53 protein-coding genes and 4 pseudogenes are annotated in these 55,115 nt (G+C 72.7%); 26 read left to right on the top strand and 31 right to left on the bottom strand.

Translation table 11 applies throughout. The annotated features are described in order from the left end of the window. Positions 1 to 245 precede the first annotated feature (245 nt). From ACVV2G_RS17715 to ACVV2G_RS17705, 3 genes are all read left to right on the top strand, one after another. Entirely contained in the window at positions 246 to 830 is a 585-nt protein-coding gene (locus ACVV2G_RS17715; RefSeq protein WP_453843668.1) for a hypothetical protein, read from the top strand. A 112-nt stretch (positions 831 to 942) separates the two neighbouring features. Continuing rightward, positions 943 to 1,641, top strand: a complete 699-nt coding sequence (locus tag ACVV2G_RS17710) for a class F sortase (RefSeq protein WP_453843667.1) — start codon at positions 943 to 945, stop codon at positions 1,639 to 1,641. 150 nt (positions 1,642 to 1,791) lie between these two features. Then, positions 1,792 to 2,955, top strand: coding sequence for a SchA/CurD-like domain-containing protein (locus tag ACVV2G_RS17705; protein ID WP_453843666.1), 1,164 nt, complete (start codon positions 1,792 to 1,794; stop codon positions 2,953 to 2,955). 83 nt (positions 2,956 to 3,038) lie between these two features. Here the strand turns inward: ACVV2G_RS17705 and ACVV2G_RS17700 are convergent, their stop codons facing one another. Then, a complete protein-coding gene (locus ACVV2G_RS17700) occupies positions 3,039 to 4,067 on the bottom strand; it encodes a methyltransferase (protein ID WP_453843665.1) in 1,029 nt (342 codons plus the stop codon). A 47-nt stretch (positions 4,068 to 4,114) separates the two neighbouring features. Next, positions 4,115 to 5,188 (bottom strand): right-handed parallel beta-helix repeat-containing protein, encoded by a 1,074-nt coding sequence (locus ACVV2G_RS17695; RefSeq protein WP_453843664.1) that lies wholly within the window; start codon positions 5,186 to 5,188, stop codon positions 4,115 to 4,117. A 142-nt stretch (positions 5,189 to 5,330) separates the two neighbouring features. Here ACVV2G_RS17695 and ACVV2G_RS17690 point away from each other — a divergent pair, with 142 nt between their 5' ends. The 3 genes from ACVV2G_RS17690 (at position 5,331) to ACVV2G_RS17680 (ending at position 7,165) form a co-directional block, all read left to right on the top strand. Beyond that, on the top strand, positions 5,331 to 6,158 hold the full coding sequence (locus ACVV2G_RS17690; protein ID WP_453843663.1) for a restriction endonuclease: 828 nt from the start codon (positions 5,331 to 5,333) through the stop codon (positions 6,156 to 6,158). 74 nt (positions 6,159 to 6,232) lie between these two features. Beyond that, entirely contained in the window at positions 6,233 to 6,769 is a 537-nt protein-coding gene (locus ACVV2G_RS17685) for a cysteine hydrolase family protein (protein ID WP_453843662.1), read from the top strand. Between the two features lie 54 nt (positions 6,770 to 6,823). Continuing rightward, positions 6,824 to 7,165: a VOC family protein gene (locus tag ACVV2G_RS17680; protein ID WP_453843661.1), complete on the top strand. Its 342-nt coding sequence runs from the start codon at positions 6,824 to 6,826 to the stop codon at positions 7,163 to 7,165. A gap of 49 nt (positions 7,166 to 7,214) precedes the next feature. On the opposite strand, the gene ACVV2G_RS17675 is transcribed toward ACVV2G_RS17680, so the two are convergent. Beyond that, on the bottom strand, positions 7,215 to 7,703 hold the full coding sequence (locus ACVV2G_RS17675; RefSeq protein WP_453843660.1) for a DUF5949 family protein: 489 nt from the start codon (positions 7,701 to 7,703) through the stop codon (positions 7,215 to 7,217). Between the two features lie 427 nt (positions 7,704 to 8,130). Between ACVV2G_RS17675 and ACVV2G_RS17670 the strand changes: the two genes are divergently transcribed. Both ACVV2G_RS17670 and ACVV2G_RS17665 read left to right on the top strand, forming a co-directional pair. After that, positions 8,131 to 8,496, top strand: a complete 366-nt coding sequence (locus tag ACVV2G_RS17670) for a transglycosylase family protein (RefSeq protein WP_453843659.1) — start codon at positions 8,131 to 8,133, stop codon at positions 8,494 to 8,496. Between the two features lie 132 nt (positions 8,497 to 8,628). Next, a pseudogene (locus tag ACVV2G_RS17665) lies at positions 8,629 to 8,751 on the top strand (oxygenase MpaB family protein); the annotation flags it as partial. A 45-nt stretch (positions 8,752 to 8,796) separates the two neighbouring features. Here the strand turns inward: ACVV2G_RS17665 and ACVV2G_RS17660 are convergent. The 4 genes and pseudogenes from ACVV2G_RS17660 to ACVV2G_RS17645 form a co-directional block, all read right to left on the bottom strand. Next, complete coding sequence (locus ACVV2G_RS17660; RefSeq protein ID WP_453843658.1) at positions 8,797 to 9,762, bottom strand: YihY/virulence factor BrkB family protein; 966 nt, start codon at positions 9,760 to 9,762, stop codon at positions 8,797 to 8,799. Positions 9,763 to 10,238: 476 nt separating this feature from the next. Next, positions 10,239 to 11,117: pseudogene (locus tag ACVV2G_RS17655) on the bottom strand (ABC transporter ATP-binding protein); the annotation flags it as partial. A gap of 146 nt (positions 11,118 to 11,263) precedes the next feature. After that, positions 11,264 to 11,992, bottom strand: coding sequence for a S1 family peptidase (locus ACVV2G_RS17650; protein WP_453843657.1), 729 nt, complete (start codon positions 11,990 to 11,992; stop codon positions 11,264 to 11,266). A 202-nt stretch (positions 11,993 to 12,194) separates the two neighbouring features. Beyond that, complete coding sequence (locus ACVV2G_RS17645) at positions 12,195 to 12,947, bottom strand: sulfite exporter TauE/SafE family protein (protein ID WP_453843724.1); 753 nt, start codon at positions 12,945 to 12,947, stop codon at positions 12,195 to 12,197. A gap of 325 nt (positions 12,948 to 13,272) precedes the next feature. Here ACVV2G_RS17645 and ACVV2G_RS17640 point away from each other — a divergent pair, with 325 nt between their 5' ends. The 6 genes from ACVV2G_RS17640 (at position 13,273) to ACVV2G_RS17615 (ending at position 18,488) form a co-directional block, all read left to right on the top strand. Further along, a complete protein-coding gene (locus ACVV2G_RS17640) occupies positions 13,273 to 14,448 on the top strand; it encodes an ATP-binding protein (RefSeq protein WP_453843656.1) in 1,176 nt (391 codons plus the stop codon). Next, entirely contained in the window at positions 14,445 to 14,846 is a 402-nt protein-coding gene (locus ACVV2G_RS17635) for a roadblock/LC7 domain-containing protein (protein ID WP_453843655.1), read from the top strand. The genes ACVV2G_RS17640 and ACVV2G_RS17635 overlap by 4 nt, the downstream gene beginning before the upstream one ends. Further along, positions 14,843 to 15,217 (top strand): DUF742 domain-containing protein, encoded by a 375-nt coding sequence (locus ACVV2G_RS17630; protein WP_453843654.1) that lies wholly within the window; start codon positions 14,843 to 14,845, stop codon positions 15,215 to 15,217. Before ACVV2G_RS17635 ends, ACVV2G_RS17630 begins: the two co-directional genes overlap by 4 nt. After that, entirely contained in the window at positions 15,192 to 15,785 is a 594-nt protein-coding gene (locus ACVV2G_RS17625) for a GTP-binding protein (protein WP_453843653.1), read from the top strand. Before ACVV2G_RS17630 ends, ACVV2G_RS17625 begins: the two co-directional genes overlap by 26 nt. 15 nt (positions 15,786 to 15,800) lie before the next feature. Next, positions 15,801 to 17,153 (top strand): cytochrome P450, encoded by a 1,353-nt coding sequence (locus ACVV2G_RS17620; protein ID WP_453843652.1) that lies wholly within the window; start codon positions 15,801 to 15,803, stop codon positions 17,151 to 17,153. A gap of 204 nt (positions 17,154 to 17,357) precedes the next feature. Then, on the top strand, positions 17,358 to 18,488 hold the full coding sequence (locus ACVV2G_RS17615) for a tryptophan dimethylallyltransferase family protein (RefSeq protein ID WP_453843651.1): 1,131 nt from the start codon (positions 17,358 to 17,360) through the stop codon (positions 18,486 to 18,488). A gap of 88 nt (positions 18,489 to 18,576) precedes the next feature. On the opposite strand, the gene ACVV2G_RS17610 is transcribed toward ACVV2G_RS17615, so the two are convergent. The 3 genes from ACVV2G_RS17610 to paaI form a co-directional block, all read right to left on the bottom strand. After that, positions 18,577 to 19,875, bottom strand: a complete 1,299-nt coding sequence (locus tag ACVV2G_RS17610) for a flavin-containing monooxygenase (RefSeq protein WP_453843650.1) — start codon at positions 19,873 to 19,875, stop codon at positions 18,577 to 18,579. A gap of 127 nt (positions 19,876 to 20,002) precedes the next feature. After that, entirely contained in the window at positions 20,003 to 21,349 is a 1,347-nt protein-coding gene (gene paaK / locus ACVV2G_RS17605; protein WP_453843649.1) for a phenylacetate--CoA ligase PaaK, read from the bottom strand. Beyond that, positions 21,346 to 21,795, bottom strand: a complete 450-nt coding sequence (gene paaI / locus ACVV2G_RS17600) for a hydroxyphenylacetyl-CoA thioesterase PaaI (RefSeq protein WP_453843648.1) — start codon at positions 21,793 to 21,795, stop codon at positions 21,346 to 21,348. Before paaI ends, paaK begins: the two co-directional genes overlap by 4 nt. A gap of 177 nt (positions 21,796 to 21,972) precedes the next feature. On the opposite strand from paaI, the gene paaA reads away from it, so the two are divergent. From paaA to paaE, 5 genes are read left to right on the top strand one after another with little or no spacing between them, the layout of a single operon-like run. Continuing rightward, positions 21,973 to 22,950, top strand: a complete 978-nt coding sequence (paaA, locus tag ACVV2G_RS17595; RefSeq protein ID WP_453843647.1) for a 1,2-phenylacetyl-CoA epoxidase subunit PaaA — start codon at positions 21,973 to 21,975, stop codon at positions 22,948 to 22,950. Continuing rightward, the gene (paaB, locus tag ACVV2G_RS17590; protein WP_453843646.1) at positions 22,947 to 23,240 is read left to right on the top strand and encodes a 1,2-phenylacetyl-CoA epoxidase subunit PaaB; all 294 of its coding nucleotides are present in this window, start codon (positions 22,947 to 22,949) and stop codon (positions 23,238 to 23,240) included. The genes paaA and paaB overlap by 4 nt, the downstream gene beginning before the upstream one ends. Positions 23,241 to 23,249: 9 nt before the next feature. Further along, complete coding sequence (gene paaC, locus ACVV2G_RS17585; RefSeq protein ID WP_453843645.1) at positions 23,250 to 24,077, top strand: 1,2-phenylacetyl-CoA epoxidase subunit PaaC; 828 nt, start codon at positions 23,250 to 23,252, stop codon at positions 24,075 to 24,077. Then, positions 24,071 to 24,577 (top strand): 1,2-phenylacetyl-CoA epoxidase subunit PaaD, encoded by a 507-nt coding sequence (gene paaD, locus ACVV2G_RS17580; RefSeq protein WP_453843644.1) that lies wholly within the window; start codon positions 24,071 to 24,073, stop codon positions 24,575 to 24,577. Before paaC ends, paaD begins: the two co-directional genes overlap by 7 nt. Beyond that, positions 24,577 to 25,683 carry a 1,2-phenylacetyl-CoA epoxidase subunit PaaE gene (gene paaE / locus ACVV2G_RS17575; RefSeq protein ID WP_453843643.1) on the top strand — a complete coding sequence of 369 codons (1,107 nt, stop codon included), beginning with the start codon at positions 24,577 to 24,579 and terminating at the stop codon, positions 25,681 to 25,683. The genes paaD and paaE overlap by 1 nt, the downstream gene beginning before the upstream one ends. On the opposite strand, the pseudogene ACVV2G_RS17570 reads toward paaE, so the two are convergent. Continuing rightward, a pseudogene (locus ACVV2G_RS17570) lies at positions 25,671 to 26,596 on the bottom strand (aminoglycoside phosphotransferase family protein). The gene paaE and the pseudogene ACVV2G_RS17570 sit on opposite strands and share 13 nt — an antisense overlap. 87 nt (positions 26,597 to 26,683) lie before the next feature. Beyond that, positions 26,684 to 27,256: a tellurite resistance TerB family protein gene (locus ACVV2G_RS17565; protein ID WP_453843723.1), complete on the bottom strand. Its 573-nt coding sequence runs from the start codon at positions 27,254 to 27,256 to the stop codon at positions 26,684 to 26,686. A gap of 208 nt (positions 27,257 to 27,464) precedes the next feature. Between ACVV2G_RS17565 and ACVV2G_RS17560 the strand changes: the two genes are divergently transcribed. Then, positions 27,465 to 27,935 (top strand): GtrA family protein, encoded by a 471-nt coding sequence (locus tag ACVV2G_RS17560; RefSeq protein ID WP_453843642.1) that lies wholly within the window; start codon positions 27,465 to 27,467, stop codon positions 27,933 to 27,935. A 268-nt stretch (positions 27,936 to 28,203) separates the two neighbouring features. Continuing rightward, the gene (locus ACVV2G_RS17555) at positions 28,204 to 29,133 is read left to right on the top strand and encodes an SDR family oxidoreductase (protein ID WP_453843641.1); all 930 of its coding nucleotides are present in this window, start codon (positions 28,204 to 28,206) and stop codon (positions 29,131 to 29,133) included. A gap of 148 nt (positions 29,134 to 29,281) precedes the next feature. On the opposite strand, the gene ACVV2G_RS17550 is transcribed toward ACVV2G_RS17555, so the two are convergent. From ACVV2G_RS17550 to ACVV2G_RS17515, 8 genes are all read right to left on the bottom strand, one after another. Beyond that, the gene (locus ACVV2G_RS17550) at positions 29,282 to 29,722 is read right to left on the bottom strand and encodes a hypothetical protein (RefSeq protein ID WP_453843640.1); all 441 of its coding nucleotides are present in this window, start codon (positions 29,720 to 29,722) and stop codon (positions 29,282 to 29,284) included. Between the two features lie 237 nt (positions 29,723 to 29,959). Further along, entirely contained in the window at positions 29,960 to 30,898 is a 939-nt protein-coding gene (locus ACVV2G_RS17545) for a TauD/TfdA dioxygenase family protein (RefSeq protein ID WP_453843639.1), read from the bottom strand. A gap of 281 nt (positions 30,899 to 31,179) precedes the next feature. Then, positions 31,180 to 32,022, bottom strand: coding sequence for a class II glutamine amidotransferase (locus ACVV2G_RS17540; protein WP_453843638.1), 843 nt, complete (start codon positions 32,020 to 32,022; stop codon positions 31,180 to 31,182). Positions 32,023 to 32,071: 49 nt separating this feature from the next. Continuing rightward, positions 32,072 to 33,550, bottom strand: coding sequence for a glutamate-cysteine ligase family protein (locus ACVV2G_RS17535; RefSeq protein WP_453843637.1), 1,479 nt, complete (start codon positions 33,548 to 33,550; stop codon positions 32,072 to 32,074). Between the two features lie 144 nt (positions 33,551 to 33,694). After that, a complete protein-coding gene (locus ACVV2G_RS17530; protein ID WP_453843636.1) occupies positions 33,695 to 34,192 on the bottom strand; it encodes a peptidylprolyl isomerase in 498 nt (165 codons plus the stop codon). A gap of 49 nt (positions 34,193 to 34,241) precedes the next feature. Next, complete coding sequence (gene gap / locus ACVV2G_RS17525; protein WP_453843635.1) at positions 34,242 to 35,240, bottom strand: type I glyceraldehyde-3-phosphate dehydrogenase; 999 nt, start codon at positions 35,238 to 35,240, stop codon at positions 34,242 to 34,244. A gap of 169 nt (positions 35,241 to 35,409) precedes the next feature. After that, a complete protein-coding gene (locus ACVV2G_RS17520; RefSeq protein ID WP_453843634.1) occupies positions 35,410 to 36,366 on the bottom strand; it encodes a GlxA family transcriptional regulator in 957 nt (318 codons plus the stop codon). A gap of 27 nt (positions 36,367 to 36,393) precedes the next feature. Then, positions 36,394 to 37,278, bottom strand: coding sequence for an SGNH/GDSL hydrolase family protein (locus tag ACVV2G_RS17515; protein WP_453843633.1), 885 nt, complete (start codon positions 37,276 to 37,278; stop codon positions 36,394 to 36,396). A gap of 279 nt (positions 37,279 to 37,557) precedes the next feature. Between ACVV2G_RS17515 and htpG the strand changes: the two genes are divergently transcribed. Further along, positions 37,558 to 39,459: a molecular chaperone HtpG gene (htpG, locus tag ACVV2G_RS17510; RefSeq protein WP_453843632.1), complete on the top strand. Its 1,902-nt coding sequence runs from the start codon at positions 37,558 to 37,560 to the stop codon at positions 39,457 to 39,459. Between the two features lie 327 nt (positions 39,460 to 39,786). On the opposite strand, the gene ACVV2G_RS17505 is transcribed toward htpG, so the two are convergent. The 4 genes from ACVV2G_RS17505 to ACVV2G_RS17490 form a co-directional block, all read right to left on the bottom strand. Then, a complete protein-coding gene (locus tag ACVV2G_RS17505; RefSeq protein WP_453843631.1) occupies positions 39,787 to 40,344 on the bottom strand; it encodes a TetR/AcrR family transcriptional regulator in 558 nt (185 codons plus the stop codon). 10 nt (positions 40,345 to 40,354) lie between these two features. After that, on the bottom strand, positions 40,355 to 40,936 hold the full coding sequence (locus ACVV2G_RS17500) for a sugar O-acetyltransferase (protein ID WP_453843630.1): 582 nt from the start codon (positions 40,934 to 40,936) through the stop codon (positions 40,355 to 40,357). 84 nt (positions 40,937 to 41,020) lie between these two features. After that, positions 41,021 to 42,274 (bottom strand): MFS transporter, encoded by a 1,254-nt coding sequence (locus tag ACVV2G_RS17495; protein WP_453843629.1) that lies wholly within the window; start codon positions 42,272 to 42,274, stop codon positions 41,021 to 41,023. Between the two features lie 227 nt (positions 42,275 to 42,501). Beyond that, positions 42,502 to 42,690 carry a hypothetical protein gene (locus ACVV2G_RS17490; RefSeq protein WP_453843730.1) on the bottom strand — a complete coding sequence of 63 codons (189 nt, stop codon included), beginning with the start codon at positions 42,688 to 42,690 and terminating at the stop codon, positions 42,502 to 42,504. A 109-nt stretch (positions 42,691 to 42,799) separates the two neighbouring features. Here ACVV2G_RS17490 and ACVV2G_RS17485 point away from each other — a divergent pair, with 109 nt between their 5' ends. Continuing rightward, entirely contained in the window at positions 42,800 to 44,008 is a 1,209-nt protein-coding gene (locus tag ACVV2G_RS17485; protein WP_453843722.1) for a Cmx/CmrA family chloramphenicol efflux MFS transporter, read from the top strand. Positions 44,009 to 44,186: 178 nt separating this feature from the next. Here ACVV2G_RS17485 and ACVV2G_RS17480 read toward each other — a convergent pair whose 3' ends face one another. Then, positions 44,187 to 45,254 carry a helix-turn-helix transcriptional regulator gene (locus ACVV2G_RS17480; RefSeq protein WP_453843628.1) on the bottom strand — a complete coding sequence of 356 codons (1,068 nt, stop codon included), beginning with the start codon at positions 45,252 to 45,254 and terminating at the stop codon, positions 44,187 to 44,189. Between the two features lie 135 nt (positions 45,255 to 45,389). Here ACVV2G_RS17480 and ACVV2G_RS17475 point away from each other — a divergent pair, with 135 nt between their 5' ends. The 3 genes and pseudogenes from ACVV2G_RS17475 to ACVV2G_RS17465 all read left to right on the top strand — a co-directional run bounded on the left by ACVV2G_RS17475 (position 45,390) and on the right by ACVV2G_RS17465 (position 49,774). Further along, complete coding sequence (locus tag ACVV2G_RS17475) at positions 45,390 to 45,815, top strand: VOC family protein (protein ID WP_453843627.1); 426 nt, start codon at positions 45,390 to 45,392, stop codon at positions 45,813 to 45,815. Positions 45,816 to 46,045: 230 nt separating this feature from the next. Beyond that, positions 46,046 to 47,154: pseudogene (locus ACVV2G_RS17470) on the top strand (winged helix DNA-binding domain-containing protein). Positions 47,155 to 47,554: 400 nt separating this feature from the next. Beyond that, complete coding sequence (locus ACVV2G_RS17465) at positions 47,555 to 49,774, top strand: MMPL family transporter (RefSeq protein WP_453843626.1); 2,220 nt, start codon at positions 47,555 to 47,557, stop codon at positions 49,772 to 49,774. A 122-nt stretch (positions 49,775 to 49,896) separates the two neighbouring features. Here the strand turns inward: ACVV2G_RS17465 and ACVV2G_RS17460 are convergent, their stop codons facing one another. The 6 genes from ACVV2G_RS17460 to ACVV2G_RS17435 all read right to left on the bottom strand — a co-directional run bounded on the left by ACVV2G_RS17460 (position 49,897) and on the right by ACVV2G_RS17435 (position 54,891). Next, positions 49,897 to 50,568 (bottom strand): CBS domain-containing protein, encoded by a 672-nt coding sequence (locus ACVV2G_RS17460; protein ID WP_453843625.1) that lies wholly within the window; start codon positions 50,566 to 50,568, stop codon positions 49,897 to 49,899. Positions 50,569 to 50,663: 95 nt separating this feature from the next. Then, positions 50,664 to 52,739, bottom strand: coding sequence for a SpoIIE family protein phosphatase (locus ACVV2G_RS17455; RefSeq protein ID WP_453843624.1), 2,076 nt, complete (start codon positions 52,737 to 52,739; stop codon positions 50,664 to 50,666). Between the two features lie 141 nt (positions 52,740 to 52,880). After that, positions 52,881 to 53,096 (bottom strand): hypothetical protein, encoded by a 216-nt coding sequence (locus ACVV2G_RS17450; protein WP_453843623.1) that lies wholly within the window; start codon positions 53,094 to 53,096, stop codon positions 52,881 to 52,883. 109 nt (positions 53,097 to 53,205) lie between these two features. Continuing rightward, positions 53,206 to 54,069 (bottom strand): glycerophosphodiester phosphodiesterase, encoded by an 864-nt coding sequence (locus ACVV2G_RS17445; RefSeq protein ID WP_453843622.1) that lies wholly within the window; start codon positions 54,067 to 54,069, stop codon positions 53,206 to 53,208. A 222-nt stretch (positions 54,070 to 54,291) separates the two neighbouring features. After that, complete coding sequence (locus tag ACVV2G_RS17440) at positions 54,292 to 54,495, bottom strand: hypothetical protein (RefSeq protein ID WP_453843621.1); 204 nt, start codon at positions 54,493 to 54,495, stop codon at positions 54,292 to 54,294. A 117-nt stretch (positions 54,496 to 54,612) separates the two neighbouring features. Next, positions 54,613 to 54,891 carry a glutaredoxin domain-containing protein gene (locus tag ACVV2G_RS17435; protein WP_453843620.1) on the bottom strand — a complete coding sequence of 93 codons (279 nt, stop codon included), beginning with the start codon at positions 54,889 to 54,891 and terminating at the stop codon, positions 54,613 to 54,615. Positions 54,892 to 55,115 lie beyond the last annotated feature (224 nt).

Genomic DNA, 55,115 nt, shown 5'->3' with positions numbered 1-55,115 from the left:
CGTCGTGGACACCGCGGGTCGTCCGCTGTCTCCCGTCCGCGACGCCCTGCGGCCGGTGCACCCCGGACGGGTCCGTCCGGGTCCGCGTCCGCCCCGCTCGCGGGAGGCGGACGGGTGAACGTTCACCCGGCTGAGCCCCTTGAGTGGTGCGAGACGGCGAGCTGGCTGACGGTGATTCACGTCGGGGCCGGGTCCCCTCGGCTGACGAAGCACCAGCTGCCCGGCCATGACGGAAGGAATCTCAGATGCGCTCTGCTCGCATGCTCCTGACCACAGCGGCGGCCTCGGCCGTCCTCGTCGTCGGTGCTCCCGGCGCCTACGCGGCGACCGGGGGCGACTGGGACCACGACGACTCTTCCTACAGCAAGGAGCACGACACGTCAGGCAAGCACGACGAACCGCGCGGCGGGATGCACACGGGTGGTGGTGCGCTGACCGCGGTGAACGAGGGCGACTGGGAGGGCGGCTCCAAGCAGGGCTCGGAGGCCTCCGAGAAGGGCGAGAAGGGCGAGAAGGAGGAAGGCGGCACGTCCCGGGGCGGCGACCACGACAAGCCGCGCGGCGGGATGCACACGGGTGGTGGTGCGCTGACCGCGGTGAACGGAGGCGACTGGGACGGCGGCTCCAAGCAGGGCTCGGAGACCTACAAGCAGGAAGAGGGCGGCAAGTCCTGGGGCGGCGAGCACGACAAGCCGCGCGGCGGGATGCACACCGGAGGCGGCGGGCTGGACACCCCGACCACGACCGCGGGCGGGCTGGCCGTCCTGGCCGTCGCCGGCGCCGGTCTGTACGCCGTCCGGCGCAGGAAGTCGGCTCGCGGAGCGGCGTGAGCCGTGCCGGGCGAGATAACGGTCGGGCCGCCGCCCAGGCACCGCGCGGCGGCCCGGCTCGCTCCCCCGTTCCCCTCCGCCCTGCTGCCGTGCCCTAGTGAGGTGGTCCCCGATGGCAGTCCCCCCTGCTTCCCCCGCCGGCGAAGAGCCGGCGCCGGCCGGGCAGGCGCCCCGGTCCGGCACGACGGTGCTGTGCGCCGCTGCCCTGCTGGTCCTGGCGGTGAGCCTGATCGGCGGCAACGACACGTCGGCCGACACCTCCCGGCCCCCGCTAGCCGCACAGCCCGGTGCGACGGCCCCGTCCGCCGTCGGCCGTACGGGGACGGCTCCGTCCGCCGTCGGCCGTACGGGGACGGACCTGCCGCGGTCCAAGCCGGTGCGTCTGCTCATCCCGGAGATCTCCGTCGACGCCCCCTTCACCGACCTCGCCATCGGCGCGAACGGGCAGCTCCAGGCTCCGCCGCCCGACGACACCAACCTCGTCGGCTGGTACGCCAAGGGCGCCTCCCCCGGGGAGCGGGGCACCTCGATCATCGCCGGGCACGTGGACACGAAGACGTCCGCGGCCGTCTTCGCCGGCCTCGACCGGCTGGAGGAGGGCGACGTGTTCCACGTCGAGAGGGCCGACGGACGCAAGGCGTCGTTCGTGGTCGACGCCCTGGAGACGTTCGACAAGGACGCCTTCCCCAGCAAGCGCGTGTACGGCGACACGGACCGGGCCGAGGTGCGGCTCATCACCTGCGCGGGCGACTACGACCGCAAGGCCAAGGACTACACGGACAACCTGGTGGTCTTCGCGCACCTCACCTGAGGCCGTACGCCGTTCCGGCACCGCGCAGGTCACCCGCGCAGTGCACACGGGTCGCGCGTCACCGGGGCCGGGCACAGGATCGAGGCACGCTGGCGTCGCATCACCGCGGCCGACGTTCAGTTCCGCCCCCGCGAAGGAGATGTGCGCAGGATGACCACCATGTCCACCCCTGCTTCGGAACCGCTGACGCGACAGGTGTCGCACCATGTCTCCCAGTCCGTGTTCGACGGCTCCAGACTCCGTGTCGTCCTGCTGGTGGAGGTCTACGACGGGGCCCAGCAGCAGTTCCTCGAGACGTACGAGCAGCTGCGCAGCCACGTCGAGTCCGTCCCCGGGCACCTCGGTGAGCAGCTGTGCCAGTCCATCGAGAACCCGTCCCAGTGGCTCATCACGAGCGAGTGGGAGAGCGCCCCGCCGTTCCTGAACTGGGTCAGCAGCGAGGAGCACGTGCGGATGGTGAAGCCGCTGCACAGCTGTGTGCGCGACACCAGGTCGCTGCGCTTCCACGTGGTCCGCGAGACGAGCCACCCGGCCGAGGGCGCCGACACCGCCCGCGGCGGGCTCCAGACCGCCCCCCGGATCGGTGACGGTGTGATCCGGCACGCGCTCACCTTCACGGTGAAGCCGGGCAGTGAGGAAGCGGTCGCCGCGCTCCTCGCCGGCTACTCCTCGCCCGAACCGCGCGTCGACGACACCACGCGACTGTGCCGAACCTCCCTGTTCCTGCACGGCAACCGGGTGGTGCGGGCCATCGAGGTGCGCGGCGACCTGCTCGCGGCCCTGCGCCACGTGGCGCAGCAGCCCGAGGTGCGGGCCGTCGAGGAGGCCCTCAACCCCTACCTGGAGCAGGACCGGGACCTCGGCGACCCGGAGTCCGCGCGGGTCTTCTACACGCGGGCGGCGCTGCCGGCCGTCCACCACGTGACGGCGGGGGAGGAGGACCCGGCGGCCCAGCGGCACGCGTTGTCGTACCCGGCGCGGCCGGGCCGCGGCATGCGGCTGGCCCAGTTGCTCGCCGAGCACGACGAGAGGGCGGCGGACGATCCGAACAGCCCGGTCCTGTGCAGCACGATCTTCCAGCGCGACGACGTCGTGGTACGGCTGGTCGACGTCAGGGGCGGCACCGAGGCCGCCGGTGACCCGGCGGTGTCCCTCGGCCTCCCGGACCCCGGCCGGGTGACCGAACTGACGACGCTCCTGGACGGCGGCGCCGACGGTCCGAACGGTTTCCCCGCGACGGACGGCGGCCTCGCCCACGCTCTCGAGGGTGCCCGCATGGACCTCGTCACCGACCGCCGCGCACCCGACGCCTGAGCCGCGCCGCAGGCCGTGGACACCTCGGCCGCCGTACCGCGATCCGCGGTACGGCGGCCGACGCGCGTGCGTCTGCGGTCAGCTCACTCGGGCACGGTGCAGTCGAACGCGTGCAGGTAGGGATTGACCGGGCGGATGTCTTCGATCACGAGGCCCGCGCCGGTCAGCCGGCCGACCATGCTGTCGGTGGTGTGCTTCGCGCCGCCGACGTTGAGGAGCAGCATCAGGTCCATGGCGGTGCTGAAGCGCATCGAGGGCGTGTCGTCGACGAGGTTCTCGATGACCACGACCCGCGCCCCGGGCCCGCCCGCCCCGATGACGTTGCGCAGGGCGCGGGCGGTGCTGTCGTCGTCCCACTCCAGGATGTTCTTGATGATGTACACATCGGCCCGGACGGGGACCGCCTCACGGCAGTCGCCGGGCACGATCCGTACCCGGTCCGCGAGCGGTCCGCCCTCGCGCAGCCGGGGGTCGGCGTTCTCCACGACCCGCGGCAGGTCGAGCAGGGTGCCGTGCATCGTCGGGTACTTCTCCAGCAGGCTCGCCACGACGTGCCCCTGGCCGCCGCCGATGTCCACGACCGACGCGCTCCCCGACAGGTCGAGGAGCGCCGCCACGTCCTGGGCGGACTGCCGGCTGGACGTCGTCATGGCGCGGTTGAAGACCTCGGCCGACTCGGGGGCGTCCTCGTTGAGGTAGGTGAAGAACTCCTTGCCGTACAGGCCCTCGACGACGTTGCGGCCGGTGCGCACCGCCTCGTCGAGCCGGGGCCACGCGTCCCAGGTCCACGGCTCGGTGCACCACAGCGTGATGTAGCGCAGGCTGTGCGGGTCGTCCTCGCGCAGCAGCCGGGACATGTCGGTGTGCGCGAAGGTCCCGTCCTCCCGCTCGGCGAAGACGCCGTAACAGGTCAGGGCGCGCAGCAGCCGGCGCAGCGGCCCGGGCTCGGTCTTCACCGAGGCCGCGAGGTCGTCCACCGACGTCGGGGTGTCACCGAGGGCGTCGGCGACGCCGAGCCGGGCGGCCGCGCGGAGGGCGGCGGCACATGCCGCCCCGAACACGAGCTCCCGCAGGCGCATGGGCGGGGGTGGGGCAGTCTGGGCGGTCGTCATGTGCCGCTTTCCTTCCTATTTCGGTCCACGGGTGGCTGGGGGGGGGGTCAGCACATACCGGCGGGCTTGGAGGTACCGCAGGTGTTGCCTTCGAAGGTGTTGCTCCTGGCGGCGTCCCCGGTCTCGGTGCTGACGAGGTCGGCGGGGGCGTTGTCGCGCAGCCGGTTGCCGTTGACCTCGTTCTTCTCGCCGGTGACGCCCACCATGCTCTTGAACAGGACGATGCCGCCCGACAGCGGGGACTTGCCGGAGTGGCCCTCGACCGTGTTGTCCGCGACCAGGACCTTCTCGGTTCCGGTCAGGACGATGCCGGAGCCCTGGAGGGCGGGCAGCCGCTCGGTCTTCGGGCAGGACCTGTTGTTGCGCACGACGTGGTTGTCCCGCACGACCAGGTCGCCTGCCTTGGGCTTGTTCTCGTCGCCGACGACGAACACGCCCGCGCAGTTGCCGGTGACGTGGTTGTCGGCGACGGCGAGGTTGCGCAGCCGCCGGACGGTGATGCCGATCCGGTTGCCCTCGACCCGGTTGTGCGCGACCTCCGTGCCCTGGGTGTCCGCGGCACCTTCCTCGGCCGTGATGGTGTTGGCGAGGAAGATGCCCGCGTCGCCGTTGTCGCGGGCGGTGTTGCCCCGGAAGATGCCGTGGACCGACCGCTCCTGGGCGATGCCCCAGACGCCGTTCTTCACCGCCGTCACGTTCCGCACGGTCAGCCCGTCGGTGGCCGCGGAGAGCAGACCGGTGCGGGTGAAGCCGGTGACCGTCAGGCCGGCGACGGTGACGCCCTTGACGTTCCGGTCCTTCGTCCCGAACACGCAGATCCCGTTGCCGCCGCCGGCGCAGGCGTCGTCCTCGGCGGCCTTCTTGGTGCTCGGCCTGATCACCGTGGTGCGGCCCATGCCGCGCAGGGTGAGCCGGGGCGTGCTCACCGTGACGCTCTCGTGGTAGGTGCCGGGAGTGACGAGCACGGTGTCACCCGGGACGGCCGCGTCCACTGCCTTCTGGATCGACTCTCCGGGGTGGACCACGTGGGTCGTGCGACCGGCGGGGGCCGGAGCCGCGCCGAGTCCCGTTCCGATCATCGTTGCGGTGCACACCAGGTACACGACATGGCATTTCTTCATATTCCACACGTTATGCCCGGAAGATTCGCACGCAGGTCGGATGAGCCATCCGACGGCGTGTCATGAAAGCACGGTGAGCCGGTGGTTCCTGGGCAGACGAAGTGAGCGATCTTGTTGTCGGCCGCAGGGAGGACTGACCACCGTGACCGTGCCTGAGCACCGCACTCACCCGGGCCGCTCCGGGCGCCGCTTCGACCTCCGGGCGACGGCCATGTTCTTCGGGCTCGCCGCTGTCGGCCTGTGCGTCGTGGGCTGGGTCGGGCGGATGGCGCTCGACGTCGCGGAGCGGCGCCCCGCCTGGGCCGCCGTCCTGGTGCTCGGGCTGGTGGTGGCCGGCATCCTCTGCCGGCGCGGGCGCCGCGGCCTCTCCGCGTGGGGGCTGGCGCGCCGTACCACCGGCGCCCTGGAGGAGGCCACGGCGACGGCCCTGGACGTGCTGGAGGAGGAACGGGCGGTCGTGCCGGGGCCGCGGACCCGCGGCTCCGAGGAGCCCGCCGTGGTGGTGGACCCCCCGGAGCCCACCACCGTGGTGGCCGTCGCACACGAGGAAGTCAGCCCCGACGAGTTCGAGCAGGCGATAGCCGCGCTCTGTGTACGGGACGGCTGCGCCGAGGTGGAGGTGGTGGGCGGAGCGGGCGATCTCGGCGCGGACGTGACGGCGGTGACTCCCGACGGCCGGCGTGTCGTGATCCAGTGCAAGCGCTACGGGGACGACAACAAGGTCGGCTCGCAGGACCTCCAGCGCTTCGGCGGCACCTGTTTCACCGTCCACGGAGCCGACGTGGCGGTCCTCGTCACGACCAGCGACTTCACCGAACCGGCCGCGGACTATGCCGAACAGTGCGGCATCATCTGCGTGAACGAGGGGCGGCTGCGCGACTGGAACGAGGGGCTGGCACCGGCGCCCTGGGCGCAGGACCCCTTCGAGGCGGGGGAAGCGGCGGCGTGCTCGGACCGGGCCCTCCGGTGAACGCCGCGGCGTCCTCGCCCCGCCGTCGGCCGGAAACGGCGGTTTTCCCGCCGCACAGTGGCAACCTGTGCACCATGAGCAAGACCGCGCTGATCGTCATCGACATGATCAACATCTACGACCACGAAGACGCCGAGTCGCTGATTCCCGCCGTGGAATCCGTCCTGCCGACGGTGACCGGCCTGCTGGAGCGAGCACGGCGGCAGGGCGTCCCCGTGATCTACGTCAACGACAACTTCGGCGAGTGGCGTTCGCACCACGGCGAGCTCCTCGACAAGGCCCTCTCGGGGCCGCACGCACGCCTCGTGGAGCCACTGCAGCCGGACGAGTCCTCCCTCTTCGTGCTCAAGGCACGCCACTCCGTCTTCTACGAGACGCCGTTGACGTACCTGCTCCACCAGCAGGGGATCGACCGGCTGGTGCTGTGCGGGCAGGTGACCGAACAGTGTGTCCTGTACTCGGCGCTCGACGCCCACATCCGCCACCTGCAGGTCATCGTGCCGCGCGACGCGGTCGCCCACATCCACGCCGATCTCGCGGACGCCGCGCTGCGCATGATGCAGCGCAACATGGGCGCCCGGGTGTGCGACAGCGACGAGCTGTGGACGTGAGCCTCCCCGCAGCGAAGCGGCGTGCGGGCAGGGCGCCGGGCCCATACTGACGGGATGACCGTCGACCTCTTCGCAGGTATCCCCGTCAGCGACTACGCCGTGGCCCTGGCCTGGTACGAGCGGCTGCTCGGCTCGCCGCCGACGTTCGTGGCGAGCGACACCGAGTCGGTGTGGGAACTCGCGGAGCACCGTTCGCTGTTCGTCGAGCACCGGCCCGGTCGCGCCGGCCGTGCGATGCACACCGTCTTCGTCGACGACTTCGACGGCCGCGTGGCCGCGATCGCCGGGCGGGGGCTGGAACCGGTGCAGCGGGAGACCTACGCGAACGGTGTGCGCAAGGCGAGGTACCGGGACCCGGACGGGAACGAGATCGAGTTCGGCGGCGCCCCCCGCTGAGCGGGGTGTGCTTCCCCGCTGTCCGGGCGGCGCGCCGCCGTCCGGCCCGTCAGCTCCGCAGGCTGCGCACCGGCAGCACGACCTGCGCCGCGGACGAGAGCGTGGCCTCGTCGTTGGCGAAGGCGGCGACCGCCTCGCCGTCGCCGGGCTCGCCCCCGGACCAGGGACGCGTGGCGAAGATCAGGCAGGCGTACCCCCGCTCGTCGACCGCCTTGCGCCACTCGGGCGTGGGAACGAACTGGGCGTTGACGCCCGGCATGGTGAGCGCCGCCGCGCCCGGCACGACCAGCAACGTCACCGGCAGGCCGGTCAGGCCCGTGGCGTCGAGGACGCCGTCCCCCACGGTGATGCCGGAATGGCGCAGCAGCCGCTCGACGGCTTCCGGGGTCGCCTCCGGACCGCCGTCGCCGTCCCCCAAGGAGCAGACGAGGAGGAAGGGGACGTCGCCGTCGGGGGTCTCCCGGCTCCAGGACATGATGACGAGCGTGCCGAGGTCGGCGGTTCGCAGGGGGCGCGTGTCAGCTGAGATCGAGGTCACCGCGAAACCGTAAGGGCGCGCCGGGACTCCTCCGCGCGCCCGTCACCCGACTGGAGGACGTCCTCGTGTTTCTTCACACGAACGAGGGGGCTTGCCCGGCGCTGCGCCGCACGGCCGTGACCGTCGTCGGAGTGCCGGTGCACGGTCGTCCCGGCGGCCGTCGCGTCACCCGCGCGCACGGCCTCGACGATTCCCGGCGGGTGCCGGGGCCGGCTCCGCACCGTCGGTGGCCGCGCCCGGTCCCTGTGCCGCGCACCCGGTGCAAGGGGCTCCGGAAGCCGTCGAGGACTGCGCTGAGCCGGGACGGCGGGGCGGCCCGCGCCGGTCGGTCCGGCCGGACGGCGGGGATGGTTCGCATGCTCCGGCCGGCGTAAGGGCGGGGTGGTGGGCGCACCGCCGCGCCGTCACGTGGTGTAACAGTCTTCGTATGATCTGTAGACGACATGCTCATACGAGCGAGACACGCAGTTCGCGCGGACGTGGCGTCCGGACCGCCGTGGCGGTCGCGCTCGCCGCACTCGCGCTGGCCGCGACGGGCGAAGCCGGCGCCTCGCCGTCGGTCCACCAGCGCACCGACTGGGACGCCATCGCCGCGTGCGAGTCCGGCGGCAACTGGCAGGCGAACACGGGCAACGGCTACTACGGCGGTCTCCAGTTCGCGCCGTCCAGCTGGGCCGCCGCGGGGGGCCGCGAGTACGCGGCGCGCGCGGATCTCGCCACCCGCGGGGAACAGATCGCCGTCGCCCGGCGCCTCGCCCGTCTGCAGGGAATGTCGGCCTGGGCCTGCGCCTGACGTTCCGGCCGCCTGACCGGAGCAGACGTAGTCGTGTGAGCCGTCCGGCCGCAGTGGGGCGAAGAAGGCTCCACGGCCAGGAGACGTTCTCCCGGCGAACACCGTCCCGCACCCCGCGCACGGCTCGGCGAAATGGTCTTCTCCCGGGCGGCGGGGCCGGAGCGGCCGGACAACCGTTCCCGCATCCACGGCACACCGGGCCCGCGCTGGTTCGGGCCGGAGCGGCCGATCAGACGGGTGCACGGGAACGCCTCGCCCAGGTCTCCCTCCCGCGGAGGGCGGTCGCCGCGGACGGAAGCGTCAGGCGCCCGGGCCCGGGTCCGGCCTGACCGGCGTGCGGAGGCCGGCCCGTGCCGCCTCCAGCTGGGCGGCGAACGCGATGCCGAGGAAGAGCGCCACGGCGGTGAGGTTCGCCCACAGCAGCAGCGCGATGAAGGCGGTGAGCGGACCGTAGACGGCGCCGAAGGCCCCGCTGTGGCCGACGTAGAGCGCGAGCAGCCAGGTCGCCGAGACCCACAGCACCAGGTGGACCGCGGAGCCGAAGGCCAGCCAGGTGTAGCCGGGCTGGTCGCGGCGGGGGGACCAGCGCAGGATCACCGCCGACGCGACCCAGGCCAGCAGCAGCCCCGCCGGCAGGTCCAGGACGCCCCACCATCCGTCGCCGCCCTCCCGGCCGCCGACGGAACGGGCCACGGCGTCCCCGACGGTCTCGCCCGCGACGAGCACGAGGAACCCCAGGACCATCGGCAGGCCGCCCGTGAACGCGAGCACCAGCGCCCTTGTGTACTTGCGGAGGAAGGGCCGGTCGCGCTCGATGCCGTAGATGCGGTTGGCGCCCCGCTCGATCTGCGCCATGGCCGAGGCGAGGTTCAGCACGGCGAACGCCAGGCCCAGCCACAGCGCGAGCGTGCTCCACGCGTCACTGTCCGCGCTGCGCCGGGTGCCCTCGAACGCCTCCGCCACGACGTCCGCGCTGGCGCCCGGCACGATGCGGCCGAGGGTCAGCTCGATGACCCGGCCCACGCCCTCCGTGTGCACCGACGTGGCGAGGCCGACGAGCACGATGGTGATCGGGACCAGGCCGAGGACGACCTGGAAGGCCAGGGCCCGGGCGTTGGTGAAGCCGTCCGCGAAGCGGAACCGGGCGAAGGAGTCGGTCAGCAGGCGCAGGCCCCCGTACCGGCGCAGGGCGGTCAGGGCTTCGTCGCCGGAGAGCTCGTCTCCGAGCATGTCCCGGGTCTGTGGAACGTGGACGGCGGTTCCCACGGTGCGGTTGCTCCTCGTGTCGGGGCGGGCGAGGGCGATCCCCCACCCGTGCGCATGCCCCGTGAACGAGCCGGACAGCGCGGGCGGGACGACTTTCGGTGCGGCGGGCCCGCGACCGGCCGGCCGGCCGGTCCCGACGGCCCTGCCGCGGCCCCCGAAGATCCTGCCGCGTTGACCGGGGTGACCCGTGGGTGTGCACCCGGGCCCGGCCGCCGCTTTCCGCGGCAGGCGGATGGGCCCGGGCGCCTGGCGGGGGAGCCGAGGGGCGGTCCCGGACGCTCCGATGCGCCGATACGTCCGGGGCCGCCCGTCGCATCACACGCCCCGGCGGGGGCGGGGCCCCCTGGTCCGGCGGCTGCGTTCGCGGAAGCGCGCGTCGCATACGTGCGCGCGGACGCACGGGGGGGGGCGAACCCGGCAGCAGGGGAACGGCGTGCCGGTCCCGCCGGCCGGACCGCCGTCGGCTGACCGCCCTGCCGGCGGCCCGAGTAGGCGGACCAGCGGCCGTCGCGCTTCGCCACGGTGATGTCGCGGCCGAAACAGGCCGTCAGGCGGGCGTCGGTGAGGACACCGGTCACGGTCCCGCGGGACAGTGTCCGGCCTTCACGCAGCAACAGGGCGTGGCTGACGGCGGGGAACAGCTCCTCCAGATGGTGGGTGACCGTGACGGTGGCCAACGTCGGCCGGCCCTCGGTCAGTTGGTGCATGGCCTCCACGAGGTCCCCGCGGGACGGCAGGTCCAGGGCGTTGAACGGCTCGTCCAGGAGCAGCAGGGCCGGATCGGCCATCAGCGCCCTGGCGATCAGCACGCGCGCCCGCTGCCCGCCCGAACAGACACCGTACGGCCGGTCGGCCGGTTCCTTGACGCCGAGTTCGGTCAGGAGGCCGTGGGCGCGGAGCCGGACCTCGTCGTCGTACGTCCGCCACAGGGGCTGCACGGTGCCGCTGTGGCCGGTGAGCACGACGGTGTGGGCCGTGAGGTCCTGCGGCACCCGCTGGGCGGAGGTGACGTGGCCGATGCGCGCCCTCAGCTCACGGACGTCCACCCGGCCGAGCCGGCTGCCGAGGACCTCCACCGTGCCGGTGGTGGGGTGCATGAGGGCGCCGAGGAGCCGCAGCAGGGTCGTCTTCCCCGCGCCGTTGGCCCCCAGCAGGGCCCAGTGCTCTCCCGGGCGGACCGTCCAGTCGATCCCGTCGAGGATCAGGTGGTCGGTCGCGGAGCGGCGGACGGTCACGTCCCGGAGCCGCAGTACGGCCGGCTCGTGCTCGTCCACCGGGGGCTGGACCGTCTGCCCGGCCGTACCGGACCTCCTTCGCGCGGGATGCGGACCGTTCACGGTGAACGGTAATTGCATCCGCCACGCGCCTGCCGGGCCGTCCGGCTCCCGGACGGTGTGGGCACCGCCGCTCGCCGGGTCCGGGACGAGCGCCGGGACGCGTGCGCGCCCGCCTCCGCGGTGAGCGGGGGCGGGCGCGCACGAGAGCGGTCCCGGGGGCGGGGTCAGACGCCCGCGACCGACTGGATCCACGAGCGGTAGGCGGTCACGTTCGTGTAAGCCGTGGTGGACTGCCGGTCGCTGGTCGAGGCGACGCCCACCTGGACGCCGCCGGCCATCATCGGGCCGCCGGAGTCGCCGCCCGCGGTGATGCCGTCGACGGCGCGGGCGCAGATCGCCGAGCCGTTGTAGGCGTCCCGGCACCCCTGGGTCACGCTGACGTTGGCGACCTTCAGGTACCGGGACTGGCAGTTGATCTCCGAACCGCACCGGGAGGTGGCGCCCCAGCCGTAGACCTGCACGGTCTGGCCGACCCGTACCGTGCCCGGCTGCCCGAGCTGCGCGTAGGAGGCGGAGACGGAGCGGTCGAGGCGGACGAGCGCGAGGTCCGACGACGCGTGAGTGACGGTCTGGACGCCGTTGGCCACGGTGCCGCCGGACTGCTGGTCGAGGCTGCCGACGCGGAAGGAGAGCCCTCCTCCGGTCACGCAGTGCTTCGCGGTCAGGACCCAGGTGGGGGAGATGATGGTCGAGGTGCAGGTCTGGGTGCCGTGGGAGAACAGCCGGGCGGCCCAGGGGGCGTTCTGCGCGTAGCCACCGCCGATGATCGGCTGGGGGCCGCCGTCTCCGGGCCGGGGCTCCGCCGCGGAGGCGCTCGGCGCGAGGGCGAGGGCGGACAGGAGAGCGGCCATGAGGGCGGCCACCAGGGTGGGGACGCATCTGGATATGCGCAAGGCTCCTCGATTCCGACGACGCGCTCCGGGGCGCGTGGGGTGTGGGGGCGCTCAGCATGTCCGGGCGGAACGCGGCGCCACCAATCCCGGCTTCGCATAACGCGGCGTTATGCCCGAGGGCCCGGACCGGCCGGTGGAGGGCGGAGCGGCGGGCCCGGCAGGGCGGTTCGGCCCGCGGCCGGGGCCGGGGCCGCCGTCCGGGTCAGCGGAGCAGCAGTTGCACCAGCGCCACCGAGCCGACGGTCACGACCAGGGTGCGCAGCACCACGGGGCTGAAACGGCGGCCCACCCTGGCCCCCGCGTAACCGCCGAGGGCCGAACCGGCCGCGATGAGGGCGACGGCCGTCCAGTCGAAGTCCGCGGCGAAGAGGAAGAAGAGTGCGGCGACCGTGTTGACGAGGGCGGACAGGACGTTCTTGACGGCGTTGAGACGTTGCAGGGAGTCGTCGAGGAGCATGCCCATCAGGGACAGGTAGATGATCCCCTGCGCGGCGGCGAAGTAGCCGCCGTAGACGCTGGCGAGCGTCAGGCCGGTGAACAGCAGCGGGCCCCCGTCCTGGCGCGGTGCGGTACCGGTGCGTGCACGGCGGCGCTGCACCATCCTGTTGAGCCGGGGCTGGAAGGCGACCAGGACCAGGGCGAGGCCCACCAGGACGGGCACGATGGTCTCGAACGCGTCGGCCGGCAGCGACAGCAGCAGCGTGGCCCCCGCGAGACCGCCCAGCACCGCGCCGACGCCCAGCGTGAGGACGCGCCGACGCTGGCCGTTCAGCTCCTTCCGGTAGCCGACGGCCCCGCTGACGGACCCGGGGATGAGACCGAGGGCGTTGGAGACGGTGGCGGTGACGGGGGACAGCCCCGTCGCCAGCAGCACCGGGAAGGTGATGAGCGTTCCGGAGCCGACGACGCTGTTGATGGCGCCGGCCCCGAAGCCCGCCGCGAACACCGCCGCCATGGCCTCGGGCGTCACGCCGTACCGTCCGGCAGCGGCCGTGCGCCCGGCGGGTGGGTGCCTTGTACATCGTTCACGGGGCCGACTGTACCCACCGCCGGAACCTGCCGAAGACACGGTCGCAACCGGTCCTGGACGAACGGTTCTTGACGTGACCTCACTTGATCATGCGGTGATACGATCACCGCGTTTGCGGAGCGGGCGGATGGGTGAAAGACGGCATCCCCGACTTCAGGGACAGCCCGGGCGGCAACCCCGGTGCTCCACCGGACCGCCCGCGTAGACGGACATTCGGCAAGCCGGCCGTCAGTCGCCTGAAGAGAGTCTTATGACGGAATACTTGGGGAACCCACTGCTCTGGGTCCTGGTCGTCGCCCTCGTCGCCGCCGCCGTGCTCATCGGCCGCCAGCGCCGGGCGGCACGGTCTCTGCGGCAGGAGATCCAGGGGCTCAGGGAGCACTACACGGAGCTGGAGAACGATTACGGGAAGTCCGTGCTGGCGGCTCAGGAACGGGCCGAGGACGAGACGAAGACCGTGCTGAAGTCCGCCATGCGCACCCTGCAGGGCCTCGCCGCCGAACAGCAGCTGGTGCTCTCCCGGCTGCAGACCAAGTACGGCGACTCCGCCCTCCTGCAGGACCTGCTGGAGATCGACCACACCAACTCGCAGTTCGGCCGTCGCGCCCAGTCCATCGCGGTCCTGTGCGACGGCTGGCTGGGCGGCCGGCGCGACACCGCCTCGGTGTACGACGTGGTGCGCAGCGCCCAGGGCCGGATCCGGCATTTCCGCCGGGTGGAGATCCTCTCCCAGGTCGACTTCGGCATCACCAGCCGGGCCGTGGAACCCGTCGCCCTGGTCCTCGCCGAACTCCTCGACAACGCCACCAGCTACTCCAGCCCGGACACCGTCGTCGAGATCAACATCCGGACCGTGCCCAAGGGCATCTGCGTCGTCGTGGACGACGCCGGTGTCGGCATGAGCGACGAGGAGCGCGCCCGCGCCGACAAGCTGCTCGCCACCGAGCGTGCCTCGGGCGTGGCGGGACTGGGGAACCCACCGCAGTTCGGGTTCGCGGTCATCGGGCTGCTGTGCGAGCGTTTCGGCTTCGAGGTGTCGGTGGACTCCTCCTCTCCCTACGGAGGTGTGCGCGCGGTGGTCCTGCTGCCGCACGAGCTGCTCACCGCCATGCCGGAGAAGAGGGCACCGTCCCCGGCCCCCGCCCACACGGCCGCCCGCCCGGGAGCGGACGGCGGACCGGAGGCGGCGCTCGCCCCCTCCCAGACCGGCGACGGCCTGCCCCGGCGTCGGCGCAAGCGCCCGATGGCCATCGTGCCCGGCACCGCGGAAGCCCCGCGGACCACCGGTCGCTCCGACTCCGAGCAGGCCCAGATCATGGCCGCCTTCCAACGGGGCACGCAGACCGGCCGCGTCACCCGGCCGGAGGGCCCGGACCGGACGAGCAGAACACCTGGTGCAAGCAGAGAAGGACTCGAGGACTCGTGAACGACGATCTGTCATGGATGCTCGACAGCGCCCTGGAGATTCCCGGGGCCCTGCATGCGGTCCTGATATCGGCCGACGGGCTGCTGATGGCCCGTACGCAGGACTTCGACAAGGACGACGCGGACCGGGTCGCCGCCGCGATGAGCGGCGTGCAGTCGCTCAGCCGCACCCTCGCCTTCTTCTGTGAGGACCCGCAGCAGGCGTGGCGGCAGACCCTGGTCGAGTTCGACGGCGGCTGGGTGTTCCTGATCTCCGCAGGCGAGGGCGCCTACCTCGGCGTCTCCGCCTCCCCGGAGGTCGACATGGCGGACATCACCTTCCGGATGCAGCAACTCGTCGCCCAGCTCGGCAAGCGGCTGACCACCCCGCCGCGCGAGAACCTCGGCCCCCGCTCATGACCGGCCACGACGGCTGGGAGCCGGAGTCGGCCGAGTTAGTACGGCCGTACGTCATCACCAAGGGCCGCGACCTGCCCGAGGAGGAGCAGCTCTCCCTCATCACCCTGGTTACTGCTGCCGGGCAGACGCAGCGGCCGGCCCGGCTGTCCCCCGAGGAGCAGAGCCTGCTGGACCTCTGCTCCGCCGGCTACCTCTCGGTCGCCGAGATAGCCGGACACACCCGCTTCCCGCTGGGTGTGGTGCGGATCCTGCTGGCATCCCTGATGGAAGGCGGCCACCTCATGACCCGCCCGCCGGTCGCCCGCGCCCGCCTCGCGGACAAGGAGATCCTGGAGGAGGTGCTCAATGGCCTCCGCGCCAAGTTTGGGTGAGCAGGACTACGTACGGGACGGAGCGACCCAGACCGCGGTCAAGATCCTCGTCGTTGGGCACTTCGCGGTGGGCAAGACCACCCTCATCGGCTCCATCTCGGAGATCGAGCCGCTGTCCACCGAGGAGACGATGACGCAGGCCGCCGAGTCGGTCGACGACCTCAAGGGGGTCCAGGGCAAGACCACCACCACGGTCGCCATGGACTTCGGACGCCTCACCATCAGCGACCGCGTCGTCCTCTACCTGTTCGGTACGCCCGGTCAGCAGCGCTTCGTCCAGATGTGGGAGGACATGGCCCGCGGCGCGCTCGGCGCCCTGGTGCTGGTCGACCCCGAGCGGCTGGCCGACTCCTTCCCCGTCATCGACCTCATCGAGCACTACGGCCTCGACTACGCCATCGCCGTCAACCACTTCGACGGGGTCCCGCTCCGTGACGAGCGGGCGCTGCGCGAGGCCCTGGACCTGCTCGACGACACCCCCGTCGTCACCTGCGACGCCCGCGACGAGAAGTCCTCGGCCGCCGCACTGACCACCCTCGTCCGCTACTTGCTGGACCGCACCCGCTAGGAGCTGGGAGCAGACATGAACGCCCACGACACCGCCGTCCCGGTGCCTCCGCCCGGGTGCCCGGCCCACGGCTCCGGTGCCCGTGTGCCACTGCACGGCCCGGAGTTCGCCGCCGACCCGCAGGCGTACTACGAATACCTGCGCCACTACGGGGCCACCGCGCCCGTCGAACTGGCCCCGGGGGTCGAGGCGACGCTGGTCACGGACTACTCGGCGGCGCTCCAGCTCCTGCAGGACTCCGCCTCCTTCCGCAAGGACGCGCGTCGCTGGCGGGCCTTCAACGAGGGCAAGGTGGGCCCGGACAGCCCGGTCGCGCCGCTGCTCGCCTACCGGCCCAACTGCATGTTCGCCGACGGCGCCGACCACCTGCGCCTGCGGCAGGCGGTCACCGACAGCATGGCGCGGGTGGACACCCGGCGGCTGAGCCGCAGCACCGAGCAGATCTCCGGCTACCTCATCTCCCAGTTCAGCGGCCGGGGTTCGGCCGACCTGCTGGGCGACTACGCGCGGCAGCTGCCGCTGTTCGTGTTCAACGAGCTCTTCGGCTGCCCCGCCGACATCGGCGACCGGGTGCTGTTCGGCATCTCCGGCATGTTCGACGGGATCAACGCCGACAAGGCCACCGCGGTGCTGTTCCAGGCGGTGGGGGAGCTGGTCGCGCTCAAGCGGAACAAGCCCGGTGACGATGTCACCTCATGGCTGATGCGGCACGAGGCGGGGCTCAGCGACGAGGAGATGGTCCACCAGCTGGCGCTGCTGCTGGGCGCCGGCGCCGAACCGCTGCGCAACCTCATCGGCAACACCCTGCACCGGCTCCTCACCCACGAGCGGTACGCCCGCGAGGGAGGCCTGATCGACGAGGCCCTCGACGACACCCTGTGGGAGAACCCGCCCATGTCGAACTACGCGCCGCACTACCCGGCCGCCGACACGGAACTCGCCGGACAGCACCTGCAGGCGGGCGACCTGGTCCTGGTCAGCTTCGCCGCCGCCAACACCGGCCCGGCCCTCAAGGCGTCCCGCCAGGCCGGCAGCAACCGCGCGCACCTCGCCTGGAGCGCGGGCCCGCACGCCTGCCCGTCGAAGGAACCGGCCCGGCACATCACGGTCACCGCCATCGAGCACCTGTTCAACGAACTGCCCGACGTGGAACTCGCCGTTCCGGAGGACAGCCTGGCCTGGCGTCCGGGCCCCTTCAACCGGGCCCTCGCCACCCTTCCGGCCCGCTTCACGCCGGTACGGGCCGGACGCCGCTCCGACCCGCAGCCGCACTCCCGCACGCCCGAGCGGGAGGAGGCGTCGGGCCAGGCCCGTGCGGGCGAACGCGCGGGCATGTGGAGCCAGTTCCTCAACTGGCTCACCCGGTGACTTCCGCAACACCCCTCCAACCTGCCCCTTCCGCATGAACGATCAACGGCACGGGTAGTGAGCAACGCGGCATTCACGTTGCTCACGAGTTGAAGGAGGTGTCGTGGACCACATATCCACGAACGCCGCTGGGCCGCCGCTGCCGCCGATACCCGCCTCGCCAGGCGGGTATCTCTTCGTGCGGCCGGGGCGAGGGAGAGGCCGGTGACCGCGGTAGCGGCGGGCGCCGCGGACGTGCGGGGCGCACCGACCCTGGGCGCCCTCACCAGCGGTCAGTTGCGAAGACTCGGCACGGTGGCCGGCCTCTCCGAAGCCGACACCGAGACCTATGCCCGGGTCCTGACCGACTCGCTGGGCCCGGTGGCCCAGCGACCGCTGCACCTGCCGCCGCCCACCCGCACCTTCCTGTCCGACGACCACACCCCGGTCGAGTTCTCCCTCTCCGCACAGCCGGACGCGGCCCCCGCTCTGCGGGTGCTCCTGGAACCGGGCTGCGGCGCAGACAGCCTGGCTCTCAACGGCCGTGCCGGAGTCGAGACCGTCCGGGCGATGGCGCGCCGTTGGCACTTCTCCACCGGTCCGCTCGACGAGGTCGAGGACCTGTTCCTGCCGCCCACCCCGCACGGCCCCTTCGCCCTGTGGTGCGCCCTGGAGCTCAGGCCCGGCGGCGTACCCGGGGTGAAGGCCTATCTCAACCCGGCCGCGAACGGGGCGGAACGTTCCGCCGCGACGGTGCGCGAGGCGCTGCACCGGCTGGGCCACCGGAAGGCGTTCGGCAGCCTGCCCCCGGGAGCCGGCCACCCGTTCCTCGCCCTGGACCTCGGCGACTGGGAGGAACCCCGGGCGAAGGTCTACGTGCGCCACGACAACCTCACGGCCGGCCAGGCCGGACGGCTGCCGCGCATGGAGGCGGGCCCCGGTCCCGCCGCGGTCGAGGACTTCTTCCGGGCGGCCGCGGGCGTCCGCGCCGGCCTGACGGGGCTCACCAGACGGCCCGGTCTGACCTGCCACTCCTTCACCGACACCGGGTCCGGGCGGCCGAGCGGGTTCACCCTGCACATTCCGGTCAGGGACTACGCCCGGCACGACGGCGAGGCGCTGGAGCGCGCGGCGGGCGTGCTGCGCCACCACGGAGCGGACGCCACCGTGCTCACCCGGGCCTTCTCCGCCCTCACGGAGCGGCGGCCGGAGGACGGCGTCGGGCTGATCGCCTACCTGGCGCTGGCCCATCAGCGGGGCCGTCCGCCGCGGGTGACGACGTACCTCTCCTCGGAGGCGTACGCGGTCCGGCCGCCGGCGGGGGCGGCCGTGCGTCACCCGGTGGGGGCGCGCTGAGCGGACCGTGCGGACACCGCGGGGCTCCCGGTGGAACACACCGGGAGCCCCGGAGACGGAGGTGGTCCGGCGCCGGCGGTCCGGACGGCTACACGGGCAGTGACTCCCGGAACTCGGCCAGGTAGGGGCCTACGTCGACCTGGATCGAGGCGCCCGCGGTGCGGCCGTAGCGCTGGACGACGCCGGCGAGGTACGTGCCGATCTCCTCGCGCATCTCGTCGGCCGTGGGCAGCGCCACCTCGCCGTCGATGATCTGCGCCACCCACCGGGCCTGGGCCTCCACCAGCCGGGTGATCGCGCCCACGGGCCGGACCAGCCCGACGAAGTACAGGCCCGGCCGGTCGGCGGGGACCACCCGCCGGTACAGCTCGACCGAACCGTCCGCCGCCACCGGGCAACCGGCGGGCAGGAAGGGGAAGGTCATGTGGAAGCCGGTGCAGTAGACGACCGCGTCCGCCACCGTGGAGGTGCCGTCGGCGAAGACGACCCGGTCGCCCTCGAACGAGGCGATCACCGGCTTCGGGGTGACGGCGCCGTGGCGTATCCGGCTGAGGATCTCGTCCGAGAGGGTCACGGCCGAGGAGAAGACCGGGTGGTCGGGCTCGGGCAGGCCGTAGTCGGCCAGCCTGCCGCGCGCGACGAGCAGCGCCTGCTCCACCCACTGCCGCCGCTCGGCGAAGGACATCTCGTTCCACCAGGGGGATTCGGCGATCTCGTCGACCGACATGCCGAAGAGCTGCTTGGGCACGATGTGCAGCCCCCGGCGCACCGAGAGCACGGTCTGCGCGGCATGCCGGGAGAGGTCGGCGGCGATGTCCACCGCCGAGGCGCCCAGGCCGACCACGACGACGCGCCGTCCGGTGAAGTCGGCGCCGTCGTGGTAGTCGAGGGAGTGCAGGATCCGTCCGGTGAAGGACGCGGCACCCGCCGGAAGGGGGTCGGGCAGCGCGGGGTCGGTGTGGTGCCCCGAGGCGACGACCACCCGGTCGAACCGCCGGGTCGTCACCGCACCGTCCGCGTCCCGGCTGACGACCGACCACAGACCGTCGGTGTCCTGGCCCACGGAGACCACCTCGGTCCGCAGTTCGACGTGGTCCAGCACGCCGGTCCGTTCGGCGAAGGACCGCAGATACGCGGCGACCTGGTCGTGCCGGGGGTAGAGCGGGTACGAGTCCGGCATCGGACAGCCGGTGTAACCCGTCAGCTGCTTGGCGGTGTTGAGATGGAGGGACCGGTATCCCGGGCCCCGCTCGCCCGCCCCCGGTTGGCGCCATATCCCGCCGACGTCGGGCGCCTTCTCCAGGCAGACGAACCCCGTGCCCCGCTCCTTGAGGGCATGGGCCACCGCCAGCCCGGACAGACCGGCACCGATCACACACACATGCACGGGATTTCCCCCCAGGACGTACGCAACCTCCCCCGATCACGCATTCACTGCCCATCCGCCTCTTCCCGCACACCAGCACGGGGAGCGTACGGACGTGTCCGTCCTCACGTTTCGCCCCGGCCGGCGCTCAGGCCCCGCGCAGGTCCCTGACCCGCCGGAGCTTGCCGAGGGAGCGCTCCAGTGTCTCCGGGTCGACGATCTCCACCTCCACCGTGACGCCCACGCCGTCCTTGACGCCCTGGCCGATCGCCCTGGCCGCGGCCTCCCGCTGCTCGGTACCCGCGTCGGGGCGGGCCTCGACCCGCACCGCCATGCGGTCCGTCCGACCGTGTTCGGTGAGCTGGATCTGGAAGTGCGGGGCGACACCCGGTGTGCGCAGCACGATCTCCTCGATCTGGGTGGGGAAGACGTTGACCCCGCGCAGGATGATCATGTCGTCGCAGCGGCCGGTGACCTTCCGCATGCGGCGGAAGGCGGGCCGGGCGGTGCCCGGCAGCAGCCTGGACAGGTCGCGCGTGCGGTAACGGACGACCGGCAGCGCCTCCTTGGTGAGGGAGGTGAAGACGACCTCGCCCTCCTCGCCCTCGGCCAGCACGGCGCCCGTGAGGGGGTCGACCACCTCCGGGTAGAAGTGGTCCTCCCACACGTGCAAGCCGTCCTTGGTCTCCACGCACTCCTGTGCCACGCCCGGACCGATCACCTCGGACAGGCCGTAGATGTCGACGGCGTGGATGCCCGCGCGCTCCTCGATCTCACGGCGCATCTCCTCGGTCCACGGCTCGGCCCCGAAGATGCCGACCTCCAGGGAACTGGTGCGCGGATCGACACCCTGCCGCTCGAACTCGTCGAGCAGCGTCAGCATGTAGGACGGGGTGACCATGACGATCTCGGGCCGGAAGTCCTGGATGATCCGCACCTGCCGCGCCGTCATGCCGCCGGAGGCCGGAATCACCGTGCACCCGGCGCGTTCGGCGCCGTAGTGCGCGCCGAGGCCGCCGGTGAACAGGCCGTAGCCGTACGAGATGTGCACCTTGTGGCCGGGACGGCCGCCCGCCGCGCGGATCGAACGGGCGACGACGTCCGCCCACATGGACAGGTCGCCGTCCGTGTACCCGACGACGGTGGGGCGGCCGGTGGTCCCGCTGGAGGCGTGCACGCGCCGCACGTCGGGCATCGGGACGGCGAACATGCCGAAGGGGTACGTGTCCCGCAGGTCGGCCTTCGTGGTGAAGGGGAACCTGGACAGGTCCGCCAGGCCGCGGCAGTCGTCGGGCCGCACCCCGGCGGCGTCGAACTTCCTCCGGTACAGCTCCACGTGCTCGTAGGCGTGCCGCAGGGTCGTCCGCAGCCGGTCGAGCTGGAGCTCCCGGAGCTGCTCCCGGGACAGGCGCTCGGCGTCGTCCAGCAGATGGCGGGGGAGGGGCTCTCCCCGGCGGGCTGCCGGGGCGGCCCCGGTCGTCGGCTCGCTGCTCATCGCGACTCCTTCGTCGTCGTGCCCGTCGTCTCGCGCGCCGTGGCGTCCCGGACGCTGCGGCTGCGTCCGCGGAACTCCGCGATCACTTCTCCGCCGCGCCGTACGCTCACGTCGTAGACGCCGCTGCGGCCGTACCGGGCGCGTTCCTCGGCGCGCGCCACGAGCACGTCGCCCTCGCGGGCCGGCGCGACGAACACGATGTCGGCACCCGCCGCGACGGTGACGGGGCCGTGGCTGTTGCACGCGCAGGCGAAGGCCGTGTCGGCGAGCAGGAACAGGTAGCCGCCGTGGGCGGTCCCGTGCCCGTTCACCATCGAGGAGGACACGGTCATCCGGACCGCGGCGGTACCCTCGCCGTGCTCGACCAGCTCGATGCCCAGGCGCCGGGACGCCTCGTCCGCGCGGAACATGACCTCCGTGGGCGTCGGCTCCGTGCTCCGCGACATCTTCTCCAGCACCTTGCCTCCCGACCGACCATTCGGTCCGCTTCCGGTACGGCTCAGTAATCCAGTCACGGGGTGGCGCTGTCAAGAGTGGGACGGCGTGGCCCCGGGGTCTTGCCGGGCGCCGCGGAACGCGCCACACTGATACCGAACGAATGGTCGGTTGGGAAGCTGGTGACGATGACCACGACGCACGCCGCAGAGACACCGCCCCCCGAGCGGTTGCAGGAGCACTTCGACGCGACGATCGCGCACGACCAGCGGATCGAACCTCGCGACTGGATGCCGGACGGCTACCGCAGGACCCTGGTCCGGCAGATCGCCCAGCACGCCCACTCCGAGATCATCGGCATGCAGCCGGAGGGCGAGTGGATCACCCGGGCGCCGTCCCTGCGCCGCAAGGCGATCCTGTTCGCCAAGGTCCAGGACGAGGCCGGCCACGGGCTCTACCTCTACTCGGCGGCCGAGACGCTCGGCGCGGACCGCGCGGACCTCACCGAGCGGTTGGTCGAGGGACGCCAGAAGTACTCGTCGATCTTCAACTACCCGACGCTGAGCTTCGCCGACGTGGGCGTGATCGGCTGGTTCGTGGACGGCGCCGCGATCTGCAACCAGGTCCCGCTGTGCCGCAGCTCCTACGGCCCGTACGCGCGCGCGATGGTGCGCATCTGCAAGGAGGAGTCCTTCCACCAGCGACAGGGTTACGAACTGCTGATGACGATGATGCGCGGCACCGACGCCCAGCGCGAGATGGTCCAGGACGCCGTGAACCGCTGGTGGTGGCCGTCCCTGATGATGTTCGGCCCGCCCGACGACGCCTCGCCGAACTCCGCGCAGTCCATGGCCTGGAAGATCAAGCGGCACAGCAACGACGAACTGCGCCGGCGGTTCGTCGACATGACCGTCCCGCAGGCCGAGAAGCTCGGCGTCACCCTGCCCGACCCGGAACTGCGGTGGAACGAGGAGACCGGCCGCCACGACTTCGGCACCCCCGACTGGGACGAGTTGATGCGCGTCATCAAGGGCGACGGCCCCTGCAACGACCAGCGGATGGAGCGGCGGCGGACCGCCCACGAGGAGGGTGCCTGGGTGCGCGAGGCGGCCACCGCCCACGCGGCCAAGCAGGCGGCCCGTGCGCGGAAGGGAGCGGTGGCATGAGCGCCGAGCAGCAGGGCTGGCCGCTGTACGAGGTCTTCGTGCGCGGCAAGCGCGGCCTCAACCACGTCCACGTCGGCTCGCTGCACGCCGCCGACGACGCGATGGCCCTCACCCACGCCCGTGACCTCTACACCCGGCGCAACGAGGGCGTGAGCATCTGGGTCGTGCGCTCCACGCACATAGCCGCCTCCACCCGCGACGAGAAGGACCCCTTCTTCGCCCCCAGCGCCGACAAGGTCTACCGCCACCCGACCTTCTACGACATCCCCGACGACGTCCCCCACATCTAGGAGCAGGGCATGAGTGACGACCACGTCTACCTGTCCCTGGCCGAGGGACACGAGGACGACACCCGCTGGGCCTACGGCACCGGCTTCGAGGACCCGCTGCACGGCGTCGACACCACCGTGCCCGGGGGCGTCGACGCCGGTGAACTGGCCGCGGACTGCGTGGCGCTCGCCGACGACGCCCTGATCTCGGCACAACGGCTCGCCGAGTGGGTCACGCGGGCGCCGGAGCTGGAGGAGGAGGTGGCGCTGGCCAACATCGGCCTCGACCTCCTCGGCCAGGCCCGCCTGCTCTACGCGCGCGCCGGCCAGGTCGACGGCACCGGCCGGGACGAGGACGCGTACGCCTACTTCCGGGACGCCGAGGAGTTCCGCAACGTGACCCTGGCCGAACTGCCCGGCGGCGACTTCGCGTTCACCGTCGTGCGCCTGCTGGTGCTCTCCAGCTGGCGCCTCGCCCACTTCCAGCGGCTGGCGGCCCACCCCGACCCGGTCCTCGCGGCGGTCGCGGCCAAGGGGGTCAAGGAGCTGGCGTACCACCGGCAGTACGCGGCCGAGTGGGCCGTGCGCCTGGGCGACGGCACGGACGAGTCGCACCGCAGGACGCGCGGGGCGCTGGAGCGGATCGCCCCCTACCTCGGCGAGCTGCACACCGCGTACGACGTACGGGACGAGGTCGCCGAGGTGCTGCGCCAGGTCACCGAGGCGGCCGGCCTGCCCCTGCCGGTGTACCGGCCGCTGCCCGGCTCCGGCCGCACCGGTGAGCACACCGAACACCTCGCGCCGCTGCTCGCCGAGTTGCAGGGCGTCGCCCGCGCCCACCCGGGGGCGGCGTGGTGACCGGCCCGGTGGACGCCCGCCGGGCCCGGCGCGTCGCCGAGCAGGTGCCCGACCCCGAGCTGCCCATGCTGACCCTCGCCGACCTCGGCGTGCTGCGCGGCGTCGAGGTGACGGGCGACGGCACGGTGGTGGCGAGCCTGACCCCCACCTACTCGGGATGCCCGGCCATGGCCGAGATGCGGGCGGACGTCGCCGCGCGGCTGCGGAGCGCGGGGTACGCGCACGTCGAGATCCGCACCGTCCTCGACCCGCCCTGGACCAGCGACTGGATCACCGAGTCCGGCCGCCGCAAGCTCGCCGAGCACGGCATCGCCCCTCCCGGCGCCGCACCCCGGGGGCCGGTGACCCTGACCCTGTCAGCCACCCGGCCCGCGGTGCCCTGCCCCCGGTGCGGCTCGGCGGACACCGAGGAGACCTCCCGCTTCGCCGCCACGTCGTGCAAGGCGCTGTGGCGCTGCCGGACCTGCCGCGAGCCGTTCGAGTACGTCAAGGAGATCTGATGGCACCGATCGCCCCCGTCTCGGCGCCGCCGGCGCGCGCCCGCCGCCGCCCTGTCTTCCACCGCCTCCGGGTCGCCGCCGTCGAGCGGCTGTGCGCGGACGCGGCGGCCGTGAGTTTCGTGGTGCCGGACGAGCTGGCCGAGGAGTTCGCCTTCTCACCCGGCCAGTCGCTCACCCTGCGGCGCGAGGTCGACGGCCGGGACGAGCGCCGCTCGTACTCGATCTGCGCGCCGGCCGGCTCCCGCCCGCGCATCGGGGTCCGCGTGGTGCCGGGCGGCCTGTTCTCGTCGTGGCTGGTGAGTGAGGTGCGCCCGGGAGACACCGTCGAGGTGATGACTCCCACCGGCTTCTTCACGCCCGATCTGACCAGCCCGGGGCACCACGTGCTGATCGCGGCCGGCTCGGGCGTCACCCCCATGGTGTCCATCGCCGAGTCGGTGCTGGCCGCCGACGACCGCTCGTCCGTCACCCTGTTCTACGGCAACCGCCGCACCGACACGGTGATGTTCGCCGACGAACTGGCCGACCTCAAGGACCTCCACCCGGCCCGCTTCCAGCTGGCCCACGTGCTCTCCCGCGAACCCCGCGAGGCCGAGGTGCTTTCCGGCCGCCTGGACGCCGGGCGGCTCGCGGCGCTCGTCGGCGCCCTGGTGGACGTGGAGCGGGCGGACCACTGGTGGCTGTGCGGCCCGCAGGGCATGGTGGCCGACGCCCAGCAGGTCCTGACCGGCCTCGGCGTCCCGGCGGACCGCGTCCACCGGGAGCTGTTCTACGCCGAGGACGAGCCCGTGCGGGAGGTGCGCCACGAGGAGGCCGGCCCGCGGGGGCCCGTCAGCGAGGTCGTCATCACCCTGGACGGCCGTTCGACGACCTCCTCCCTCTCCCGGGAGCGGACCATCCTCGACGGCGCCCAACGGACCCGGCCGGACCTGCCCTTCGCCTGCAAGGGCGGGGTCTGCGGCACCTGCCGAGCACGGGTGACGGACGGCAGCGCGGACATGCGCCGCAACTTCGCTCTGGAAGCCGCCGAGGTCGATGCCGGCTACGTCCTGACCTGCCAGTCGTACCCGGTCTCCGAGAAGCTGACGGTGGACTACGACAGCTGAGACGACGGTCCTCGGGTGCCGGATTCCTCCGTCGAGAGCGCCCGGATCACGTGGCGGGCGTTCGCGGCCATCGCGGGAGGGGTCTCGCGGTAGCACGGCGGCGCGACGAGCGCCGGGGACAGGGTCCGCCCCCGGCCGCGCCTCCAGGTCGCGTCGTCCGTGCCGAGCGCCTCGCGGAAGACCTGCCGCGCGTCGGCGGATTCCACGCGGGGAAGAGGTCGCAGGCCGGGGCGCCCACGCCCGCGCACCCGAAGTCGATGACCCCGGACAGCCTGCCCTCGCGCACCAGGAGGTTGCCCGGCATCAGGTCGGCGTGCAGCCAGACCGGCGGCCCGGTCCACTCGGGCGCCCCCAGTGCGTCCTCCCACACGGCGGCCAGGGCGTCGCAGTCGACACCCTCCTCGGGCAGGCCGCGCAGCTCCTCGATCGCGGCCCGGGTCGGCGCGTCGAGCGTGGCGAGCGGGCCGCCGCGATGGGCACCGGGCGCGTCCGGCAGGGAGACCGCCCGCATCGCCGCCACGAAGCCGGCCAGATCCCCGGCCAGCCGGGCGGGCTCGGCCAGGGCGCCCGCCTCGGGGACCTCCCCGGGCAGCCACCGGTAGACCGACCACGGCCACGGATACCCCTCGGCGGGCTCGCCGGCCTCCAGTACCTCGGGCACGGCGGTCGGCAGCAGGGGCGACAGGCGAGGCAGCCACTCCCGCTCCGCCGGCACGCTCCGCGCGCCGCCCTCGGCCAGCGGCAGCCGTACGACCGTGTCCTCGCCCAGCCGTTACGTCGCGTTGACCGTGCCGCCGGACGGGAAGCGCACGACCGGCAGCCCCGCCCACCGCGGGAACTGCCCGGCGACCAGGCGCCGTACGAGCCGGCCGTCGACGGGGAAGGCGTCCGGGTGCGTCCGGCCCGAGGTCATGAGTTTCATCCGATCTCCCGGCACCGACGGTCGTCAAACGCTGTCCCGGTCACCCGCCGGCACGCGGGCGCCGACGGGGGCGAGGGCTCAGATGCCGAACTCCGAGGGCGACACGCCGAGGGCGGTGCACGCCTCGCGGATCACGTACTGCTCGGACGGCTCGAAGACCCCGTCGGCCCCGGCGATGACCATGCCGGTCTGGACGACCGCCCGGGCCTCCGCCGGCTTCTTGGCGGCTTTGGCGATGACCTGCAGGGCCTCGCTCCTGCCCAGCTCGAAGTTGGCGAGGAGCTTGTCCACGTGCTGGTTGAACCGCTGGCGGAGCTGTTCCGCCGGGAAGTTCTGCAGCACCTCGTTGGAGACGATCAGCTCCTCCACGCGCTGCCGCTCCGCCGGCTCCACCTGTCCGTCGGCCGCGGCGACCAGCGCGCACATGGCCATGCTGGCGTCCCGGTAGGCGCCGCTCTTCAGCTCGGTCTTGACCGACGCGAGCTGGGACTTGAACAGCCCCATCAGCTGGGCCTTGGAGCCGCCGGAGGACGAGCCCGGCCGGCCCCCCTGGTGCCCCTGCGGTGTCTGCCCGGGTCCGCTCGCTCCTCGAGTGCCCTGGGACTGCTGGAAGGTCTTGGCCTGGTCCTTGATCTTGTCCCACATCGCCACTCGTGCCACCTCGGCTTCTGTTGCTGCTGCGTGTCCGTCTTGGTCCTCGGCCGCTCGTGCACGCGGCCACCAGCTTGAACGCGTCCGGGAGCCATGGGGTTCCCGGAAGGCAAAGACAGGGCAAAGTGTCTCACGGCGGCGGCGTAGTAGGCTGCGACACCGGAAATTGACGGACGGTCGGTCGACCGGCCAGGTGGGGGAGTGGCCCGTGGGGCGGCTGAAGGCGACGTCGGCCGCCGAGCCCTGCGCGCCGCCCCGAACTCCCCCGCGGCGCACCGTGTGGTCCCGGGAGGTGTGCTGGTTCGTCGCGATCGGCGTCGTGTCGACCGTCGGACAGGCCCTGCTCTACTGGGCGCTGCGCCTGTGGTGGCCGCCGGCCGCCGCCAACGGGGTCTCCCTGCTGGTGCTGACCGTGCTGAACACCGAGGCGAACCGGCGTCTGACGTTCCGGCACGCCGCCGCGGGGCCGGTCCGTGCCCATCTGGGAGCCGGTGGGCTCTTCCTGCTCGGATACCTGGTCACGTCCGGTGCGGTGCTGTGGTTCAAGCACGCGGAGCCCGGTGCCTCGCCCGCCGCCGAGACCGCGGTCCTCGCCGGCACGTCGGTCGCCGTCACCGTCGTGCGCTTCGTCGTCCTGCGGCTGGCCGTGTTCCGCGGTCCCGACCGTCGGCGAAGCTGAGCCGCACGCCGCACGCCGCACGCCGCACGCCGCACGTCAGATGTCGAAGCGGCGACGGGACCACGCCCGCGCCCCCGGCCGCTCCTCGCCGGGCGTGGCGGCGCCGGACGCGCCCCGCGGGTGCCCGATCGGCGTCGGGGCCACCGCGGTCCTCGGCCGAACGGCAGCGAAGAAAGGCCGTTTGAGTGGCTGAGCCCTGGACACGCGAGGGCTGGCGCCGTCCGAGCGACGGCGCCGGAACGTGCAAGCGAGCGTGTGGAGGCCAGCAATGGTGGAAAGGAACGGAACGGGTGAAGGCCCGCTCGACCGCCCGGCGATGCCCCAGGAGGAGGCGGAGATTTCTCCGCCCTACCGGTTCCAGCGCCAGCAGCGCCCCGGTCTGGAGGAGCGGATGGAGGTGCGTCCGCGCTACCTCGCCCCCCACTACCGGGGCTCCGGAAAGCTCGCCGGGAAGGTCGCGCTGATCACCGGGGGCGACTCCGGGATCGGCCGGTCGGTCGCCGTGCTCTACGCCCGCGAGGGGGCCGACGTCGCCGTCGTCCACCTGCCCGAGGAGCAGCGGGACGCCGACGAGACCCGGGAGGCGGTCGAGAAGGAGGGCCGTACGTGCCTGCTGCTGCCGGGCGACCTGTGCGATCCGGCGTTCTGCGCGGACGTCGTGCGCCGCACGGTGGAGGAACTGGGCGGCCTGAACGTCCTGGTGAGCAACGCCGCTTACCTGAACAGCCAGAACAGCCTGGCCGACCTGAACGCCGAGGACTTCGACCGGGTCTTCAAGACGAACGTGTACGCCTACTTTCATCTCGTGATGGCGGCGCTGCCGCATCTCTCCCACGGTGACGCCGTCATCGCCACCGCGTCCGAGGAAGCCCTCAAGGGCAGCGAGATGATGATGGACTACGCCGCCTCGAAGGCCGCCCTGGTCGTCTTCACCAAGTCCATCGCCTCCCACCTGGCCGAGCGCGGCATCCGAGCCAACGTGGTCTCCCCGGGGCCCACCTGGACGGTGCTCAACCTGGCGGGGCAGCGGTTCCCCGACGACTACCTGACCAACCTGGGCAGTTCGTCTCCCATGGGGCGGGTCGCCCAGCCGGAGGAGGTGGCTCCCGCGTACGTGTACCTGGCGTCCGACGCGGACTCCAGCTTCACGGTCGGGGAGGTCGTCGCCGTGACGGGCGGCCTGACGGACACGCGTTGACGCGACCCCGCCCGGCCGTCCGTCAGCCGCGTGCCGCCCGGCCGGCCAGATCCCGCGGGTACGGGCCGCGCCGCGCGTCGGCGGGTGTGGACCCACGGTGGGGCACGTCTGTGGTGCGGTACGTGCGGTGAGTCGCCTCCTTCAGGCGCTACTGCGGCATCGGGCGGGTCCGGCGCTGTTGCGGGGCCGCGGCGTGCCGGGGGCAGGTCCCGTCGTGCTCCGCGCCCAGAGAGGTCCACCACCGCTCGCAGCAGCCGTCGGGGAGGGGGACGCGGGCGGCGGCGGGACGGGTGCACTCCGGACCGTGCACGCCCCCGTCGGAGTGCTGCCAGAAAGCACAGCACGGCTGGAGGACGGCACCGAGCGGCTGCCGCACGCGGGGGCGTGCCAGCCGCTCGGCCCGCCGCGCCCGTGCGATCCGGCGCCGGTGCTCGGTCCTGGCGCGGGCGGCGCACCAGGCGAACACGGCGGCGGCGTACAGGCCGGGCAGGGCGAGCCAGGGATGGTGGGTGGCCGCGTACCCGGCGGCGAGGAGAAGCAGCGCGGCGGCGGCACCGCACGCACGGGCGGTGCGCAGGCTCGGGATCACAGGAACTCCCGCTGGTCGGCGACGGAGAGGGCCTCGGGACCTCCGTATGCCCGCCGTTCGCCGACCTACGTGCGCGGGCCGCCGCCACCCCCGGGAGTCCGTCGCGTCAGGACGGCCCCCGGCCTCCTTTCCGGCCCCCGCGCAGCTGCGCCCGGCCGGGGTCGAGGGGCGGGACCCGGCCCAGCGACGGAGGAGGCGGACCGCCGCCTCCGGCACCGTGCGCGCGACGCCGGGGGATCAGAAGGGGCGGTCGCCCTCGATGGCCACGCGCTCGGCGACGCGGCGGTCGGAGCCGTAGTCGCCCACGGCGTAGTGCTGCGTGGCGCGGTTGTCCCAGAAGGCGACGTCGCCGGGCTGCCAGCGGAAGCGCACCTGGTACTCGGGGACGTGCGCCTGCTGGAACAGGAAGCGCAGCAGGCGGTCGCTCTCGTCCCGGTCCATGCCCGTGATGCGGGTGGTGAAGGAGGTGTTGACGAACAGCATGCGCCGGCCCGTCTCGGGATGGGTGCGTACGACGGGGTGCTCCACGGGCGGGAGCGCCTCCTGGTGGGGGACCAGCCGCTCGGGACCGTAGAACCTGGCGAAGCCGGGGATGAAGTCGTGCACGGCGCGGGCCCCGTCGATGCGGTCCTTCACCTCCTGGGGGAGGTTGTCGTAGGCGGCCGCCATGTCCGCCCACATGGTGTCCCCGCCGAACGGCGGCACCTCGCGCAGCTGGAGGACGGCGCCGAGCGCGGGCCGCTCGCGGAAGGTGACGTCGGAGTGCCAGACGTTCTCGTAGGTCGGGGTGGCCGTGTCGCCCTTGTCGAAACGGACCACGTCCTCGCTGGGACCGGTGGCGAGCAGGGGGTTGGTCTCCAGCTCGCCCCAGTGACCCGCGAAGGCCCGCTGCTGGTCGGACGTGAGGTGCTGGCCGCGGAAGAAGAGCACCTTCCACTCCAGCAGGGCCCGGTTCAACTCCTCGCGCAGGGCGGCACCGAGCGGGCGCGTGAGATCGACGCCCCGGATCTCGGCACCGATCGTGCGGGCCTGCGGAACGGCGTCGAAGAGGTCGTAGGGCCGCTCCTGCCACCCGTCGGGCAGCCGGCGCAGCGTGCGCCGGCCTTCGTACATACCGTCTCCCGGGACGTGTGCTTCGCGCAGGCCGGCGATCGGGCCGGCAGCTGTGACGGTCATGCGGGGTCCTCCCCATGTGTGGTGGTCTGGGCGGAGCCCGGCCACGGCGGGACGACGTCACCGCCCGACGGCCGGGGCAAACGAAAATGCTCCGGGCTGCTCGCCGGAGGGAGGACCGATACGCCCGGAACGCGGTACGCGTCGGGCCCTCGGTTCGTGGACGGCCGTTATCGGCCGGAGCGCTCACAACCGGTTCGCTCGGGCACGCGGGGACACTCCGCCGTGGTGCCGAACCGGTATGTGGTCATGACATTGATTGTGTGATCTCCCCCCCGCCGGTGTCAACGGGGGCGGACGGCCCGCGGAGCGAAGGGGAGCATGGCGTCACCCTCCGGCTGCACGACGCCGTAGCTGCTCTCCGGCACCTTGTTCCAGACGCCCGGCAGATCGCCCAGGGGCTCCGACACGATCAGGCGGGTCTCGTCGGACGCCTCCCGGAGGAAGGGCAGGTCGGGGTGGAGCGCCCGCAGGCTCTCCACGGCCGAGCTGTAGTAGAGCGACCGGGAGTCCTGCTGGCTGGAGTAGCGGAAGGCCCACAGCCGTAGTCCGTCGGTCACGGCGACCGTCATCTGCAGCGGGTACTCCACGTGGTGCTCGTGCCCGATCTCCTCCACCAGCCCGGCCATCCGCGCCACGGCGGCCGGCGGATCGTCCTCCAGGCCGAGGGTGAGCGCCAGGTAGAACATCATCTCGGAGTCCGTCGAGCCCTCGATGTGCGGGAAGAGCCGCGGGTCGACGGCCAGGGCGAGGTCCCGGCGCAGCAGGTGGAACTCGGCGATCGCGCCGTTGTGCATCCACATCCAGCGGCCGTGGCGGAAGGGGTGGCAGTTGGTCTGCTGCACCGGGCTCCCGGTGGAGGCCCGGATGTGCGCGAAGAACAGCGATGACCGGACGTGTCCGGCGATCTCCCGCAGGTTGCGGTTGCTCCACGCCGGGCCGATCTCCCGGACGATCGCGGGCGTGGTCATCTCCGGGCCGAACCAGCCGACGCCGAACCCGTCCCCGTTGGTCGTCTCGACACCCATCCGGGCATGCAGACTCTGGTCGATCAGGGAGTGCTCGGGCTTGTAGAGGATGGTCTCGAGCAGCACCGGTGTTCCCGAGTAGGCAAGCCATCGGCACATCGTCTGACGCCTCCCTGGGCCCCGGCACCCGGGTGCGGGGCGTCGCGTGTCAGTCGACCGGCCAGGTGTGGACCGGGGCGTTGAGATGCATGTAGTCCATGTACTGCCGGGTCATCCGCCGCAGCGCCTCGTGGCGCCCCGGGTGGGCGGTGGCGTCGATGTGGTGGAACATCTCCTTCTGCCAGACCGCGCCGTTGCGGCCGGTGACGCACCGCTGCTCGATGATGCCGAGCAGCGGCTCCCGCCAGGCCGCGTCCATGCCGGACAGCTCCAGTCCCCGGTGCGCCAGCGGCAGCAGCCGCCGCAGGACGAGTTCGGGCACGGTCACCTCGCCCATGCCGGGCCAGTACAGCCGTGCCTCGATGCCGTGCCGGGCGGCGGTGTGCAGGTTGTCCTCGGCGACCGAGAAGGACATCCGCGACCACACGGGCCGTTCCTCCTCCACCAGCGCCCGGGTGAGCCCGTAGTAGAAGGCGCCGTTGGCGAGGGTGTCGGCGACGGTCGGGCCGGCGGGCAGCACGCGGTTCTCCACCCGGACGTGCGGCATGTCGTCCGCCACGGCGTAGACGGGCCGGTTCCACCGGTAGATGGTGCCGTTGTGCAGGGTGAGTTCGCCCAGGTCGGGAATGTCGCCGCGGTCCAGCGTCTCCACGGGGTCCTGTTCGTCGCACAGGGGCAGGAGCGCCGGGAAGTAGCGCAGGTTCTCCTCGAAGAGGTCGAAGACGCTGTTGATCCACCGCTCCCCGAACCACACCCTGGGCCGCACGCCCTGGGCCTTGATCTCCTGCGGCCGTGTGTCGGTCGCCTGCTCGAACAGCGGGATGCGGCTCTCGTGCCAGAGCTCCTTGCCGAGCAGGAAGGGCGAGTTGGCGGCGAGGGCGACCTGGACGCCGGCGATGGCCTGGGCCGCGTTCCAGTAGTCGGCGAACTCCTCGGGGGACACCTGGAGGTGGAACTGCGTGCTGGTGCAGGCGGCCTCCGGCATGATCGTGTCCGCGTAGGTCCGCAGGCGGTCGACGCCGTCCACCTCGATGTGCAGGTCCTCGCCCCGCGCCGCGAACACCTGGTCGTTGAGCAGCCGGTAGCGCGGGTTCTCCGACAGCGCGGCCTCGCCCACGTCGGACTGCCGCAGCGTCGGCAGGGTGCCCACCATGATCAGATGCGCACCGACCGACGTGGCGCCCTTCTCCGCGTGGTTCAGGGCGGCGCGGATCTCCGTCTCCCACGCGTCGGGCCCCCCGGCCGTCAGCCGCCGCGGCGGAATGTTGATCTCCAGGTTGAACCGGCCCAGCTCGGTGGACCAGGCGGGGTCCGCGATCGCCTCCAGGGCGTCGCTGTTGCGCATCGCGGGTTCGCCCTCGTCGTCGACCAGGTTCAGCTCGATCTCCAGCCCCACCTGGGGCCGCTCGGTCTCGAACCGCGACTCGCGGAGCATCTGCGCGAAGGCGTCGAGGCACTCCTGCATCTTGATCCGGTACCGGCGGCGGTCCTCGCGGGTGAAGACCAGCGCCGGGACGTCCCGTCCCATGGGCCCTCCCGGGGTTGCCTTCCTCGGACGCCTCTCCACCCCAGAGTCGCACCACCTGGCGTCCCCCACCAGACGGGACGGGAAGGGGGCCCACCGCACGGTGTGCGGTGGGCCCCCTTCGGACCGGTCCCGATACGGCCGGTCTCAGAGCTTGCCGGACTCCCGGACCGTGATCTTCGCGGAGGTGCGGCCGGACGGGGAGGAGCCGTAGCCCTCGATCCGGTCGACCACCTCCGTGCCCTCGACGACCTTGCCGAAGACGACGTGCTTGCCGTCCAGCCACGGGGTGGCGACGGTGGTGACGAAGAACTGCGAGCCGTTGGTGTTCGGCCCGGCGTTCGCCATCGAGAGGAGGTACGGACCGGTGTGCTTCAGCTGGAAGTTCTCGTCGGCGAACTTCTCGCCGTAGATGCTCTTGCCGCCGGTGCCGTCGCCGCGGGTGAAGTCACCGCCCTGGAGCATGAACTGCGGGATCACGCGGTGGAACGAGGACCCCGCGTAGCCGAAGCCGTGCTCGCCGGTGGCCAGCTCGATGAAGTTCCTGGCGGTCTTGGGGGTGACGTCCTCGAAGAGTTCGAAGACGATGCGGCCCGCATCCTGGCCGTCGATGTCGATGTCGAAGTAAATCTTGGAATTGCTCATCGCACCATTGTGACGTGCCGGCCCCGGTGATGCCGAACCGGCTGCCCCTTCAGCGTGTGGCGAGCAGCCCGAGGGTGTCGATCACGCGGTGGGAGAAGCCCCACTCGTTGTCGTACCAGGCGACCACCTTGACGTGACGCCCGTCGACGCGGGTCAGGGCCGAGTCGAAGATCGACGAGGCCGGGTTGCCCGTGATGTCCGAGGAGACCAGCGGATCGTCCGAGTACTCCAGAACGCCGGCGAGCGGTCCCTCGGCGGCGGTGCGGTAGGCCGCCAGCACGTCGTCGCGCGTCACGTCGCGGGCGACGGTCGTGTTCAGCTCGACGATCGAGCCCACCGGCACCGGGACGCGGATCGAGTCGCCCGACAGCTTGCCGTCGAGGTTCGGCAGCACGAGGCCGATCGCCTTGGCGGCACCCGTCGTGGTCGGCACGATGTTGACCCCGGCGGCGCGGGCACGGCGGGCGTCGCGGTGCGGGCCGTCCTGGAGGTTCTGCTCCTGCGTGTAGGCGTGCACCGTCGTCATGAAGCCGTGCTCGATGCCGGCCAGCTCGTCGAGCACCGCGGCCAGGGGCGCGAGCGCGTTGGTGGTGCAGGACGCGTTGGAGACGACGGTGTGCGCGGCCGGGTCGTACGCGTCGGTGTTGACGCCGTAGGCCAGGGTGACGTCGGCACCGTCCGAGGGCGCGCTGACCAGGACCTTCTTCGCACCCGCGGTGAGGTGGGCGCCGGCGGCGGCGGCCGAGGTGAAGCGCCCGGTCGCCTCCAGCACGATGTCGACGCCCAGCTCGGCCCACGGCAGCCGCGCCGGCTCCCGCTCGGCGAGCACCTTGATGCGGCGCCCGTCGACGACGAGGGTGTCCCCGTCGACGGTCACCGGGCGGCCCAGCCGGCCGGCGGTGGAGTCGAAGGCGAGCAGGCGTGCGAGGGCGGCGGGCTCGGTGAGGTCGTTGACGGCGACGACCTCGAGCTTGTCGTCGCGCTCGAGCAGCGCGCGCAGCACGTTGCGCCCGATGCGTCCGAAGCCGTTGATGCCGATGCGGGTCATGAGGGGGTGTCCTTCCGGTTCGCCGTGCGGTGCCACCAGGTTCGCGTACGGCGGGCGTCCGCGGCAGCGGCGTGAGTGCCATGGTTCGCAAGGATCACGCCAGGCGGCGCGGACGCGGGCCCGTGCGGCAGCGGACAGCCGCGGTGGGGCCGTTCCCCGCTTCGTCCCGCTACTCCCCCTGGGTGAAGGTGCGCCGGTACTCGCCCGGTGTGGTGCCGAGGATGCGCTGGAAGTGCGCCCGCAGGTTGGCGCCGCTGCCGAGACCGACGTCGGCGGCGATCTGCTCGACGCTGTGCTCCGAGCGTTCGAGCAGCTCACGGGCCATGTCGATGCGGGCGCGCATGACCCACTGCATCGGTGTGTACCCCGTGTCCTCGACGAACCGCCGCGAGAACGTGCGCGCCGACACCGCCGCGTGCCGGGCCAGGGCCTCCAGGGTGAGCGGTTCGCCCAGCCGGCGCAGCGCCCACTCGCGGGTGGCGGCGAACCGCTCGCCCAGCGGCTCGGGCACACTGCGCGGCACGTACTGCGCCTGGCCGCCGCTGCGGTAGGGAGCCGCCACCAGGCGCCGGGCCGCGTGGTTCGACGCGGCCACCCCGAGGTCGCCGCGCAGGATGTGCAGGCACAGATCGATGCCGGAGGCGGCGCCCGCGGACGTGAGCACACTGCCCTCGTCCACGAACAGCACGTTCTCGTCGACCCGCACGCGAGGATGCTTCGCCGCGAGCGCCCGTGTGTAGTGCCAGTGCGTCGTGGCCCGCCGCCCGTCGAGCAGGCCCGTGGCGGCGAGCGCGAACGCGCCGGTGGAGATCGCGGCGAGTCGCGCCCCCCGGCCGTGGGCCGCCGTCAGCGCGTCGAGGACGGGCCGCGGCGGGTCGTCGAGGTCGGGGGAGCGGTAGCCCGGCAGGAAGACCACGTCGGCCCACGACAGCGCGTCCATACCGTGGGCGACGTGGTACGACAGGCCGTCACCGCCGGTCACCAGGCCGGGTGCCGCGCCGCACACCCGCACCTCGTACGGCATGCTGGCGCGCGTCGTGAACACCTGCGCCGGAATGCCGACATCGAGCGGCTTGGCGCCCTCCAGCACGAGAACGGCGACGCGGCGCAGGCGGGAGGACGGCACGGGGACAGCGTACGCGGGGGGTACGGCTCAGCTCAGGCCGAGGACGCGCATGGTCTGCTCGGCCATGCGCCGCTCCCCGAGGGCGTTGGGGTGGACGGGGACGAGGCTGTGGCCGAAGAGCAGCGGTTCGATCCACCGGGTGCCGGAGGGTTTGCAGGCGTCGTGGCCCTCGGACACCCGGGAGAAGTCCACGTAGGTGGCACCGGTCTCCTCGGCGGCGCGCTGGACGGCGGCGTTGAGGCGTGCCTGGATGCCCCGCAGGTAGGGGACGTCGCCCGCGGCGAGGGGCAGCTTGGCGAAGCAGGACGGGTCGGCGGTGGCGGGGGTGATCCACGGGTAGCCCAGGGCCGCCACGCGGGCGCCCGGCGCCTTGGCGCGGACGGTGAGCAGCGCGGCCTTGAGCGCGGGGTAGGTGTGGGTCTCGATCCGGTCCTCGAAGGACGTCCCGTGTCTGTCTTTGCAGGGGCTGCCCTTGCCCCCGCTGAGGACGCCCGCGGTGCCGCAGGCCGTGATGGCGTTGATGAACGTGTTCTCGTCGTTGCCGCCGATGGTGAGGGTGACCAGGTCCGTGCCGGCGGTGAGCGCGTTCACCTGGGGGGCGACCCCCGGGTACTGGGCCTGCGTGAAGTGGACGGTCTGGGCGGCGCCGCAGGTCACGTCCTTGAGGCGGGCACCGGTGGTGGCGGCGATGACGTGGGGGTAGTTCGCCGTGGAGCGCAGGCAGAGCAGGTTGGTGGGATCGACGGGCAGGACGCCCGAGCCGGCGCTGTAGCTGTCGCCGAGGGCGACGTAGTCCAGGGGCGCGGTGGGGGCGGGGGTGGCGTGCGCGGTGGCGTCGGTGAGACCGAGGGCCAGGGTGCCGACCGCGGCGATTGTCGCGGTCATGACACGACGAAGAGCGTGCTTCGACATGTGCTCTCTCTTCCCGGGAGGAGTGCGGCCGCAAGTTACTGATCGGTTTTACTTTTAAGTAATGTGCAGTGCGGCCGAGGCGAAGTCAACGCCGTCGACCGAACTTCCTGCAGCGGGCCACGTGCCGCACGAAGTCGTCCCCGCGGGCGGCCTCCTGGGCGAGGCGATCGGAGGCGGCCGAACGGAGGGCGGCCGACCGGCGCCGACGGGCGCCCGGGCTGTTCTAAAGTGATTGCCGTCAGTGCAGACGACCGCGGACCTGTGAGGTACTCACCAGCCATGCCGACCGAAACGTTTGAGTTCCAGGTAGAGGCGCGTCAGCTCCTTCAGCTGATGATTCACTCCGTCTACTCGAACAAGGATGTCTTCCTGCGCGAGCTCGTCTCCAACGCCTCCGATGCGTTGGACAAGCTGCGCCTCGCGGCCCTGCGGGACGACGTGCCCGACGTCGACGTGACCGACCTGCACATCGAACTCGACGTCGACAAGGAGGCCCGCACCCTCACCGTGCGGGACAACGGCATCGGGATGTCGTACGACGAGGTCACGCACCTCATCGGCACCATCGCCAACTCGGGCACGGCCAAGTTCCTCCAGGAGCTGCGCGAGGCCGAGGACGCCGCCGGGGCCGACGGGCTCATCGGGCAGTTCGGCGTCGGTTTCTACTCGGGCTTCATGGTGGCGGACGAGGTCACCCTGGTGACCCGGCGCGCCGGCGAGGCCAAGGGCACCCGCTGGACGTCGCGCGGCGAGGGCACGTACACGCTGGACACGGTCGACGAGGCGCCGCAGGGTACCTCGGTCACCCTCCACCTCAAGCCCGCGGACTCCGAGAACCAGCTGCACGACTACACCTCCACCTGGAAGATCAAGGAGATCGTCAAGCGCTACTCGGACTTCATCACCTGGCCGATCCGCCTGCTGCCGGAGCCGGCTGAGGACGGTGCCGAGGCCCGCGAGGCCGAGACGCTCAACTCGATGAAGGCGCTGTGGGCGCGCCCGCGCGACGAGGTGTCCGACGACGAGTACCACGAGCTGTACAAGCACATCTCCCACGACTGGCGCGAGCCGCTGGAGACGATCCGGCTCCAGGCGGAGGGCACCTTCGAGTACCAGGCCCTGCTGTTCGTGCCCTCGCACGCCCCGCACGACCTGTTCACCCAGGGGTACCAGCGCGGCGTACAGCTCTACGTCAAGCGCGTGTTCATCATGGACGACTGCGAGGAGCTGCTGCCGTCCTACCTCCGCTTCGTCAAGGGGGTCGTCGACGCCCAGGACCTCTCGCTCAACGTCTCCCGCGAGATCCTCCAGCAGGACCGCCACATCCGTATGATCCAGCGCCGCCTGACGAAGAAGGTGCTGGCCACGGTCAAGGACCTGAGGTCGTCCGCGCCGGACCGGTACAGCACGTTCTGGCGGGAGTTCGGGGCCGTGCTGAAGGAAGGCCTGGTGACCGACTCCGAGAACCGGGACGCCATCCTCGCCGCCTGTTCGTTCGCGACCACGCACGACGCCGACGAGCCGACCACGCTGCAGGGTTACGTGGAGCGGATGAAGGACGGCCAGAAGGACATCTACTTCATGACGGGCGAGTCCCGGCAGGCCATCGAGGACTCCCCGCACATGGAGGCGTTCCGGGCCAAGGGTGTCGAGGTCCTGCTGCTCACCGACGCCGTGGACGAGGTCTGGGTCGACGCGGTGGGGGAGTACGAGGGCAAGCCGCTGCGCTCGGTGGCCAAGGGCGAGGTCGACCTCGGTGGTGCCGAGGACGAGAAGAGCGACGCCGAGAAGGACAAGCAGGGTGAGGAGTACGCCGGGCTGCTCGGCTGGATGACGGAGCACCTGGGCGAGGACGTCAAGGAGGTCCGCCTCTCCTCCCGTCTCACCGTCTCACCTGCCTGCGTCGTCTCGGACGCGAACGAACTCACCCCCGCGCTGGAGAACATGTACCGGGCGATGGGCCAGGAGGTCCCCCACGCCAAGCGGATCCTCGAACTCAACCCGGAGCACCAGCTGGTGAAGTCCCTGAACCGGGCCTACACGCAGCAGCAGGACCGGACGGACCTCACCGAGACCGCGGATCTCCTCCACGCCCTCGCGGTACTCGCCGAGGGGGGCCGGCCCAAGGAGCCCGCCCGGTTCGTGAAGCTGGTGGCGGACCGTCTGGAGCGCACGCTCTGACTCCACCGGCCGGCGCCCGGTGTCCGGCCCACGTCCGGCCGGTGTCCGGCCCACGTCCGGCCGGTGTCGGGCCGGCTTCCGGGACGACCGGCCGTTGCCGGACGCCCCGGAAGCCCACCGCCTCGGCCCGGCCCGAGGCGGTGCCTGCGTCCCGGGCGGCGCCCCGGGACGTCACGAGCGCCTTCGGCCTGTCGGGTGCGCTACGGGTGGACGCGTTCGGCGGCCACCCCCTGTTCGGCCTGGGCGGTCCCGGGGCCGGGCGGTGGCGTCCGACCGAACAGGGGGCACCCGTACGGCCCAGCGGTCAGGTCAGCGCCGTACGGGCGGCTAAGGGGTGCGTCGGCCCGTGGTGGTGACGCGGGCGATGGCCTCCAGGGTGAGGGCCCGCCCGTGGGGCTCCCGGGCCAGGGCGCGGTGCAGTGTCAGGCCCTCGATGAGGGCGTCGAGCTGACGGGCCGTGTCCGGGTCGAAGTGCTTCTCCAGGTGGACCCGGCTGCGGCGCATCCACTCGTGGGTCAGCTCCCGGTAGACCGGCTGCCGCGCCGCCAGCGTGTACAGCTCCTGGGTGAGCACCAGGTCGCGCCTGCTCCCCTCGGACAGGAGGTGCACGAGGTCGGCCACCGCCTCCCGGGCCTGCTCGCGGTCGGCCGCGGCGCCGAGGTGGGCGTCGAACACCGCGACGATGTGGTCGGTGAAGCGGCCGAACGCCTCCCGCAGCAGCTGGTCGATGCCGCTGAAGTGGTAGGTCATCGACCCCAACGGCACCCTGGCGCGCGTGGCGATCTTCCGGTGGGAGATGCGTGCGATGCCCTCCTCGGCGATCAGGTCGAGGGTGGCGTCGATGATCCGCTCGCGCCGCTGCGGGTCCGTGCGTCCGGTTGCCATGGGAGCAGGCTCACACGTTCCGCACCGGCCGGGCCGGATTGCCGACGGCGACGACACCCGCGGGCACGTCCCTCGTGACGACCGCTCCGGCACCGATGACGGAGTCGTCGCCGATGGTCACGCCGGGCAGGACGATGGCGCCCCCGCCCAGCCAGACGTTGTCGCCGATGGCGATGGGCCGGGCGGCCTCCAGTTTGTCCCGGCGCGGCCCGGCCTCGGTGGGGTGTGTGGGGGTGAGCAGTTGGACGCCCGGCCCGATCTGGCAGTCCTCGCCGATCGTGATCGCCGCGACGTCCAGCGCGGTCAGGTTGCAGTTGACGAAGGTGCGCGCGCCGATCGTGATGTTGCTGCCGTAGTCGACGTACAGCGGTGGCCGCACGTGCGCCTCGGCGCCCAGGGAGCCGAGCAGTTCCGCGAGGATCGGCCGCGCGGCTGCCGCGTCCTCGACGTAGGCCGCATGGTAGCGGGCGGCCAGGCGTACGGCCTGCTGCTGCCTGCGGGCGATCTCCGGGTCGTCGGCGACGTAGAGGTCGCCCGCCAGCATGCGCTCGAGGTGGGTGCGGGGGTCCTGCGCGAAGTGCTCCGTCGGCATGCCCGCGATCCTACCGCTGGAGCGTACGAACGTACACTCACCATCGGTGTGCCGTCCGGGGGCCGGCCCGACCGGTGGTGCGGCTCAGCGTCGGCGGGACCGCAGCACACCGGCGGACAGGAGCACGAGCAGTCCGGCGAGCGGCACCACGAGCAGCCCGGCCCGCAGGCTCGTCGCATCGGCGACCAGCCCCACGACCGGCGGGGAGAGCAGGAACCCCAGCCGCATGAGCCACGAGACGACGGTCAGTCCCGAACCGGGTTTCAGGCCGGGCAGTTCGTCGGCCTCGTGCATCGCCGCCGGTACCAGGGTCGCCACCCCGAACCCCGCGGCGGCGAACCCGAGGACCGTGCCGGGGACCGTGGGTACGGCCAGTGCCAGCCCCATGCCGCAGGCGGCCACCAGCGCGCCGGAGCGGGCCACCGTGCGCTGGCCGAACCGGTCCACGAGCCGGTCCCCGATGAGGCGGCCGACGAACTGTGCTCCGACCAGGGCGACATAGCCGGAGGCGGCCAGTGCCGCCGAGGCGTGCAACGAGCCGGAGAGGTAGAGCGTGGCCCAGGTGCTGCCCGCGTCCTCGACGAGCGTGCCGGCCGTGGCGATGAGGACGAGCGCGGCGAGTGCGCGGCCCGTACGCGCACCCGGTGCCGTGCCCCGCGCCGGCCCGGACGCCCGGCTCCCGGCCCCGGCCTCCGCGACGGCGGCCGTCTCGGTGGCGGGTGCCTCGCCGCCGGCTCTCCCGGTCGGCCCGGTGTCCGGGCCGGGCAGGCGGAAGCGCAGGGCGACGCACGCGGCGGCCGCGAACACCACGGCCGAGAAGAGCAGGTGCTGCCCCCGCGAGACGCCGAGGGCGATCGCGGCGGCGGCCATGGAGCCACCGGTGACCGCGCCGACGGACCAGATGGCGTGGAAGGAGTTGATGATGGAGCGGCCGTAGCGGCGCTGCACCCGCAGGCCGTGGGCGTTCTGCGCGACGTCCGTGACGGCGTCCGCCGCTCCGGCCAGCAGCAGCGCACCCGCGAAGAGCACCACCGAGTCCGCCAGGCCGGCGGCGAGGATGCCCACCCCGGTGAGCAGTGTGCCGCCGACGGCGGCGTGCGCCGAGCCGAACCGGCGCACGACCACTCCGGCCGCGAGCCCGGCGGTGATGGCTCCCGCCGGGAACGCGGCCACAGCCAGCCCGTAGGCGGTGTTGCCGATGCCGAGGTCCGCCTTGATCTGCGGATATCTCGGCAGGAGGTTGGCGAACAGGGCCCCGTTGGTGAAGAACAGCACGGCGACGGCCGTACGCGCCCGCCGTTCGGCCAGGGCGGGCCGGCGCAGTACGTCAACAGTCATGCGCGGGAGCCTACCGCCCAGAGCGTACGAACGTACACTCCGGCGGGTGTGGTGCTCGGGCAGGGTGGGCCCTCGGCGGGCGGGCGGAGAACGGCACCCGACACCCCGTCGAGAGCCCTGCCGGGCGTCCGGGCGGCCGGCGCACGCGCGTCGCGGGGCCGGGCGTCCGGCGGCCGGGGCGAGCACCTGGACGGGAGGCGGACGGCCCGGGGCCGTCCGTGGGCGGCTCAGCCGAGGAAGTCGGCGACCAGGGCGGCGAACTCGTCCGGGGTCGCCAGACGGATGCCGAGCTGTTCGGCCTTGGCACGCTTGGAGCCGGCGCCCTCACCCGCGACGACGAGCGTCGTCTTCCCGGAGACGCAGAAGTCGTCATGGCGGGCGTCCTGCCGCCCACCACTGACAACGGGCCCGGTCACGGGCCTGCCGCCGCATCGTGAGACGGTCCCGCACGCGGGAATGGCGGAAAGAAACGCCTCGTTGACATCTGTCATGCCCGGAACTTCCTCGCGGCCCCCAGCGGCCCGCATGCCGCTCGCCGTCTACATCCTCGGCCTCTCCGTCTTCGCGCTCGGTACCAGCGAGTTCATGCTCTCCGGACTGCTGCCGCCCATCGCCGACGATTTGGACGTGTCCATTCCGCAAGCCGGGCTGCTGATATCCGCGTTCGCGATCGGCATGGTGGTCGGCGCGCCCCTGCTCGCGGTCGCGACGCTGCGGCTGCCGCGGAAGACCACGCTGGTCGCGCTGATCTCGGTGTTCGGCGTCGGCCAGGTCGCGGGCGCGCTGGCGACGACGTACGAGGTCCTGTTCGTCTCGCGCGTGGTGAGTGCCCTGGCGTGTGCCGGTTTCTGGGCGGTGGGCGCCGCCGTCGCCATCGCGATGGTGCCGAAGACCGCACGGGCCCGCGCGATGGCGGTGATGATCGGCGGGCTGTCGATCGCCAACGTCCTCGGCGTGCCGGCGGGCGCCTTCCTGGGCGAGCACCTCGGATGGCGGTCCGCGTTCTGGGCCGTGGGCGCGGCGTCGGCCGTCGCGCTCGTCGGTGTGGCGACCCTGATCCCGCGCATCCCGCTGCCCGAGCGGCGGCCCCGGCTCAAGGGCGAGCTGGCGATCTACCGCGACCGGCAGGTCTGGCTGTCCATCGTGGTGACCGCGCTCGCGGCCGGTGGCGTGTTCTGCGCCTTCTCCTACCTCGCGCCGCTGCTCACGGACGTGGCCGGGCTGGCGGACGGCTGGGTTCCGACCGTCCTGGCGCTGTTCGGCATCGGCGCGCTGATCGGCACGACGATCGGCGGCCGGGTCGCCGACGCCCACCTGTTCGGCGTGCTGCTCTCCGGCATCACCGCCTCCACCGTGCTGCTGGCCGCACTGGCGCTGTTCGCGTCGAGTCCCGCCGCCGTGATCGCCCTCTCGTTGCTGCTCGGCGTCTCCGCCTTCTACACGGCCCCGGCGCTCAACGCGCGCATGTTCAACGTGGCCGGCGCCGCGCCCACCCTCGCGGGCGCGACGACGACCGCGGCCTTCAACCTGGGCAACACGGGCGGTCCCTGGCTCGGCGGTACGGTGATCGACGCGGGCCTCGGCTACGCGGCCACCGCCTGGGCGGGCGCCGCGATGACCCTGGTCGCGATCGCGTTCGCCGCCGTCTCGCTGCGCCTGCACAGCCGGTCGCGCGTCGTCATGGCGAGTATGGCCGCCGGGCCCGCGACCGTGGAGCGCGGCCAGCGGGTGTGACCACCGCCGGAGGGCGCAGGCGCCGCCCGTGAGCACCGGCGGGACGGGACCGAAGCACACCGGCGCCGCGCGGCGACCGCGTGTCCGGCGAAGCCCGCCCGGGGGCACGGGCCGCTCCACGACCGGCTGACCGGTGCGTGGGGGCGGGGAAGCGTTTCGGCCACCCGGCCCTTCGCGTTCAGCCGCCGGGCGCCGGGTCCGTCGTATCCGTTCCCTTCGTCGCGTCCGTCGCGTCCGTCATGGGCGGCGCAGGTGTGGCGGGTGTGCTCCTCGCGGCGTCGGCGCAGCGCTGGGCGAGGCGGGCGAAGGCGTCTCCCAGCGCGGGCGGGCCGACGACTTCGATGTCGGTGTCGAAGACGACGAAGGCGGCGGCGAGGGAGGGCCACGACCAGGAACCGAGGGCGAGCCGGCAGCGGTCGGGGCCGAGTGCCTCGACGGTTCCGGCGGGGACGTGGGGCGACACGGCGGTCGCGGGCAGGTGGAGGACGGCCTCCCCCCGGCAGGGCCAGTCGGGGGACCGGTCGGAGCCACGGAACCTGCCGGTCACGAAGGCGGCCACCTCCCCGTCGGGCAGCTCCCGCGGCGTGAAGCGGGGCCCGGTGGGGGAACGCGGGGTGATCCGGTCGGCGCGGAAGACGAGCCAGTCGTCGCGTTCGAGGTCCCAGGCCACGAGGTACCAGCGGCCGCCCCGGGTGACGAGGTGGTGGGGCTCGACCCGGCGGGGCGGCGCGGGCGTCTCCTCGCCGGCGGCCGGGTACGGCGCGGCGTAGTCGAAGCGCAGGACCTCGCGGGCGTGGACGGCCGCGCCGAGCGCCATGACGACTCCGCCGTCGGCCCGGGGCCGCGGCGGTGACGCGGGCCCCTCGACGGCGGTGACGTGGAGGGCGTCGATCCGGTGGCGCAACCGGGCGGGCATGACCTGCCGGAGGGTGGTCAGCGCACGCGCCGCACCCTCCTCGACACCGGCGCCCGTCAAGGCGGCGGTCCGCAGCGCGACGGCGAGGGCGACGGCCTGGTCGTCGTCGAAGAGCAGCGGGGGGAGCCGGGCGCCGGCGTCGAGCCGGTACCCGCCGTCCGGGCCCTTGGCGGCCACGACGGGATAGCCGAGTCCTCGGAGCCGGTCGACGTCGCGGCGCAGGGTGCGCGGGCTGACGTCCAGCCGCTCGGCCAGCAGCGCTCCGGGCCACTCCCGCCGCGCCTGGAGCAGGGAGAGCAGCGACAGCAGTCGTGCTGAGGTCTTCTGCATGCCTCCCATGCTGCCGCAGGTAGAGGTCACAACCTGGCCGCTACCTCCGGCAACGTGGGAACCGCGGGGCCGGACGGCCCCGCGGCCGGCCGGCCCGTGGGCCGCCCGGCCGTATCCAGAGGCGAGGAGCCCATCGTGTCCGTCAAAGCCGTGACCCACCTGAACTTCCGCGGCGACGCCCGCGCGGCGCTCACCTTCTACCAGTCCGTCTTCGGCGGCGACGTGGCCGTGGTGACGTACGAGGGCGCCGGGAACGTCCAGGACCCCTCCGACGCCGGGCGGGTGATGTGGGGCCAGGTGTCCGCCGACAGCGGTCTGTGCGTGATGGCCTACGACGTGCCCGCGGGCCTGCCCTGGAACCAGGGGGAGAACGCGTTCTTCGTCTCGGTCCGCGGTGAGACGGCCGCGGAGATCACCGTGTACTGGGAGAAGCTCTCCGCGGACGCCACCGTCCTGCAGCCGTTGGCGGCCGCGACCTGGGCACCGCTCTACGGGATGCTGCGCGACCGGTTCGGTGTCACCTGGGTCCTGGACGTGGTGAGCGGGTACGACGCGTCCTGACCACCGAAGGCCGGGTGGCGGGTGTCCGTCACCCGGCCGGACGCCACCTGGCCGGACGTCACCTGGCCGAATGCCACCGTCCGGACGCCCCTGGCCGGACGGCGACGCCGGCCCGCCCACCGCCGGGAAGACAGGACGACAGGAAGAAGACAGGACGTGACAGTGAGCGACCGCTCCCACCCGTACCGGTCCCACCCCGCCCCGCGGACCGGCCGTGAGGTCCTGATCCCATGACCGTGCTCGACAACCGGGCGCTCAACCGCGCCACGCTCGCCCGGCAGTCGCTCCTCGCCCGTGCCGACGTCCCGGTCCTCGACGTCGTCGCGCACCTCGGCGGCCTGCAGGCGCAGGAACCGCAGGAACCGTTCGTCGGGCTCTGGTCGCGGCTGCGCGCCTTCGAACCGTCGGCGCTCTCGGAACTGCTGCTGAAGCAACGGCGCGTGGTGCGGACCCACCTCATGCGCCGGACCGTCCATCTCGTCACCGCCGACGACGTCCTGGTCTGGCGCTCCCGCCACGACGCCATGCTGCGCGGGCGGGTCCTCGAGACCTACCGCCGCGAACTGGAGGGAGTGGACCTCGACGAGCTCGCCGTGGCGGGCCGGGCCGTCATGTCGGACGGCGAGCCCCGCTCGATGGGCGAGCTGGCGCGGGCGGTCGCCGGGCGCTGACCGGAACCCGCACCGCGGGCACTGGGAGAGATGCTGGTCGCCGCCCTGATCCCGATGGCTCGGCTGCCACCGCGCGGGCTGTGGCGCACGAGGGCGGGCGTGCGCAACAGCCCGCTGTCCTCCTGGCTCGGCCGCGAGACCGACCCGCCGGCCCCGCCCGGCTCCGACCCGATCGGCCAGGCTCTGGTACGGCGCTGCCTCGCCGCCTTCGGCCCCGCCGCCTCTCGGCGGATCTGCGCGCCTGGTGCGGCCTCGCCGGACTGCCCGCTGCGGTCACCGCGGTACGCGGGGAACCGGTCGCCTTCCGCGACGAGCGGGGCCGGGAGCTGCTGGACCTCCCCGAAGCGCCGCGCCCGGACCCCGGCACCCCCGCCCCCGTCCGGTTCCTCCCGGCGTTCGACAACGTCGTCCTCGGCTACCACGACCGCGGCCGCACCATCGACGACGCCCACCGCGGGCTGTCGGTCGCCGGAGCCCGTGTGGTCCTGGTCGACGGGCGGGTCGCCGCGACCTGGCACGTCCAGGCCGGCACGGTGACCGTCACCCCGCTGCGCCGCCTCGGCCGGGCCGACCGCACGGACGTCGCCGACGAGGGACGGGCCCTGGCGTCCTTCCTCTCCGACCGGGACAGCGACCGCTTCCGGGTCCCGGGGGCTCCCGCCGGCTGACGGACGGCGCGCGTCACGGTGCCCCGCGACTCCGTCCGCCGTCGCGTCGGCGGCCACGCGCCAGGGGGGCCTCTCCCGAGCCGCGGTACAGGGCACGGGCGCGCGACCGCACTCACCGGCCGTGACGAGCCGCGAGGAGCCGCCCGGTCCGGCCCGGCCCGCTCGCGCGGCGGCCGGGGAAGCGGAGAGCGGGTGCGGAGTACATCCATCGGGGTGACCTACACCCGGGGGAGAGGACCACGGCGGTGCACTACACCCGACGCAGTACACCGGTCCAGCCCCAGGGGCGGATCACATGCCGGACGGCCCGGGTGACTATGGACGGGTACCCCGGTCAGAACCCCTGCGTCCCCATGTGCCGGGTCTTCGTCCTGCCCGTAACCCGACGGATTGGTCTCAGGTGGCTACGTTCCTTTATCGACTCGGCCGACGCGCGTTCCGGCGCCGCGGTCTCGTCGCCCTGTTGTGGGTGGCCATACTCGTGGGCGCCGGCGTCGCCGCGTCCACGGCGCCCGCCCCGCCCGAAGACTCCTTCTCCATGCCCGGCACCGAGTCCCAGAAGGCGTTCGACCTGCTTGAGGAGCGCTTCCCGGCCGCGAGCGCCGAGGGTGCCACGGCACGCGTCGTGATCCGTGCCCCCGAGGGCGAGAAGATATCCGACCCGGCCGGCAGGGCCAGGGTCGAGAACCTGGTCGCGGCTCTCGGTGACGGCCCGCAGGCCGCCTCGGTGGCCGACCCGTTCAAGGCCGACGCCGTCAGCCAGGACGGGACCACCGCGTACGCCTCGGTGACGTACGAGGTCAACGCCATGGAGCTGTCCGACCAGGCCCGTGACTCACTGGCCGCCGCCACCGACGACGCGCGCGGCGCCGGCTTCACCGTCGAGACCGGTGGCGACGCCGTCATGGCCGAGCAGGAGATGGGCGGCACCGCCGAGCTGATCGGCATCGGCGTCGCCGCGATCGTGCTCCTGCTGACCTTCGGCTCACTCGTCGCGGCCGGCATGCCGCTGCTGTCGGCGATCATCGGCGTCGGCATCGGCATCTCCGCCATCGGAGCGCTCGGCAGCACGCTTGAGCTCTCGGCCACCACCTCCACGCTCGCCATGATGATCGGCCTCGCGGTCGCCATCGACTACGCCCTCTTCATCGTCTCGCGCTACCGGGCCGAGATCGCCGAGGGCCGCACCTCCGAGGACGCCGCGGGACGCGCGGTCGGCACCGCCGGCTCCGCCGTCGTCTTCGCCGGACTCACCGTCATCGTGGCGCTGGCCGGCCTCGCGGTGGTCAACATCCCGATCCTGACCAAGATGGGCCTGGCCGCCGCCGGCACCGTCGGCATCGCCGTACTGATCGCGCTCACCCTCACCCCGGCCCTGCTCGGCTTCGCCGGCAAGAAGGCGCTCAGCCGCAAGGACCGCAAGGCGACCGCCGCACAGCGCGAGGTGTCCGCCAAGCCCAAGCTCGGCACCCGCTGGGCCCGCTTCGTGCTGCGGCGACCGGTGACCGTACTGCTCACCGCGGTGCTCGGCCTCGGCGCCGTCGCCGTACCGGCCGCGAGCATGGAGCTGGGCCTGCCCGACGAGGGCAGCTCCGCGCCGGACACCACGCAGCGCAAGGCCTACGACATGCTGTCCGAGTCCTTCGGCGCCGGCTTCAACGGCCCGCTGATGGTCACCGTCGACACGCGGGGCGCGGACGACGCGAAGGCCGCCGCCGACACCGTCGGCGAGGAGATCACCGGCCTGGGCGAGGCCGCGGCCGTCACCCCGGCGAACTTCAACGAAGCGGGCGACACCGCCCTCCTCACGGTCGTGCCCAAGACCGGGCCGAGCGAGGCGGCCACCGAGGCGCTGGTGAAGGACATCCGCGCGCTGTCCGGCGGCATCGAGGCCGAGACGGGTGCGACCATGCTGGTCACCGGCGCGACCGCGATGACCATCGACTTCTCGCAGACCCTGGACGACGCCCTCGTCCCGTACCTGGCCCTGGTCGTCGGGCTCGCCTTCCTCCTCCTGATGCTCGTGTTCCGCTCGGTCCTCGTCCCGCTCAAGGCGGCCCTGGGCTTCCTGCTCTCGGTCGCCGCGGCGCTCGGCGCGGTGGTCGCGGTGTTCCAGTGGGGCTGGCTCGCGGACCTCTTCGGCGTGGACCAGCCGGGCCCGATCATGTCGATGATGCCCATCTTCATGATCGGCGTGGTCTTCGGCCTGGCCATGGACTACGAGGTCTTCCTCGTGACCCGCATGCGCGAGGCCTACGTCCACGGAGCGTCCGCCCCCGAGTCCGTCGTCACGGGCTTCACCCACGGCGGCCGGGTCGTCGCGGCGGCCGCGATCATCATGATCAGCGTCTTCTCCGGCTTCATCATGGAGAACGACGACATGATCAAGATGATGGGCTTCGGCCTCGCGATCGCGGTCCTCTTCGACGCCTTCGTGGTCCGTATGGCCATCGTGCCCGCGGTGCTCGCCCTGCTCGGCACCAAGGCGTGGTGGCTGCCCAAGTGGCTGGACCGTCTGCTGCCGAACGTCGACGTCGAGGGCGAGAAGCTCCACAGGGAACTCGGCGACACCGCCCCGCCCGCAGAGCAGCCGCGCGAGCCCGAGACCGCCGGAGTCTGACACTCACGCGTCACGGCCCCGCCGAGCCCGGTCACCGGGCTCGGCGGGGCCCTTCGCACACCGGCACGGAGCCCGTCCCCACCTCGGGCGGACACGGGGTCACGCGCATGGGGGCCGCCCGGTCAGCGGCCGACAGGTGCCCTGTCCTCGGCGCCGGTCTCTCCCGTCGGCCTGAACTCCACGGCGACGACGCCGTCGACGTGCCGGCAGAGATCCTCCAGCGCGGGGGCGGCCACCTCGCCCGGGAGCCGGCCGCTCAGGACGACATGTCCGTGCGTCACGTCCACCTGCATCGACGAGGCAGCCAGGCCGAGGGACTTCACCAGGGCCTCCTCGATGATCTCGGTGCGGATGGCCCGGTCCGTGCGCAGGAAGACCCGCAGCAGGTCGCTCCTGCTGACGACCCCGATCAGCCGTCCCGACTCGTCGACCACCAGAAGCCGCTTGATCCCGTGGCCGGCCATCACACGGGCGGCGTCGACGACGCTCCAGTCCTCGCGTGCGCACACGGCCGGCGACGTCATCAGACCGGCCGCGTCCGTCGCGGACGCCTTGGCCGCGGCCGACAGGGGCGGTTCGCCGTCACCGGGAGGACCGTCCGGATCCTGGCCCCACATCTTCTGCAGGAGGTCCGCCTCCGACACCACCCCGACCGGCCGGGTCTCCTCGTCGACGACGGGTACCGCGGTGATGTCGTACTCCTGCAGCAGGTGGGCGATCTCCTTGAACGGTGTTCCGCGCTGGACGCGGACCACGGCGTCGCTCATCAGATCGCACACCTTCTGGTGCTTCATCGAGGGTCTCTCCTCCGCTGCCGGCCGGTGCCGGCCGGCGTCCGTCCTTCTTGCCATGGGAAAACGATCCGCCGGCCGTTCGAGTGCCCCGCCCGTCACGGGCCGGGGCTGATGAGGAGCAGGGCGACGTCGTCGCCGGGGGTGGGTGAGTGCCGCACGAGAGTGTCGGCCATGACGTCGAGGTCGGTGGGGTCCGCGTGCTCGAGGAGCCCGGCGAGGGCGGCGGTGGCGTCGTCGAGGTCGACGCCGGGGGCTTCGACGAGTCCGTCGGTGTAGAGGGCGAGCACGCTGCCGGGCGGCAGGGGGAAGTCCAGGGAGGGGTAGAGGGCGTCCGGCTCGATGCCGAGCAGGAGCCCGGGCGGCACCCGGAGAAGTTCCACGCGTCCGTCGGCATGCCGCAGGAGCGGCGGCGGATGGCCGGCGGTGGCCACGCAGGCGCGGTGCCTGCCGAGATCCAGGTGGACGTAGACACAGCTCGCGAACAGGCCGGGGTCCAGGTCGGTGAGCAGACGGTTGGTGCGGGCCAGGACGTCGTCGGGGGGTGCCCCCACGGTGGCGTGGGCGTGGACGGCGGTACGGACCTGCCCCATCAGCGCCGCGGCGTCCACGTTGTGTCCCTGCACGTCGCCGATGGTGGCGCCGACCGTGCTCCGGTCCAGGTGGATCAGGTCGTAGAAGTCGCCACCGACGTCCAGGCCCCGGGCGGCCGGAAGGTAGCGGGCGGCGACCTCCAGGCCGGGCACGTGGGGGAGGGTGCGCGGCAGCAGGGCGGACTGCAGGCGGTGGGCGAGGTGGTGCTTGGCGTCGTAGAGCCGGGCGCGGTCCAGAGCCTGTCCGACCAGACCGGCCAACGACGTGAGTGCGGCTCGTTCACCGGGCGGGAAGACGTGGGGCCGTTCGTAGGAGAGGAGGAGTGAACCGATGGGGCGGCCGGACGCGATCAGCGGCAGGACGGCCCACGCGGCCATGCCGTCCTCGTGCACGGTGGCCGGGTAGGCCCGCCGCAGTTCGGCGAAGCTCGCGAAGAACCCCGGCTCGCCGGTGACCAGGACGTCGGCCCCGGGGATGTCCGAGTCCAGGGGGGCGGCGTCGAAACGGTCCAGGGTCTCGACGCGGTAGCCGCGGTGACCGAGGATCTTCAGCCGGCCGTCCTCGGCGGTCATCAGCACCATGGCCTGTGCGCCCAGCGCGGGCAGCAGCTGGTCGGCGGTCTGCTCGACCACGTCCTGCACGCCCACGGCCTCGGTCAGCGTGGAGGCCAGGTGCATCAGGTGGTACAGCACGGTGGCGCGGCCGGGACCGGCGGTCGGCATGGACGGCGGCGGAGCGGCGCCCTCGGACGGGCCGCCCCGCGTGATGCGGACGCTGATGCCGGTGGGTCCGGGATACAGCTCGAAGGCCAGCCACGTGTCCGGCGGGCGCAGGACGGTGAACCCCTGGGGCAGACGGCTGACCAGCGCGGCCCGGTAGCGGTCCTCGACCTGGGGTACGTCCATCCACGGCAGCACCTCCCAGGGCAGGGCACCGACCAGGTCGGCCGGATCGGCGCCGACGAGGCCGGCCGCGGCCGGGGTGATGAAGGTGATGCGGCCGTTCACGTCCAGGGCGCAGGACCCGCCCGGCAGCCGGTCGACGAAGCCCGCGAGCACGGCCGCCTCACCGGCGGAGGGCACCCGCCCGGCCGGGGGCCGCAGGGTGTGGGGGCGGCCCTCGGGCAGCACGGGTCCGCCCCGGTCCGCGGCCCGCTGCAGAAGACCTCCCAGACGGTGGCAGCCGGACTCGATGACGTCCCGTTCCTCGGCGCTCAAGCACCCGGAGCGCGTACCGGGCCACAACAGCACCAGCCCGCCCCGGACGCCCTTGCCCGAAGCGACCGGGGCGGCCGCCAGCGCGAAGTCGTACGGCAGGACGAGTGCCTGCCGTGGATACTGCCGCGCCATCTCCTCCCTGCCCCCGACCCAGACGAGTCGCCGGTCGCGGACGGCGTCCGCCACCGGCGTCGGATCGGCCGGTGCGACGCGCCGCCAGGGGACGGCGATCTCCTCGGGAACCCCGGCGACCGTGACCAGCCACAGGGCGTCGTCGCCCGGGGGCAGCACGTACAGCAGCCCTCCGAACGCCTCGCTCTCGCGCACCACGGCATCCATCGCGGTGTCCAACGCGGTGTCCATCAGATGTCCGCCGGCCGACGGTCGTTCCTCATCGGATCCGGCGGGGCCGCACGCTGCCGACCACACCGGACATCAACCATATGAGGACACTACGCCCGTCTCGTCGCGACGGCACACGAGGGCGTGCCCGCCGCTGCTCCGTCAGTGGTCCCACGCGTCCGGACCGCCTCCGCGCCACTCGATGAACCCCGACCGGACCACGTCCATCTCGTCCCAGTCCTGCAGTCCCGCCTCCTGCAGGAAGCGGGCGATGTCCTGCACGCCGTAGGCCCGGCCCAGGATCTCCCCGTCCACGCGCACCCGCCGCCCGCCCTCCTCGTCGGGCGGGTACACGATCACCGGCGGCGCACTCGTCATGGCACCAGCCTGCCGCCGGCACCGGCGGCGCGCATGCCGGGCCGTCCGCCGCGATCACGCTGCGGGCGGCGGCCGGAGCGGCGCGTGGTGGTGTGTCCGGAATAGGGCGTCAGTGGGGGGTGAGGGCTTGGGGGTGGTCGGTGATGATGCCGTCGACGCCGAGGGCGGTCATGTGGCGGAGGTCGGCGGGTTCGTTGACGGTCCAGACGTTGATGGTCATGCCGAGTTGGTGGATGCGGTCGACGAGGGCCTGGTCGGTGACGGTGTGCTGGGGGTTGATCTGGTCGGCCCAGTGGCTGAGTCGGACAAGTTGGGTGTCGGTGGGGCGTTGGGCGTTGAGGATGCCGATGGGGATGTCGGGTTGGTGGGTGTGGAAGGTGTGGGCGTCGTCGGTGTGGAAGGACTGGACGGCGAGTTGGTTGCGGGTGAGCGCGCGGTGGAGGTAGTGGGGTTTGGTGCCGAGGTGGTGGGCGAGGTCGGTGGCGAGGTGGGTGTAGTGGTCGCAGGGGCTGATCTCGGCGAGGAGTCCGGTGGAGGTGTGGTCGATGTGGTGGATGACGTCGTCGAGGGTGAGGAGGCGTTCGCCGGTGTGGCGGGGGTGGAACCAGGAGCCGGCGTCGAGTCGGCGGAGTTCTTTCCAGGTGAAGTCGGAGACGCGGTAGCGGGGGCGGTCGGGGTAGAGGTCCTCGATGTTGGTGGTGCGTTCCATGGTGCAGTCGTGGAAGTTGACGAGGGTGCCGTCCTTGGTGCGTTGTACGTCGATTTCGACGTGGTCGGCGTGTTGCCGGACGGCGAGGTCGATGGCGGCGGCGGTGTTCTCGGGTGCTGTGCCCGAGGAGCCGCGGTGTGCGATGACCTGGGGTGCGGTGTGGGTGCGTTCGTCGGCGTGCGTGGTGGCCGGGGTCAGTGCCAGGACCAGACCACCCAGCACCGCCACGACGACACCGGAGCGTTCCCTGCTCGTGAGCTTCACTGCAGCCTCCCGTGGGCGAAACGACTCCCTGGAGGCTGCCGGACGGCGGTTACGGGAAGCCTGCCGCGGGCCGGCGGCGCCGGGATCAGCCGGTGGACCGGAACGACGAACCGGCTGATCCGAGGCCGAAGGGGCATCTGCGCGCATTCGCGCCCTTCCGTCCGTACGGACGGCCCGAGAGGTGCCTGATCAGCGGAGCCGGATCAGGCACCTCTCGGCCCGTCACCGGCCGAGGATCCCTTCGGGGAGCAGCGACTGCGCGGAGGTGGCGGGGTGGCCCACCTCCAGTGATCCGAGCAGACCGTCCAGGAGCGGCCCGCCGGGGACGCCGGCGGACGGGCCGGGCACCGGGGCCGCCTCGGCGGCAGGGGCGGAGGCGAGGAGAGCGGTGGCCATGACGGAGACACAGGCGAGCTTCTTGATCATGTCCGCCTTAACGAACGACAGCCCGCGGAGCAACGCCCGCCGTCAGCCGGCCGGCCCAGTCGGGTGGCCCGGTCGGGTGGCCCGCCACGGCGTTGCGGGGGCCGGCGCGCCCGGGCGTCAGTCCGTCTCCACGAGCAGGTGCGGCGCGTACACGGCGACCGCGTCCATCAGCTGTCTCTTCGACGGGTTGACCATCGCCCTGCCGGCCACGGTCACGGTCGGCACCGTCTCGTTCCCGTCCGCGACCGAACGGACGAACGCCGCGGCCTCGGAGTCCCTCCAGATGTTCACCTCGGTGTACCGGAGCCGGGTGAAGCGCAACCGCAGACGCAGTCTCATGCAGAACGGGCACATGGGCCGCCAGTAGACGACCACGCCCTCATGGTCCTGGTGCATATGTCCCCCCGGTCGGGATGTGGTGCACAGGATAGAGGAGCGAGCGCCCCGAGTGCGCCGCCGTGCGCCCCGGCACGTCACGTCACCGCCCCCTCGCCGCGACCGTCGACCGCATCACGCTGGACACGGGGACGGCCGGCCTCCGGCTCCTGGGACCCCGAAGTTCCGGCCTCCCTCCGGCCCGCCCTTACCCCGGAGGTCATCGACCGCTCCCTCCCGCTCCG

This window comes from Streptomyces sp. JK94 (assembly GCF_053613315.1).
The sequence above is the reverse complement of the archived record's forward strand: the minus strand, read 5'-3'. Positions and strand labels throughout refer to the sequence as shown.

Bases quoted from the DNA above. Each gene is read 5' to 3' on its own strand.
- ACVV2G_RS17450 (WP_453843623.1), bottom strand. From the start codon at position 53,096: ATGACGAGTGCGCCGCCGGTGATCGTGTACCCGCCCGACGAGGAGGGC.
- ACVV2G_RS17540 (WP_453843638.1), bottom strand. From the start codon at position 32,022: ATGTGCCGATGGCTTGCCTACTCGGGAACACCGGTGCTGCTCGAGACC.
- paaE (WP_453843643.1), top strand. From the start codon at position 24,577: ATGGCACCGATCGCCCCCGTCTCGGCGCCGCCGGCGCGCGCCCGCCGC.
- paaB (WP_453843646.1), top strand. From the start codon at position 22,947: ATGAGCGCCGAGCAGCAGGGCTGGCCGCTGTACGAGGTCTTCGTGCGC.
- ACVV2G_RS17455 (WP_453843624.1), bottom strand. From the start codon at position 52,739: ATGGACACCGCGTTGGACACCGCGATGGATGCCGTGGTGCGCGAGAGC.
- ACVV2G_RS17505 (WP_453843631.1), bottom strand. From the start codon at position 40,344: ATGGCAACCGGACGCACGGACCCGCAGCGGCGCGAGCGGATCATCGAC.
- ACVV2G_RS17625 (WP_453843653.1), top strand. From the start codon at position 15,192: ATGGCCTCCGCGCCAAGTTTGGGTGAGCAGGACTACGTACGGGACGGA.
- ACVV2G_RS17545 (WP_453843639.1), bottom strand. From the start codon at position 30,898: ATGACCGTCACAGCTGCCGGCCCGATCGCCGGCCTGCGCGAAGCACAC.
- ACVV2G_RS17535 (WP_453843637.1), bottom strand. From the start codon at position 33,550: ATGGGACGGGACGTCCCGGCGCTGGTCTTCACCCGCGAGGACCGCCGC.
- ACVV2G_RS17695 (WP_453843664.1), bottom strand. From the start codon at position 5,188: ATGAAGAAATGCCATGTCGTGTACCTGGTGTGCACCGCAACGATGATC.
- ACVV2G_RS17495 (WP_453843629.1), bottom strand. From the start codon at position 42,274: ATGACTGTTGACGTACTGCGCCGGCCCGCCCTGGCCGAACGGCGGGCG.
- ACVV2G_RS17440 (WP_453843621.1), bottom strand. From the start codon at position 54,495: ATGATCAAGAAGCTCGCCTGTGTCTCCGTCATGGCCACCGCTCTCCTC.
- ACVV2G_RS17555 (WP_453843641.1), top strand. From the start codon at position 28,204: ATGGTGGAAAGGAACGGAACGGGTGAAGGCCCGCTCGACCGCCCGGCG.
- paaK (WP_453843649.1), bottom strand. From the start codon at position 21,349: ATGAGCAGCGAGCCGACGACCGGGGCCGCCCCGGCAGCCCGCCGGGGA.
- paaA (WP_453843647.1), top strand. From the start codon at position 21,973: ATGACCACGACGCACGCCGCAGAGACACCGCCCCCCGAGCGGTTGCAG.
- ACVV2G_RS17645 (WP_453843724.1), bottom strand. From the start codon at position 12,947: ATGGCGGCGGTGTTCGCGGCGGGCTTCGGGGCCGGCGCCATCAACAGC.
- ACVV2G_RS17500 (WP_453843630.1), bottom strand. From the start codon at position 40,936: ATGCCGACGGAGCACTTCGCGCAGGACCCCCGCACCCACCTCGAGCGC.
- ACVV2G_RS17530 (WP_453843636.1), bottom strand. From the start codon at position 34,192: ATGAGCAATTCCAAGATTTACTTCGACATCGACATCGACGGCCAGGAT.
- ACVV2G_RS17710 (WP_453843667.1), top strand. From the start codon at position 943: ATGGCAGTCCCCCCTGCTTCCCCCGCCGGCGAAGAGCCGGCGCCGGCC.
- ACVV2G_RS17515 (WP_453843633.1), bottom strand. From the start codon at position 37,278: ATGTCGAAGCACGCTCTTCGTCGTGTCATGACCGCGACAATCGCCGCG.
- ACVV2G_RS17640 (WP_453843656.1), top strand. From the start codon at position 13,273: ATGACGGAATACTTGGGGAACCCACTGCTCTGGGTCCTGGTCGTCGCC.
- ACVV2G_RS17715 (WP_453843668.1), top strand. From the start codon at position 246: ATGCGCTCTGCTCGCATGCTCCTGACCACAGCGGCGGCCTCGGCCGTC.
- ACVV2G_RS17485 (WP_453843722.1), top strand. From the start codon at position 42,800: ATGCCGCTCGCCGTCTACATCCTCGGCCTCTCCGTCTTCGCGCTCGGT.
- ACVV2G_RS17630 (WP_453843654.1), top strand. From the start codon at position 14,843: ATGACCGGCCACGACGGCTGGGAGCCGGAGTCGGCCGAGTTAGTACGG.
- ACVV2G_RS17685 (WP_453843662.1), top strand. From the start codon at position 6,233: ATGAGCAAGACCGCGCTGATCGTCATCGACATGATCAACATCTACGAC.
- ACVV2G_RS17480 (WP_453843628.1), bottom strand. From the start codon at position 45,254: ATGCAGAAGACCTCAGCACGACTGCTGTCGCTGCTCTCCCTGCTCCAG.
- paaC (WP_453843645.1), top strand. From the start codon at position 23,250: ATGAGTGACGACCACGTCTACCTGTCCCTGGCCGAGGGACACGAGGAC.
- ACVV2G_RS17620 (WP_453843652.1), top strand. From the start codon at position 15,801: ATGAACGCCCACGACACCGCCGTCCCGGTGCCTCCGCCCGGGTGCCCG.
- ACVV2G_RS17680 (WP_453843661.1), top strand. From the start codon at position 6,824: ATGACCGTCGACCTCTTCGCAGGTATCCCCGTCAGCGACTACGCCGTG.
- htpG (WP_453843632.1), top strand. From the start codon at position 37,558: ATGCCGACCGAAACGTTTGAGTTCCAGGTAGAGGCGCGTCAGCTCCTT.
- ACVV2G_RS17700 (WP_453843665.1), bottom strand. From the start codon at position 4,067: ATGACGACCGCCCAGACTGCCCCACCCCCGCCCATGCGCCTGCGGGAG.
- paaI (WP_453843648.1), bottom strand. From the start codon at position 21,795: ATGTCGCGGAGCACGGAGCCGACGCCCACGGAGGTCATGTTCCGCGCG.
- ACVV2G_RS17460 (WP_453843625.1), bottom strand. From the start codon at position 50,568: ATGAAGCACCAGAAGGTGTGCGATCTGATGAGCGACGCCGTGGTCCGC.
- ACVV2G_RS17705 (WP_453843666.1), top strand. From the start codon at position 1,792: ATGACCACCATGTCCACCCCTGCTTCGGAACCGCTGACGCGACAGGTG.
- gap (WP_453843635.1), bottom strand. From the start codon at position 35,240: ATGACCCGCATCGGCATCAACGGCTTCGGACGCATCGGGCGCAACGTG.
- ACVV2G_RS17670 (WP_453843659.1), top strand. From the start codon at position 8,131: ATGATCTGTAGACGACATGCTCATACGAGCGAGACACGCAGTTCGCGC.
- ACVV2G_RS17435 (WP_453843620.1), bottom strand. From the start codon at position 54,891: ATGCACCAGGACCATGAGGGCGTGGTCGTCTACTGGCGGCCCATGTGC.